Origin of the sequence: Stenotrophomonas sp. EMP41 (genome assembly GCF_047495535.1) — a bacterium.
GTDB lineage: Bacteria > Pseudomonadota > Gammaproteobacteria > Xanthomonadales > Xanthomonadaceae > Stenotrophomonas > Stenotrophomonas sepilia.
This window is the reverse complement of the sequence record NZ_CP179923.1, coordinates 3,280,399-3,336,037: the sequence shown is the minus strand read 5'-3', so window position 1 is coordinate 3,336,037 and position 55,639 is coordinate 3,280,399. Positions and strand designations below refer to the sequence as shown.

Below are 55,639 nucleotides of genomic sequence, written 5' to 3'. Positions count from 1 at the left end.
CGCTCGAGCAACGACATGAGCAAAGTTGTAAATCACGCCCCGCATGGGGAGTGCCAAAGCCGACACACAACGACGGCGGCAAGCGCGTATGCTGCGGTACCTGCTCACGACGAAGGAACGTCGAATGTCTATTGATCTCCGCGTGATGGCCACTGCACTGGGCGCCCTGTTCTGCACCACCGCACAGGCCGTGGCACCAGACGCCATCGACCTGCCGACAGCACAGGCACAGGCCCAGTTGCTGGACATGCTGGAGAAGGAATCGCTGTACCGCGACCGCGTGGACTGGCGGGCCATCCGCATGCGCCTGAAGGCGGCGCAGAACGACCCGGCTGAGGCTCGCGCGGTGCTCCGGCAGGCCATCGGCCGCAGTTCCGGCGGGCACGGGGCTTGGATCAGCGCAAAGCAGCTGCAGGCGAAGGCAGAACGCCTGGCGCGCGCCAATGGCGCAGCAACAGCGGCCCAGAAAGCAACGACGGCCCCGGCCGAAGCACTTGACCCGCGCATCGGCCGGGTGGAGATCGAGGGCTACGGTGTCATGCAGGGCCCGACGGCGCACCAGCAGATGAAGGAGCGTGCCAAGCGCTGGCAGGCGATCATCGATGATCAGGACAACGGCAGCCGCTGCGGCTGGATTGTCGATCTGCGCGGCAACACCGGTGGCAACATGTGGCCTATGCTGCTGGGCGTGGCGCCGCTGTTGCGCGTCACGTCCAGCGCCGACGAGAACGTGGGTTCCTTCGCTGCCGCAGATGGACCGTCGCTCTGGCAGCTGACCTCGTCCAGCGTGCGTCTTGGCGATCGCGTGCGGATCGATCTTGGTGGGCCCGGCTATCTGCTCAAGCATCCGGGCGCGCCCGTCGCCGTGCTGACCGGGCCGCGCACTGCCAGCTCCGGAGAGGCCACCGTACTTTCCTTCCGCGGTCGGCCGCAGACGCGCAGTTTCGGCCAGCCCACCTCGGGGCTGTCCACCGCCAACGTGATGCGGCCGCTGGCTGATGGCAGCGCGCTGCTGCTGACCACCAGCGTGATGCGGGACCGCAATGATCGTGGCGATGGCTTGAAGATCGAGCCCGACCAGCTTACTGAGGGTGATGCCGCCACCGTGGCCGCCGCCCAAGCCTGGCTGCTGGCCCAGCCCACCTGCCGGGGCAACCGGACATGATCCTGATCGGCCAACAGGAACGGGTGCTGATCGTCGGCCCCACCGAAGCGCACCACTGCCTGCGCTGCCAGACGGAAACCGAGTTCGCTCCGCAGCTGCGCTACAAGATGGCGCGCATCGACCTGCTGTTCGGGTTCACCTACCAGCGCCGCTACGAGCTGGCCTGTACCCGGTGCGAGCACGGCTGGGTGCTCGATACCGAGACCATGGACCAGCAGCTCGGTGGGGTGCCGATCCCGTGGCGGCACCGCTTCGGCCTGCCGTTGATGCTGGTAGGGGTCGCCGCGCTGGCGGTGGCCGGATGGATGTGGCGGAACCTGTATTCCTCCTAGGGAGAGGGCGGGTCGACATAGCCTCAGCAGGCCGTTCCAGCGGGCGCTAGCCTCGGGTGGGGCCAAGCAATTCGCGCTGGCCTAGCCCATGCGGATCGCTGTTCGGGTCTGCTCTTGGGTTTGCTCTTGCTGAGCGACCTGATGGGCCTGCGAAATCTGCTCGACCTTGGCGAGCGACTGCTCTGCAGGTGTATTGACGGCCTCGCTGACCGCAATCGATGCCCGCAGGTGCGCCGGATTGTCGAGCGCTCCCTGCACGACGAACATGCGAGGGCCTGAACCATCGCTGGGAGCGTTGCCCAAGACAACATGATCGACGCGTTCCAGGCCGCTGCGCTTCGCCGTTGCAAGCAGGCCGGCCGTCACACGCTCACTGGTTTCATCGAAGCTGCGCCCGTGCCTGGCATCCACGGCCGATACACCGTCGCGAATCTGCCGGTAGAGCGCATGGTCGGGGTGGCCTTCCTTTCTGGGATCCAGGCCTGCCTTGTCCAAGGTTGACTCGATGCTCTCCTGCAATGAGCTCTTGGGAGTGAAGCCTGGGTTGCTCAGAGAGGGCGAGCCCATTTCGGTTGCCTCTTGGAGCAAACGCTCCCCTGGTTTCAATGCGTTTTCTGCGCGCTGCACGGCTTCGGCTTCGCGACGGGCGTATGCTCCGGCTTCCTCGGTGCCGCGAAGGTAATTGACCCCGTCGCGCAGGAGTCCAGGGCCACCACCGACAAGTACGGTTGCTCCCAGGCGCAACTGGTGGATGTCTTTGCGATACTCCGCTATCCGGCGCAGGTCCTCGGCATCTGTGATCCGCGCCTCGGGGTCGTCCAGCACGGACTGCACTGGACCCTTGTCCGTCATACGGTCAATGAAGTGAACCATTCGATGGGAATCACCCAACTGGACCGCAATCGCAGCGGACATGACATGGCCGCTTTTCATCCCAAGCGATCCGAGCGAGGCGATGCGCTGGCCCTGCTCGGCATCGCGCAGGACTCCCAGTTCCTTGGGGAGTGCGTACATCTCAACCTTGCCGTAATGAGGACCGGCCGCACTAACCAGGTCGCCCGCCATCACATGGTTGGTGAAGGGCGCCGCACTGGCCGGCTGGCCTTCAGGCAGGCGATACGCCAGCCCGGCAGCGCCGTAGGGATTGAAGGCGTCGCCAGGGAGGTTGTAGTGGTGGGCAGTGATCTGCGCGAGTGCGCCGCCTAGGGAGTGTCCAGTGACGTACACCGGACCATATCCGTTGTCCTCAGCTTGCTTGATTGCCTGCTTGGTCAGTACGAGCGCATCATCAATCTGTGCGTTGACTCTGGCGCTGACCATCGCTGCGTCGACGCCGCCATCAAGTATGGCCTGGCGATCAAACTCGGTGCCTCGATGGGCGATGATGATCTCGTTGGTCTTGATGTTCCGGTACACAACGCCTTGATAGCCGCTGACTGCGTCACGTCGCCCTAGAACTTCGAAGTCTTCACCATCAACGCGCAGCGATTCCTTATCGCCTGGAGCTGGATGTGACGGTGGGGAGTAGGCTGCATTGGCCAGGGCTGCATTGGTTAGAGGTCTCATGGGACGATTCCTTTCGAAGGAGACGATATCTCTATGGGAAAGTACTTCTGCTTCTCGATATCAGACAATCTGTCGTAGCTATACTGGGACTGCGTTCGCACCCATCCCGGCGTCGAACTCTTTGTTTGCAGGGTCATCTGACTGTCTGCGTACGAAATCGACGTGAGTAGTTTCTTCAGTTCGAGATGGTGGACGGCAACTGATATGAAGCCTTCGCGTCCCTCGGAAATGACTGGGAATGAAGCCCGAATGATGCTGGGTTTCCATTCGCATGGCCCGCGCCCGTAATAGTCAGCGACTGCCATGCCGTCCTCGAACACGGTGCTGCTGAACTCGTTTGCACTGACACGTTGTACTGGGAACTCTACTGACTGCCGTTGGGGGGCGTACTGCACACCCTCGTAGTTGCTGATCGGTGGGAGGCAGCGCGGATCTATCTCGTAGGAGACGAAAACCTTCGGGAGAGCAAGCTCCACAGGTGCATCGTGGACCCGAATCACAATCGGTAGCGCATCCTTGGGTGCAGGATTCTCGCGATAGACCGGGTATGAGCGTTCCTTGTTGCATCCAGAAACGGCCAGTGTGATCAAGGCGATCAACACAACGTGAGTGAGGGGGGGGCAGGGTTTCAGCATGAGCGGTCCATGTCGCTGATCGAGGTACTACGGGGGGGCGCATCTTCAGGGTTACTACGGGGCACGGTTCTCTGCGCGTGAGGATGCCGGCAGGATTGCCCTGAACCTTGGTCGGCTGGACAGGAGGGATGGCCGAGGAAGACGGCGCGATGTACCGCGTTACGGGGCACATGCGACAGGTTGCGCCGCTCGTGCTGCCAGCTTCCTTGGCCTCCATCCATGCATGCCTGTGGCGCGAGGCCTTGCGAGGTAGCGTTCATCGGCGTTCCATTGCTCTACGTCATCCGACTATACGACCCGCTCCAGTCGTGCTCAAAGCTGTTGGTCATGCCAGTCTCAACGTCCTTTCAGGATTGAGTGGAGCGGCGCCGGCACACGGTCACAAGCGAATTGGACACATTGACGATTTCGTCAGACTGTCGAAGCAGGTCTTAACAATTCCCCCGTCGAGCGGTTCAGGTGGGGTAGCAGGGTTCGTAGCATCTGCGGCTGGCCGTATCCTGCCCGCCATGCTTTCCTCCCAAAGCCATCAAGACTTCCGGACGGCCCCGAATCTCTATGGCGGGGCCCAGGCCGGAGAGCGCTGGGCGCTTTGGTACATCGGCCACTGACGCCCCGCGAGTCCCTGCCGATGCGCTGCGGTGCTTCACCCCCGGCCTGCTAAAGTTGCAGCCTGCAACCACGTACCGGAACCGACCATGGACCACGACACCCCGTTCGAACCCCTCAACGACCTCGAGGTGCGCCTGCTGCAGGCCCAGGACGGCACGCTGACCGCAGCGCAGTTCCTCGATGGCCTGCTGACTTCGACGGCGTTCGTGCTGCTGGACAAGGCCATTGGTGAGGATGGCGCCTGGGACGAAAGCATCTCGCCGCTGGTGCTGACCAGCGAGAGCGGCGAGCCGATGTTCGCGGTGTTCACCGCGCCGGAGCGTGCCGGCCTGTGGCACGAGCAGCTGCCGCAGTTTGCGCATGCCATGCCGATCGCGGTGCACGCGCTGCTGGCCGGTATCGGCGACGGCGTCGGCCTGGTCCTGAACCCGGGCCTGGACGTGGGCATGGAGATGATTCCCGATGCCGTGGCCCAGCTGAAGCAGCGTGCGGCGGCGATTACCCGCGGCATGGCGCACTGAATCCAGCGATTGCGTGGTTGCCGGCCAACGGCCGGCACTACCCGTGGTGCAGGACGGCTGCGATGGCTTGCAAGCGCGTCCTATTCAATGGGGAGGAGCATCGTGGGCAAGCGTTCTAACCGATCGCTGTGGGTCTATGAGATCGGCCTTCTTGTGGGTTTGACTCTGGCAGCTGCGTTCATCACCCGGTTCAATCCGGTGGAGACGCTCCGGCTGGGTGGATGGCTGTTCCTCTTGATGCAACCCATCATGTTGGGTGCTCATGCTGTCGACCACTTCTCGCGCAAGCGTCGTCGATAGACGGGTGATAGGTGCCGGCCAGCAGCCGGCATCACCAGGTGCTTCAGCGGGCGGCGGCGATGGCTTTCACCCGCGCCTTGGCCAGCGCTTCACCGATGGCCGGGCCCTTCAGATGGGTGGTATCCAAGTCCCGCGCCTGCACTGACAGCGCCGCCTGGTGCAGGCGCTTGAGCGTTTCGCCCTGCGGGTAGTCGGCGTCCTCGAAGCCGAGCCGGCCGCGCTTGTCGGCCTCGCAGCACAGTGCGATGCGGGCCACGCGTTCCGGCCGGCGCAGCGCATCACAGCGGCCCAGCAGTTCCAGCACGGTGGCATCGCGCAGTTCGTCGATGCGGTGCACGTTCAAGTGCTCGCGACACACCGCTTCGGCCAGCTGCTGGTGTTCGGCGGGAATCTTCAATCGTGCGCACAAGGCCTTCAGCGGCTTGATGCCGCGTTGCTCGTGCATGATGTGGCGCGGCCATTCCTCCGGCGGGGTCAGGCCCTTGCCCAGGTCATGGGTAAGCGCGGCAAAGCCGACCAGGTCATCGCCCGGCGCCAGCCTGGCAGCCATGTCGCTGACCATTTCCTGGTGGATGCCGGTATCGACTTCGGGGTGGAATTCGGCACGCTGCGGCACGCCGTACAGCGCTTCCAGCTCGGGCAGGATCGGGCCCAGGGCATGCGCATCGTGCAGCGTGCGCAGGAAGGCGGAGGGCCGCTCACTGACCAGCGCCTTGCGCAGCTCCTGCCAGACGCGTTCGGGCACCAGCGCGTCCAGCTCGCCACTGGCGGCGACCTCGCGCATCAGTGCCATGGTCTCGTCGGCGACGGTGAAGCCCAGTGGCGCGAAGCGCGCCATGAAGCGTGCCGCGCGCAGCACGCGCAGCGGATCTTCCACGAACGCAGGGCCGACATGGCGCAGCACGCGTTGCTCGATATCACGCACACCGCCATAGGGATCCACCAGCTTGCCGGTATCTTCGTCACAGGCAATCGCGTTGATGGTGAAGTCGCGGCGCTGCAGGTCCTCCTCCAGCGTCACCGCCGGATCGGCATCGACCACGAAGCCGCGGTAACCACGGCCGGATTTGCGCTCGGTGCGCGCCAGTGCGTATTCCTCGCCGGTCTCCGGGTGCAGGAACACCGGGAAATCGCGGCCCACGGCGGTGTAGCCCTGCGCTTCCATCTGCGCGGGCGTGGCACCGACCACCACCCAGTCATGGTCGCCGGCAGGTCGCTGCAGCAGGCGGTCACGCACGGCGCCGCCGACAAGATAGATCTTCATGGCTGGAATCATCGCATGCCCGGCGCAGATGCACCGGTAGTGCCGGCCGCTGGCCGGCAAGCGCAGTCCCGAAGCTGCCGGCCAGCGGCCGGCACTACCGACACAGCGGCCAGCCTGATCCAGACCAGCAGGCTCATCGTTTCCCTCCCCAGGGCGTGGACACCGGGGAATGCCGGCCAGCAGCCGGCAGTACTGTGTTGCGGTCAATCGCCGCCCTGCTCGGCGTCGGCCGCGCAGCTGAAGCGCTTGCGCTTGTCCACCAGGCGGCCCATCAGGCGGTCGCTCAGCGGCAGCGCATCGCCATTGAGGCGCCAGTCGTAGATCACGCTGAAGGCCAGCACGCGGGCGACGTACTCGCGGGTTTCCTTGTAGCTGATGGTCTCGATCCACAGATCCGGATCGAAGCCCGGGCGTTGGCTCTGCCAGCGTGCTGTCGGCGTCGGCCCCGCGTTGTAGGCGGCGATGGTCACGTACGGCAGGCCGTCGTACTTGTTCATCAGCTGGCGCAGGTAGGCGGTGCCGATCGCGATGTTGGTGTCCGGGTCGTACAGGCTGTCGGCGCCGCCGTAGCCGGTCAGGCCGATCGACTTGGCCACGCTGGCACCAGTGGCCGGCAGCACCTGCATCAGGCCCATGGCGTTGGCAGGCGAGCGCGCACGCGGAGTGAAGGTACTCTCGGCGCGGATCTCCGCCGCCACCCAGGCCGGGTCGATCGCGTTGCGCGCCGATTCGCGGCGGATGGTGGCGTCGTGATGCAACGGGAAACGCAGGTCGTACAGGCGCTGTTCCTGCGGCTGCTTGCCGAGCGCGAACACGGCGCGGTCGAACCAGCCATTGTCCTGCGCCACGCGCACGGCGAGGCGGCGCTGGGTGTCATCGAAGCGCGACAGCGCGCTGTTCCATTCGGCCACGGCCCAACCGGCGCGGTCGATCTGGTACAGCGCCATCGCGCGCTGGATGGCCGGGTCGCGCGCGACCGCTGCCTGTGCCTGCGCGCTGTCGTTCGGCTTCCACGGGCACAGGGTGTAGCCCTGCTGCAGCTTGTCGGCGGCGAGGAAACCGTGGAAGGTCGGCGCGCGCGCGGCTTCGCGGAACAGCGGCTGCGCCTGCTGGGCCTGGCCGGTCTTCTCCAGCATGCGGCCTTCGAAGTAGCGCCAGCGTGGGTCGCTGCGCTGCTTGCTGCCCATCTTGCGGATCGCGGCCAGCGCTGCCGGCCAGTCGCCGCGCGACATCGCTTCGCGCACGCGCCATTCGTGCAGGCGCTCGTCGTAGGCCGATTCGGGTACCGCGTTGAGGCGGCGTGCCGAATCGGGCAGGTAGGAGGCCACTGTCCACAGCGCGATCTGGTACAGCACCTGGCCCTGCTGGTCGGCACTCAGGCCGAGCGCCTGGGCGTACTGCGGCAGCTGCTGCTCGGTGGCGCCGGGATCGGCCTTGGCCAGCTTGGCCAGGCCATCGGTGGCGATGCGCCGGCTGCGCTCGTTGCGCGGCCAGTTCAACGCGCTGGCGTTGGGCTTGTCGACAAAGGCGGCGTAAGTGTTCGCCAGCGCCAGGTCGGTGGGGGGCAGGCCGCGGGCCGCGCTGCGCATCACGGCGGGCTGCTGCGCGTCGGCGGCGGCATCGATGCGTTCCCAGCGCAGGGCGTCGCTCAGGCCACCCTGTGCCTGCAGCACGGCAAAAACGGCATCACAGCCGTCCGGCAGCGACTTGCCGTTCTTGCGCCACAGGTCCTGCGCTTCACTGATCCACTGCGGATCGACCTTGCCGGTCACCTGGCGCGCGGTCAGCTGCGCACAGCGCAGGCCGGTGTTGTCAGTGGGCGCCCAGTTGGCCAGCAGGGTCGGCCAGTCCTGGCGGCGGGCGAGCGAGGGCAGCCACACGCTGCGGAAGGTGCTGGCCACGGCCTGGCCGTCGTAGCGCTTGAGGAAGGCCTGGGCCTGCGCGGTGTCGACGGCGTCGATGTTGCGGCGCAGGTTGGCGTACTCCAGCCAGCCATAGGCCGGGTGACGGCTGAGCGCCGCGGCCTGGCCAGGATCGAACTGGCCGCGTTCGGCGGCTGCGATCGCGGCTTTCAGTTGCGCGTTCTGGGCGTCGAGGGACTGGGCATTGGCGCAACCGATCAGCAGCGTGGTGGCCAAGGGCAGCAGGGACAGGGCGGTCGAAGTGCGTCGGGTCATGGCGGGCAGCATAGCGGGCAATGGCTGAATTCAGTTTCGCATTGCGTGCACGCCCGGCGTCGGCAACGACAGCTGAATGAATCCGCGCAGGCCCCTGCCGCACGGGGTCGCAGGCGGCGTAACGTCGGCCCTGGGCGAACGGCCCGGCTGCAGGGAGCGGCACATGGCGTTCAGTAGCGCAGGAAGAAGCGGCCCGCTGGCGGACATCAATGTCACGCCACTGGTGGATGTGATGCTGGTGCTGTTGATCATCTTCATCGTGACCGCGCCGATCGTGGCCCGGCCGATTGCCATTCAGTTGCCACAGGCCACCGATCGCGTGGTCGATCGCCCCGAACCGCCCCCGCCGATCGAGCTGCGCCTGGATGCCTCGAACCAGCTGAGCTGGGATGGCCAGCCGATGGCCATCGGCGATCTGCAGGGGCGCCTGCAGGCGCAGGCCGGCGAGCATGCCGGCAACCTGCCGGAGCTGCGCATCGCCACCGATCCGGCGGCCGAGTACGAAGGCATGGCGCGGATATTGGCTGCGGCCGAAGCCACTGGCATGGAGCGCATTGCCTTCGTGCGGTAGGGCTATCTAAACCGCCGCTCATGGGGAGATTGCGACATGAGCGGCGGATGTGGGTGTCAGTATTGCTGGCAGTAGACTGTGCGACCATCCCAACTGCACGAGATGCGGCTGCTGCTTCCGCGCTGGACGGGGACTCCATACATCTGTGCGGATCTGACCCAGTTGTCCAGGTCACGATGCTGGCCGAAATAGTATTGTCCGGCGTACGAAGGGGCGGAGATCGGGTCGGCGATGGATTCGTCAGGAACCTTGTTGCCTGTGCTGTCGCGACTTTCGCCCTTCTGATACTTGGCTTCGGCCACGTTGTCGGGTGTTACTCGATAAAGCGTCTTTGACCCGTCACGCTATGTGATCATTATTGTTATGGATCCGCCACCTTTGAGACCTGCCCAGTTCAGGGCCGCTTGTTGAATCGAGAGCGCAATGCTGTTCCAGGTTGGGCTTGCCGTATTGGCTCCTGCCAGTTCTGTGGCTAGGTACTGGCCAAGTCTGGTTCTCAGTGTGGCTGAGGCGACGATGTCGAAGGTATTGGAGGACTTGTAAGACTCGGGAAACCTCACTCCATTGGTGTTTCCGGGATTGTCTGGATGCAGCACGACTACTGATCCGCCTCCTGCCATCGCGTGGGCCTCTTCAGGTGACGCTCGAAAGGCTGACGTCGCATCCAGAATTCGTAGGAAGGCCATTTGAATCTGTGCGGGAACCGGTGTCGAAAGTGCGCGCCACTTTCTGATCTCGCGATCATATTCAACTTCGAAGGCGCTCAGGCGGGCTTTTTCGAAGTCCATTACAACCGCCAACCCGGAGCCTGACATCAGGGCTGCATCCTTGGGAGATGCACAGTTGTTGCATTCAATCAGGCCCCCCGCTCTCGATTCGCTTGCCGGGGACAGAAGCAATGCCGTGACAATCGCGACATGGATCATGACGGTGATTGTTTTCACAATTGAGCCTCATGAGAATGACTGGGGTTCTCAGTCTCACCTTGGTGGGCCCCCGAAAATCCGTTTGACGGGCAGTTTTCAAACTATTCCTAAGTGTTGTCTGAATTTGCTTCGTAGGTTCAAGCTAGTCGATGCATGTAGCTCTGTCATCGAGATGGCAGGAGCCGAAAGAGCAGCCATTGAGTGCCTCACGTTCGCACGGTGATCCCGGCGATCTGCAGTCCATCATTGCAAGAGCTCCTCCCTACGGGTTACTCACCATCTTGGTATGAGTTCCAGCTAGAAAGCGATCCGAACGACACCGTCAACCGACGGCAACGGCGATCATCATGCTGCCGATGCCGATGCCGATGCCGATGCCGATGCCGATGCCGATGCCGATGCCGATGGCGATGGCGATGGCGAAGGCGAATTGTCGTTGGACGGATCGGCAAGAGCACTTGCCCAATTGCGGGAAAGCCGGGAAACCACTGTCGCACCCGGCATCAACGACGTTCGCAGCGAACAGTATCGTCCGGTCATAACCTGCAGCTATCTGACGCAATCGGCCTGCAATTGCGTCAATTCCGCGTGAAAGAGTGTCGAGCATCACGCCGTGGTTTTTACTGTTTGTTTACAAAGGAGACGCTGCCGCCATGCAGGGGGGAGCGCGGCAGTCCTTGTCCCGACATTCCTTTGGAGAGAGAGCGAATGAATCACCTGCACCACCGCCCGTTGGCGGTTGCCGTCGCGCTGTGCGTGATGGCCTTGGCACCCCTGGGTGCCGCTGCACAATCCACCACCAACCTCGACGCGGTGGAAGTCACCGGTACCCGCATCAAGCGCGCTGAAGTCGAGGGCCAGGTCCCGATCCAGACCCTGACCCGTGGCGACATCGAACGCACCGGCCTGACCTCGATCGGCGAAGTGCTGCAGCAGCTCACCGGTTCCGGCTCTGCGCTCAACGCCAAGTTCAACTCGTCCGGCAACTTCGGTTTCCCGCCCGATGGCAGTGGCGTGGGTGCCGGCTCGGCGCAGGTCGATCTGCGCCACCTGGGTGCCAAGCGCGTGCTGGTGCTGGTCGACGGCATCCGCTGGGTCAATGAATCGTCGGCGTCCGGTGTGGGCTCGGCCACCGACCTCAACACCATTCCGCTGGCGATCGTCGAGCGCATCGAGGTGCTGGAGGACGGTGCTTCGTCGCTGTACGGCTCCGATGCCATCGCCGGCGTGGTCAACATCATCACCCGCCGCGATTTCGATGGTGGGCAGGTGACGCTGAACTACGGCGAGTACAGCAAGGGCGACGGCACCCAGAAGGGCGTGGACCTGGCCTGGGGCAAGAGTGGCGATCGCTTCAGCCTGTTCCTGGGCGCCAGCTGGACCAAGCAGGACCCGGTATTCGCCAAGGATCGCGAGCAGTCACGCTTCCCGATTCCCGGTACCGGCCTGGCGTTCGGCAGCGGTGGTATTCCGCAGGGCCGTTTCATGTTCACCGACCCGAACACCGGTGCGGTGCAGAACATCGTGCCCAATACCGGCGTGAGCAATCCGCGGTACGACGGCAGTGCCGGCTGCAGCCGCACGGATGACTATCACTGCTTTACCACCGCCGACCGCTTCAACTTCGCCGAATACAACATGGTGCTGACGCCGTCGGAGCGCAAAGGCCTGTTCGGCCAGTTCCGCTTTGACATCACCGACAACGTGCAGTGGTACATCAAGGCGCTGGGCAACCGCCGCGAGTCGACCAACCAGGCCGGCCCCGAGCCGCTGTTCTTCGGCCCCGATGGCGCCACCGGCAATCCGTTGGCCGACAATATCGTGGTCTCGCGCCTGAACCCGTACAACCCGTTCGGCTTCGATCTCGTCTCCGGCGACAACATGAGCCTGATCGGTCGTCGCCCGGTGGAGGGCGGTGCGCGCGTGTTCAAGCAGAAAGTGGACACCACCTACTTCGCCACCGGCCTGGTCGGTGACTTCCATGCCGCCGACCGCAGCTGGTACTGGGACGTCAACGGCATGTACAGCAAGAACAAGGCCGAGCAGACCAACTACGGCAGCTATGACATCTACAAGGTGAACATGGCGCTGGGCGATCCCGCGGTGTGCGCGGCCACGCCTGGCTGCGTGCCGTTGAACATCTTCGGTGGCGCCGGTTCGATCACCCCGGACATGCTGAAGTGGATCCAGCCGGTGGTGCGCGACCGCAGCCAGAACGAACTGAGCCTGTTCACCGCCAACCTGTCCAGCGAGCTGTTCTCGCTGCCGGCCGGTCCGGTGTCCTTCGCCACCGGCTTCGAGTACCGCAAGTACAAGGGCGCCTACCAGCCCGATCCGCTGACGGTGATCGGCCACTACAACGGCGTGCCGTCGCAGCCGACCTCCGGTTCCTACGACGTCAACGAGGCCTACCTGGAGTTGAGCGTTCCGATCTTCGCCGACTCCTCGTTCGGCAAGAAGCTGGACCTGAGCCTGGCCGGCCGCTATTCGGACTACTCCACTTTCGGTGGCGAGTTCACGCCCAAGTACGGCCTGCGCTGGCAGGTGACCGATGACTTCGTGCTGCGTACCACCTACGCCGAGGGTTTCCGCGCACCGTCCATCGGCGAACTGTATGGCTCGGCCGCACGCGCGGACCTGCAGCTGTTCGATCCGTGCTCGGTGGGCCTGGGCGGTACGCCGCCGCGCGGCAGTGCCGCCAATTGTGCCGCGCTGGGCGTGCCGGCCGGCTTCCAGCAGGCCAACTCGCAGATCTCGGTGACCACCGGCGGCAATCGTGATCTGGAACCGGAGCGCTCGCGCAGCTTCAGCACCGGCTTCGTGTGGAGCCCGTGGTTCGGAAACAACGCCTCGTGGTCGGAGCGCTTCGACGTGGAAGTGACCTTCTACCGCCACGCCATCGATGGTGCGATCCAGGCCATCAACGCGCAGACCCAGCTGGACCTGTGCGTGGACACGCTCGACCCGGTGTACTGCGATGGCATCACCCGCGCCAGCACGGGTGCGGTCAGCAGCTTCAACAACCGCCTGACCAATCTGGGCTCGATCAAGACCGACGGCTGGGACGTGGACCTGTTCTGGACCTTGCCGCAGACCTCGGTCGGCCAGTTCAAGCTGGCCTGGAAGAACACGTTCGTCGGTCGTTACGAAGCCACCGGTGCGGCCGGGCAGAAGCAGCCGCAGAAGCCGGGCGTGGAAGTGGCCGACAGCTCCATTCCGGAGTGGACCAGCAACGCCAGCATCGCCTGGACGATGGACCGCTGGAGTGCGAACTGGACGGTGCGGCACATCTCCGAGCTGACCGAGAACTGCGGCGATGCCGTGGCCTTCCCGGTGTGCAGCAACCCGGCCGCCGGCACCAACACGCTCTCGGCCACCACCTTCCACGACATGCAGGTGGGCTACAAGATCGACTGGATGAAGGGGCTGCAGCTGACCGCGGGCCTGAACAATGTGTTCGACAAGGATCCGCCGATCTGCCTGTCGTGCTCGTTGAACGGGTATGACGCCTCGACCTACGACATCCCGCGTGGCCGTTACTGGTACCTGCGCGCGGACCTGCGGTTCTGATGTGAGGGTGGCAGCGCCGGCCAGTTCCGGCGCTGCCTTGCGGATGTAGCGCCGAGCCCGCGCTCGGCTGATTCTCTGAGCCGAGCATGGGCTCAGCTCTACCGTTACGGGTTGGACGTACCCCGCGTCTGATCAGAACGCCCAGGTGAACGTCAGCGAGCCATTGCGGCCATCGCCGTAGGCACCGTAGCCGTTGATCTGCGACAGGTACTTCTTGTCCAGCAGGTTGTTGAGGTTGGCCTGCACGCTGAACTCCGGCGAGATGCGGTAGCGCAGGAAGGCACTGACGAGCGCGTAGCCGCTCTGTTCGATGCGGCCGTAGGCCGGCACCGGGTAGTAGATGCGGTTCTGCCAGTTGGCGCCGCCGCCGACGGTCAGCGCCTGCAGCGACTGCGGGGTGTAGCTGGTGAACAGTTTCAGCGCGGTCTGCGGCAGGTTGGTGTTGATGTCGGCGCCGTTGATGTCCTTGGCCACATAGCGCGACGCACCGAAGGTCGCATTCCAGCCCGGGGCCAGTTCGCCGTTCACTTCGAACTCGAAGCCACGGCTGACGGTGCCACGCGCGGCGCGGTAGGCGAACTCGTTCTGGCTGCCCTGCACCGGCTCACCGGTGGCCTGGCCGACGTTGTCCTGCTCGATGCGGAACACCGCCAGCGAGGCGTTCAGGCGGTTGTCGAACCACGCGCCCTTGACGCCCACTTCGTAGCTCTTGCCGTCGACCGGATCGAGGTAGCTGCCGTTGCGGTCCTTCAGCGTCTGCGGCTGGAAGATCTCGGTGTAGCTGGCGTAGGTCGAGTAGGTGTCGTTGATGTCGAACACCAGGCCGGCATACGGCGTGGTGACCTTGTGCGCGCGGTCGGCGCCTTCGCCTTCGCTCTTCCAGTCGGTATAGCGTGCGCCGATGATCAGCTTAAGCGGGTCGGCCAGTGACAGGCGCGCGGCCGCGTAACCAGCCTTCTGCGTGATGGTGCCCTCGCTGGCCAGGGCCAGCGGGTTCCAGTTCGGCTCACCGATCTTGCCCGTCCAGTTCAGATAGCTGGCGAACGGATCCCAGGTCTGGCCCGGGCCACCGACCTGGTAGTCGCCGTAGTTGGCGTACTCGCGCTTGTTGTAGCTGAGGCCGGCCATCAGCTGGTGCTCGCGGCCGAACAGCTGGAACGGGCCGTCAATGTAGCCATCAACGCCGGTGACCTTGCGCTCAGTGTTGTAGAAGCCCGCGGATGGCGAGATGCCCGCGCCGGTGGTCCGGTCGAAGTTCGATTCGCCCGTTGTCCAGTCGTTGTATGCCGGGTAGAACAGCTTGTCGTCGGCCTTGGTCTCGTCGTGGGTGGCGCCGACCTTGAACTTCCAGCCGTTGCTGAAGGCGTGTTGCAGGGTGGCGAAGGCCCGCTTGCTGGTGGTGTCCCAATAGGTCCACTCCGGGCTGGCGTTGAACGATTCGTCGTAGCCGGTGCGCGAGCCATCCGAATACAGCATCGGGAAACCGCCCCAGGTCGCGCCATTGGCGCGCTTCTGCTGGTAGTCGTAGCCCACGCTCAGCTGCGTGTCCGGTGTCAGGTCGGCATCGATGACGGCGTAGCCCAGCGTCTTGCGCTGGTTGTAGCGGTCCATCTGGCCGTCGGTGTCCAGGTAGCTGCCGATCACGCGGCCGCGCACGGTGCCGCTGGCGTTGAGTGCGCTGCCCACGTCCACCGTGGTGCGGGTGCGGCCCCAGCTGCCCACGTTCACCGACACGCTGCCGGCCAGCTCGGCGCTGTCGGCGTGCTTGCGGATCAGGTTGACCGATGCGGACGGATTGCCGGCACCACTGAGCAGGCCGGTGGCACCACGCACCACTTCCACGCGGTCGTACAGCGCCAGGTCCAGGCCGGAATCACCATAGCTCCAGTTCTGCACCATCTGCGTGGGCAGGCCATCGAACTGGTAGGCATCGATGTAGAAGCCACGCGCGTAGAACTCGGTGCGCTCGCTGTCGGACTGGGTGCTGGTCACGCCGGTGGTGTTGGCCAGCACGTCGATGATGTCGTCCAGGTTCTGATCTTCGATGCGCTGGTGGCTGATGATGCTGACCGACTGCGGGATCTCGCGCGGTGCCAGGTCGAAGCGGGTGCCGGCCGAGGTACGGCGCACCGAATAGCCTTCGGCGCGTTCGCCCTTGACCACCACTTTGTCGAGCGTGGTGGGGTCGGCGGCGGTGTCGGCGAAGGCGGCCGGGGCCACGACGCAGAGTGCAACGAGCACGGCAACGGACAGCCGCTGCGGCTGCGGGATACGGAAGGCGGAACGGTTCATGGGGGTCCTGGACGAGCACGCGCGCTCGGCCGGCATCCAGAAGGCGAGGCGCTACGGGTGGGAAACGGGCGGGCAGGCCGTCCTGGCACCACCGGAAACGAAAGGAATGGTAATACGAACTATTCCTATTTACAAATCATGAACGACGAAGGCGCTCACGCAGGGCTCGACGCAGCACATGGCGTTCAGCGCAGGAGCGGCAGCGGATCGCGCGCGCCATCGGCGCCGTAGATGCCCCAGTGCAGGTGGGGCGGCGTGCCCTTGGCATTGCCGCTGTCGCCTACATGCCCGAGCAGGTCGCCTGCCTGGACCACCTGGCCGCGCGCCAGGCCCTCGGCCCAGTCGTCCAGATGGGCGTAGTAGTAGCGTTCGCGTCCGGGCCCGATCACCCACACCTGGCGGCCGCCGAGCCCGCGCTCGCTGACATCCGCGACGACACCGGCCGTCGCGCTGCGCACCGGGGTGCCGCGCCTGGCGAAGATGTCGATGCCGGCGTGGGAGCGGTCACGGCCGCGTGGGGCGCCGAAGGTATCGGCGATCTGGCGGGGCCGCACACCTTCCACCGGCACCGGAAGCTCGGTGGCCGGCGGCATACGAGAGAGTGTCCACAGCAGTTTCGGTGCAGCGGCCCATGGGCTGTTCCACAGCGTCATCGCGGCAGTGATCGCGATGGCCAGCCACAGGCCGCGCAGCAGCCAGCGGCGCAGGCGACGGGCGGGGGAAGGCGATGTGTTCATGGTCTCCGACCGTAGCGCCGAGCCATGCTCGGCGGCTGTTGCTTTGCGGTCAAGGCGCAGTCGAGCATGGCTCAGCGCTACAGAACCGGAGCCAGCGGCACTTCGAAACTGCGCTTCAACGTTCCCAGTGCCACCGAGGTGCGGAAGCGCTCGATGTTGTCATCGCCACCGAACAGGCGCTCGGTGATCGCTTCGTACTCCTCCATCGACGCGGCCGAAAGCAACAGCAGGAAATCGCCATCGCCGGTGATCGAGTAGCACTGCTGCACCGCCGGGTCGTCCTGCACGCGGCGCTTGAACGGCGCCACGCGTTCACGCAGCTCGCTGACCACGCGCACCTCGACGATGATGGTGAGGGGCCGCCCGACCTTTGCTGCGGCAACCACCGCCACATTGGCCGCGATCACGCCGCTGTCCTGCAGGCGCTTGATGCGGCGCTGCACGGCCGGGGTGGACAGGTGCACGGCCTCGGCGATCTCGCGCTGCGGCAGGGTGTTGTCCCGCTGCAGCAGGTCGAGGATGGCGCGGTCGAAGCTGTCGAGCACGGGGGCGGTGGCCATGGCGAGCAGAAGTTGCACGAACGGGCTGTCAATTGAGCCAAGTGCTCGGCGCCGGCGCAATAGACTTTGCCCATGCAGACCTCACGACTTGCGCCGATGTTGCCGGCGCTGGCGGTGCTCGGCTCGGTCACCTCGCTGGCCATCGGCACCTCCTACGCCAAACACCTGTTCCCGCTGATCGGCGCCCAGGGCACCAGTGCGCTGCGCGTGGGCTTCTCGGCGCTGTTGCTGCTGCTGTTCTGGCGGCCGTGGCGCTGGAAGACCCGCCGCGTGGATGCGATCACCATCCTGCGCTACGGGCTCACCCTGGGCCTGATGAACCTGCTGTTCTACATGGCCCTGCGTACGATTCCCTTCGGCATCGCGGTGGCCATCGAGTTCACCGGGCCGCTGACGGTGGCGATGCTGTCCTCACGACGCCCGATCGATTTCCTCTGGGTGGGCTGCGCGGCGGTGGGGCTGTTGCTGCTGCTGCCGATCGGCGGTGGACCGGCGCTGGATCCGGCCGGCGTGCTGTATGCCATGGGCGCAGCGGCGTGCTGGGGCCTGTACATCGTGTTCGGCAAGCGTGCCGGCCACCTGCACGCCGGGCATTCGGTGTCGCTGGGGCTGCTGGCGGCTTCGCTGGTGGTGGTGCCGGTGGGCGTGGTGCATGCCGGTGCCGCGCTGCTCGATCCGGAGATCCTGGCAGCCGGCCTGCTGGTGGCGCTGGTGTCCAGTGCGATTCCGATGTCGCTGGAGATGATGGCGCTCAAGCGCCTGCCGAAGGAGACCTTCGGCATCCTGATCAGCATGGAACCGGCGGTGGCCGCGCTGTGGGCGATGCTGCTGCTGCACGAACACCTGCACGGGCTGCAGTGGCTGGCGATCGGCTGCACGGTGCTGGCCTCGGTGGGCAGCACGATGACGGCGCGGGGGGTGAAGGCGTCGGCCACCGCCTGAAAAAAGGGGACGGAGGGGATTAAGTCGTTCATGCCCTGATTTAGGGGGCGCCAGGCGGCGGCCGGCGCGAAGCGTGCGGACCAACGGTCCGCACCTACCAGGGGGGCGGTTCAGCGCAGGGCGTCGGCCGGGACGTCGATCTGCATTGCCAGTGCGAGATGATCGGAGAACGCGGCCGGTATGGCTTCCACGGTACGGGTCTGCAGGCCACTGCTGACCAGGATGTGGTCGATGGCGCGGTCCGGGCGCCAGCTTGGGAAGGTCGGCACGATGCAACCGGGCGGCTGCAGCCGGGTCTTCTGGTACAGCACCTGCATTTCCGGGCGTTCTGCCAGGCAGTTGAAGTCGCCCATCAGCACCGCGTTGGGGTGGTCGGACAGCAGCTCGGCGATGAAGCCCAGCTGCGACATCCGCGAGCCTGCGCCCAGCGAGAGATGGGCCACCGCTACCGCCAAGCCGTCGGCACCGTCGCCGAACTTGGCCAGCAGCACGCCGCGCCCGCCGATGCGGCCGGGCAGGGCGTGATCCTGCACTTCAACCGGTTCCAGCCTGCTCAGCAGGCCATTGGCGCTGGACGCGACCCCGCCCATGCGCCGGTTCGGCTGGTGGCTCCAGTAGTTGAAGCCGGCGCGCTGGGCCAGGTAATGGGTCTGGTTGGTGAAGCCCGAGCGCAGGCTGCCCGGGTCGGCCTCCTGCAGGCCGACGATGTCATGTTCGCGCGCCAAGGTGGCGATCGCGTCCAGGCTGCTGCGCTTGCGACCCGCCGGCAGCGCATGTGACCAGCTGCGGGTCACATAGTCGCTGTAACGGCGGGTACTTGAGCCGGCCTGGATGTTGGCCGTCAGCAAGCGCAGGGTCCGTGTACGGGGGGAATTCACGGCCGGGAAATGCTTCTCTTGGATCAGTGAGCCTGGGCCGCACCGCGTTCGCGGGCGATCAGGTGATCGGCGATGCGCAGCATGTCCGGGAAGCTCTTGCCCTTCACCAGGTACTTGCCGTTGACGATGATCGACGGGGTGCCGCTGATCTGGCTGCGCTGGGCGAACTGCTTGGCCGAGTTGGTCTTGGCATTCACCGCGAAGCTGCCCATGGTGGCCGCGAACTGCTTCGGATCGACGCCGTAGGCGGCGTAGAACTTGGCGATGTCTTCCACCGAGTCACGGCCGCGCTCGCCCTTCAGGGTCTTCTGCGAGTGGATGGCGGCGTACAGCGCTTCGTGCGTCTTCTCCTGCACGCCCAGGGTCTGCGCGGCGTAGAAGGCACGGGCGTAGTCATCCCAGGTGCCGCCGAACATGGCCGGCACGTAGACGAAGTTCACGTCGCTGGGCAGGCCGGCCTTCCACGGGCCGACCAGCGGCTGGAACGCGGCGCAGGCCGGGCAGACGTAGCCGAAGATCTCTGTCACTTCGATCTTGCCGGCGGCCGGCTGGAACGGCTGGCCGTTCGGGATCACCTGGTAGTCGGCGCCTTCCACCGGAGCCGGGCCGGTCAGTGCGGCGGTGGTCGGGGCCGGCGCGGCGGCCGGAGTTGCTTCGGCCGGGGCCTTCTCGCCTTCAGCGGCAGCCGGTGCGGCGCCTTCGCTGCCCGCCGCCGGCGCGGCAGCCGGTTCGGTGGTGGTTGCCGGGGTTGCTGCCGGTTCGGCGGGGGCCGCGGTGGTGTTGGTGCTGCCGTCGTCGGCCTTGCAGGCGGCCAGGATCGGCAGCAGCGCTGCGAGGGCGAGGGCGTAACGGATCTTCATGGAAACGTCTCCAGCATCTGGAAAGGTGGGGCCGGCGGCAGGCGCCGGCCAAGGGGAAATGATGACACGCGGCGGCGACAACGCCGTGTCGGTGGTGGGTGTTGGTTCAGCGGCCGCGGGCGGCGCGCGCCTGCGCGATCAGTGCGGAGGCAATGCGCAGCTGGTCGTCGAAGCTGTTGCCGCGCACCAGGTACTGGCCATTGATGATGATGGCCGGGGTGCCCGGAATCTTGGTGCGCTGGACGAACGCGCGCGCGGCCTCGACCTTCTTCTGCACGGCATCGCCGCGCAGGGCCTGGATGTAGCGGTCCGGGGTCACGCCGTAGGCCTTGTAGAAGGTGGCGAGCTCATCGGCCGAGACGTTCTGCATCGGCAGCGAACCCTGTTCGTGCAGGGCCTTGAACACGGCGGCATGGCTGCGCTTGGCCACGCCGACTTCGTCGGCGGCGTAGTAGGCCAGGGCCCAGGCATCCCAGGCACCGCCGAAGGCCGCCGGGACCGGGGTGAAGCGCACGTCGGCCGGCAGCTTGGCCGCCCAGGCTTCCAGCTGCGGTTCGAAATGGGCGCAGTGCGGGCAGGTGTAGCCGAAGACTTCGACCACCTCGATCTTGCCGGCCAGCGGCTGGAACGGGCCCGGCTGGGCGATGCGCTCGTAGTCTTTGCCCTCGACCAGCGGGGCATTGGCGGGGGTGGCGGCGCAGGCTGCCAGCGGCAGCAGCACCAGCACGGACAACAGCAGGCGGGAAATCAACCTCATCGACACGCATCTCCGTTGAAAAAAGCAACGCCGGCGCAGCCGCCGGCGTGAAGGAAACATACCGCAGCCGTGGGCCGACGTCGCGGCCCGGGCCGACCAGTGGTGGTCAGGGGGCGGCAGCCGGTTGTGCTGGCGTGGCCGTGGTGGCCACATCGTCGGCCTTGTTGTGCAGGCCCTGCAGGTAGCTCGACAGCGCCTGCACCTCCTGCTCGCTGAGCTTCTGCGCGACCGTTGCCATGATCTGGAAGTGCGCCTTGTCGGTCTCGTTGGTCTGGCCGGCCTGGTACTCCTGCAGGCGGCGCGCGACATAGCTGGCGTGCTGGCCACCGAGATGCGGATAGGCCGGGCCGGGATTGCCGGCACCGCTGGGGCCATGGCAGGCCATGCAGGCCGGCAGGCCACGCTTGGCATCGCCGCCGCGGTACAGCTGCTGGCCGATCTCGTAGAACTTCATGCCCTTGTAGGGGCCCTCGGTGACCGCCGTGTCATCGGCGATGCCGGCGTTGGCTTTCTGCGTGGCGAAGTAGGCGCCGATATCACGCATGTCCTGTGGGGTGAGGTTCTGCACGAACGGCACCATCGCCACCGCCGCGCCGGAACTGCGCTGGCCATTGGCGATCAGGGCCATCTGCTGGGCCACGTAGCGTTCGCTCTGGCCGGCAATGGACGGATACATCTCCACCGTGGAATTGCCGTCGACGCCATGACAGGCCGCGCAGGCCGAGGCCTTGGCCTGGCCGGCCTTGGCATCGCCCCAGTGGGTCTTGCTGAAATCCACCTCCAGCGAGGCGGTGTTGATCGGCCCATTGTCGGGCAGCGGGGTCAACGTGGTCTGCGCGAACGCAGCAGCGGCAACGACTACAGCAGTGGCAAGGGCGGATACGGCAAGAACGCGAGCGTGGCGCATGCTGAAGCTCCGTATGGACCGGGCCGGGCGGTGGCCGCCGGCATCGCCCGGATTATCAACGCCGTTTCCGCGCACGGTCAACGCAGCAGTGCAGCAAAATGCCCGCAAAGGCCGCCGGCACGGGCGCGCGGCGCCGCAACATGCGATCCTAGGCACATGTCATTGCTCATCGAACGCGCCCGTTACCACCTTTCGGCCCATAACGTGCGGCAGCTGCCGCCCGACGAAGGGGCCGAAGTGGCCTTCGCCGGCCGCTCCAACGCCGGCAAGTCCAGTGCGCTCAACGCGCTGACCCGCCAGAACGCCCTGGCGCGTGTCTCCAAGACCCCCGGCCGTACCCAGCAGCTGGTGTTCTTCCAGGTCACCCCGGAGGCGCATCTGGTCGACCTGCCCGGTTACGGCTACGCCAAGGTGCCGCTGGACCTGCAGGCGCACTGGCAGGCCTTCATCGACAAGTACTTCCGCACCCGCGAGGCCCTGAAGGGGCTGGTGGTGGTGATGGACATCCGTCATCCGCTGAAGGACTACGACCGGCAGATGCTGTCCTATGCCGTGCAGCGCGGCCTGCCGGCGCACGCCCTGCTGACCAAGGCCGACAAGCTCAGCCGCAGCCAGCAGATGCAGTCCTTGCAGAAGGTGCGCAAGGAGCTGCAATCGGCCTACGGTGACAGCGTCAGCGTGCAGGTGTTCTCCGGCGAAGACCGTACCGGCGTGGACGAAGCCCGCGCCGTGATCGGCGGCTGGCTGGGGCTGGAATAAGGGATTTCCGGTCGCCCGGCTGGCAGCCGGGCGCTACCGATCTGCTTCCTGGTGGTGCCGGCCGCTGGCCGGCAGCCTCACCGACCGCGGTCGGCACCTCATTTCAGCGGCGAATACTCCGCCGGCACCCAGGCATAGGCCTGGCCTTCGCTGCGCACATGGCCCAGGCCGGGGAACGGCAGGTGCGCACCGGCCACCCACCAGCCGTTGGCGGTGGCCTGCTGCAGCAGCCCCCGACGGCTGGCGGTGGCCGCCTTGCGGTCCGAATCGGCCTCGAACGCGGCCTCCGGGTGCGCGAACTGCACCGCGTGGAAGTGCAGCACGTCGCCCCACACCAGCAGTGACTGGCCCTGGCTGTCGAACCGGTAGGAGACGTGGCCGGGGGTGTGGCCATGGGTGTCCATTGCCACCGCACCGCCGGGCAGGGCATCGCCGGGGTTGAACGTGCGCAGGTGGCCGCTGGCCTGGTACGGGGCTACCGCATTGCGCGCCAGCGGGAAGGCGAAGCGCACGCCCTTCGGCGCGGTGGCCTCGCTGGCCGGGTTGAGCCAGTAATCGGCATCGGCCCTGGACAGCCACACCGTGGCATTCGGGTAGGCCGGCTTGCCCTGCGCGTCGAGTACGCCGCACAGGTGGTCCGGATGGGCGTGGGTCAGCAGCACCTCGTCCACCTCGGCCGGATCCACGCCGGAGGCGCGCAGGTTGCCCAGCACCTGGCCCAGGCCGGGGCCGAAGCACTGCGCGGTGCCGGTATCGACCAGGGTCAGGTGGTTGCCCTGCCGGATCAGGAACGCGTTGATCGCAGTCTGCAGGCCCTTCCTGTCTTCGGGCACGTAGCGACCTTCCAGCAGGCGGCTGACCAGGGTGGGCGGCACGTCCACCACTTCCTGCCGGCCCAGCGCGACCACGCCATCGAACAGGGCGGTGACCTGCAAGGCGCCGACGCGCTGGTGGTAGACGCCCGGTACCTGTTGGGTGGGGGCGGGCGAGGTGGCTTCGGCCAGCGCGGCCAGTGGCAGGGCGGACAGGGCCAGCAGCAGGGCGGTGCGCAGCGGCAGGTGGCGCAGGGTCATGATGGTTCTCGGTGGGCGACGGACGATTCCGTTGCCGCATAGCGTGCCGTGGCCGGCGTGTGCGCGGCGCTCAAACCACTGCGTGGAATGCTCAGGGGGGGTGTCTGCAGGGCTGCGCCCTGCACCCGCAGAGGCAACGGCCGCAGCCGAAGCAACAGCAACAGCAACAGCAACAGCAACAGCGGGCTATCCGTGGGATGGCGGGGTGGGTCCGGTTGCGGGAGACGCCGTAAACCCATCCCTGGGGGCTTGGCCGCGGCATCCATGCCGCGGACACTCCCGCAACCGGACCCACCCCGCCTTCGACAGTTTTCCGCGATCTGTTGGAAATTCTCTTTGGGTCAGATCCGTTTTCCGGAGGAAAACGGATCTGACCCCAGATCGATTTCGATATCTGACAGATGTGTCGACCAAGGTCGACACCTACCAACAGTCGCGAAGATCTGTCAGAGGTGGGGCGGTGTGGGTGGGCAGGACCGTTGGCGCCATGGAAGGCGCCATCGAGCCCCCATGGATGGGTTTACGGCGTGTCCTGCCCACCCACACCGCCCCGCCATCCCACGGATAGCCCGCTGTTGCTGTTGCTGTTGCTTTCGCTGTTGCCGTTGCCTCTGCAGGTGCAGGGCTGCAAGCCCTGCCGAACCCCCTCAAATATCTGTGGGAGCCAGCCCGTACTGCTCGGCGAAGCGCTTGCTGAAACTGGCCGCAGAGCGGTAGCCCGCGCGTGCGGCCACGGTCTTCAGCGGCAGGTCGGTGGTGTAGAGCAGCTGCATGCCATGCGCCAGCCGGGCCTCGGTGAGCAGCTGGCGCAGGCTGGTGTCCTCGGCGGCGAGCCGACGGCGCAGGGTCGCGCCGCTCACCGCGAACAGCGCTTCCACATCACGCGATTGCCAGTCGCGAGCCGGTTCGGCGGCGATGCGGTCGCGGATCTGTTCGCCCAGGCTCGGCGCCTGCGGCAGCAGCAGGTTGCCGTGGCCCTGCCGGCACAGGGTCAGTACCAACGAGGCCAGGGCCAGCCGCGCTTCGCTGTAACGGCCGTCCTGCAGCGATTGCCGCCACTGGCGCAGCACCGCGCCATGATCGATCAACGGCAGTCGCGCCATCGCATGACCGGCGGCGGGAAGCTCTCCGCTCCACAGCGTGCGTGCGGCCGCCAGCACTTCGGCACACAGCGGCACGATGGCGCTGAGGTAACGGCCGCTGCGTGGGTCGGGGGTGTTGACCACATCAATGCGGCAGCGCTGGGTCAGCAGCAGGATGTCGCCGGGGATGAACTCCAGCGACTGGTGCGCGGTACGCACCTGCTTGCGGCCTTCCAGCAGGATCGCGAACTGTGGTTGTGGAATCTCCACCGAGCTGGCGCCATGTTCGCGCCGAGCGGTAATGCACGCATAACCTTCGGCGCGTGCGCAGCCGGCCAGGCTGGCCATCTCGGCCAGCAGTGCGGTGGCCGGTGGCAGCATGGCGGTCATGACACGTGGGCACCGAACAGGCGACCGACGCCGGCCGCCGCGGCCATCGCCAATGCGCCCCAGAACATCACCCGGATCGCGCCGCGAACCGGCGGTGCGCCGCCGGCCCTGGCCGCCACTGCGCCGGTCAGGCACAGGCCGAGCAGGGTACTGGCCGTGGTCATCAGTGCCACCCTGTCGACCGGCGCGAGCAGGGCGGTCAGCACCGGCAGCGCCGCGCCGCAGGTGAACGCACCGGCCGAGGCCAATGCTGCCTGCAGCGGGCGGGCGCGCAGGGTATCGGTGATGCCCAGTTCGTCGCGGGCGTGGGCACCCAGCGCATCATGGGCGGTGAGCTGTTCGGCCACCTGCCGTGCCAACGCAGGCTCCAGGCCGCGGTGGCGGTAGATCGCAGCCAGCTCCTCCAGCTCGCTGTGCGGATTATCGCGCAGCTCGCGCTTTTCCATTGCCAGGTCTGCGTCTTCGGTGTCGGCCTGGGTCTGTACCGAGACGTACTCGCCGGCAGCCATCGACATTGCGCCGGCCACGGTGCCGGCCACGCCGGTGGCAAGGATGGTCGCAGCGGAGGCACCGCCGGCAGCCACGCCAACCACCAGGCCGGCCACCGAGACGATGCCATCGTTGGCGCCCAGCACGGCGGCACGCAGCCAGCCGACGCGCTCGGAGCGGTGCAGTTCGGGGTGTCGTGAATGGCGGCTCATGACGTTGAGTGTACGAGGGTCAAGAGGGCGTCGGTAGGATGCTGAAACCCGTCACCGTCGCATGACGCAACGGGGTGCCACGCTATAGTGCGCCCTTGCGATGGAAGGCCGCGAGCCCCACATCCCCCGCCACCGTCCAGCGAGCCTTTCCCTTGTCGAGCCCCAGCCACGTCGCCGATACCCCCATTACCGACCGCTCGCAGCTGGTGGAGGTGATCGCCTCCGGCGAGAAGCCCCGCGCGCAGTGGCGCATCGGCACCGAGCACGAGAAGTTCGGGTTCCGTCTGGATGACCTGCGCCCGCCGACCTTCGAGGGGGAGCGCGGCATCGAAGCACTGCTCAACGGCCTGGTCCGCTTCGGCTGGGAGCCGGTGCAGGAAAACGGCAACACGATCGCGCTGCTGCGCGACGGTGCCTCGGTGACGCTGGAACCGGCTGGCCAGCTGGAACTGTCCGGCGCGGCGCTGGAGACCATCCACCAGACCTGCGTGGAGACCGGCACCCACCTCAACGAAGTGGCGCAGGTGGCCGGCGAACTGCAGTTGGGTTTCCTCGGCATGGGCTTCCAGCCGAAGTGGAAGCGCGATGAAATGCCGTGGATGCCGAAGGGGCGCTACAAGATCATGCGCGCGTACATGCCCAAGGTCGGTTCGCTGGGCCTGGACATGATGACCCGCACCTGCACGGTGCAGGTGAACCTGGACTACGCCACCGAGGCGGACATGGTGAAGAAGTTCCGCGTGTCGCTGGCGCTGCAGCCGATCGCCACCGCGCTGTTCGCCGATTCGCCGTTCACCGAAGGCAAGCCGAACGGCTACCTGAGCTATCGCTCGCACATCTGGACCGACACCGACGCCGACCGCACCGGCATGCTCGACTTCGTGTTCGAGGATGGATTCGGCTACGAGCGCTATGTCGATTACCTGCTCGACGTGCCGATGTACTTCTCCTACCGCGACGGCATCTACCACGACGCCAGCGGGCAGAGCTTCCGCGACTTCATGCAGGGCAAGCTGCCGGTGCTGCCGGGCGCGTTGCCGACCCTGCGCGACTGGTCGGACCACATGACTACCGCGTTCCCGGAAGTGCGCCTGAAGAAGTACCTGGAAATGCGCGGCGCCGATGGTGGCCCGTGGAGCCGCCTGTGTGCGCTGCCGGCATTCTGGGTGGGCCTGCTGTACGACGACACTGCGCTGGATGCTGCCTGGGACCTGGTGCGTGACTTCACCCTGGACGAGCGCCATGCGCTGCGTGACGGCGTGCCGAAGCATGCAATGAACCTGCCGTTCCGCAACGGCACGGTGCGCGACCTGGCCCGGGAAGCGGTCAGGATTTCCGTGGAAGGCCTCAAGCGCCGTGCGGCGCGCAATGCCGACGGCCAGGACGAGAGCAAGTTCCTGGACGTGCTGCAGGAGATCGTCGAATCCGGCCTGACCCCGGCCGAGCGCAAGCTGGCGCTGTTCCATGGCCGCTGGCATGGCGACGTCGATCCGGTGTTCCGCGAGTTCGCGTATTGATCGTCATGCGGTAGTGCCGGCCGCTGGCCGGCAGCCAGGCGGGGGCGCCGGCCAGCGGCCGGCACTACCAGAAGAAAAACCCCGGCATTGCCGGGGTTTTTCTTTTTCGCATCTGCCCTCGATCAGGCCACGTTCTTCAACGTCGCCATGTCGATCACGAAGCGGTAGCGCACATCGTTCTTCGCCATGCGCTCCCAGGCTTCGTTGACGTTCCTGATGTCGATCATCTCCACATCGCTGACGATGCCGTGCTCGGCACAGAAGTCCATCATTTCCTGGGTTTCGGCCATGCCGCCGATCGCCGAGCCGGTCAGGTGCTTGCGGCCGAAGATCACGCTGCCGCCGGTCAGCGGCGGGTCCAGTTCGGTCAGCACGCCCACCAGGCACATGGTGGCTTCGCGCTTGAGCAGGCCCATGTACGGATTGGTGTCATGGCTGACCGGGATGGTATTGAGCAGGAAGTCGAAGCTGCCGGCGTGCGCCTTCATCTGCGCCGCATCGCGCGAGACCAGCACCTCATCGGCGCCCAGGCGCTTGGCATCGGCGCCCTTTTCCGGGGTGGTGGTGATCATCACCACGTGCGCACCGAGCGCCTTGGCGAACTTCACGCCCATGTGGCCGAGGCCGCCGAGGCCGATCACGCCGACCTTCTGGCCCGGGCCGACCTTCCAATGGCGCAGCGGCGACCACGTGGTGATGCCGGCGCACAGCAGCGGTGCGGCCGCCTTCAGGTCGAGGGTGTCGGACACCTTCACCACGAAGCGCTGCTCGACCACCACGTGGTCGGAATAGCCGCCGTAGGTCGGTGCGCCGGTTTCGCGTTCACGGCCGTTGTAGGTCCAGGTCGCGCCCTCGGCGCAGTACTGCTCCAGGTCGTGCTGGCAGGCGTCGCAGTGGCGGCAGGAGTCGACCATGCAACCCACGCCGGCGTGGTCGCCGACCTTGAAGCGGGTGACGTTGCTGCCGACCTCGGTGACGCGGCCGATGATCTCGTGGCCCGGCACCATCGGGTAGATCGAGCCACCCCAGTCATCGCGGGCCTGGTGCAGGTCGGAGTGGCAGATGCCGCTGTAGAGGATCTCGATGCGCACATCGTCGGGACCGACCGCACGGCGTTCGAACTCAAAGGGGACCAGCGGGGCGGTATGGGAATGGGCGGCGTAACCACGGGCGAGGGACATGGGGGAATCCTTGGCAGGGTTTATCGAAAGGCGCTTTACAATACGCCGCGTTCCCAATGGCAAGAAGCGTGGATATCGGCATGATTCATCAAGTAAAACTGCACAATCATGGCCACTGACAACCTTTCCCACCTGGCCGCGTTCGCGGCGGTTGCCCGCCACCGCAGCTTCCGCCGCGCCGGTGCCGAGCTGGCGTTGTCGACCTCGGCGGTGAGCTATGCGATCCGCGCGCTGGAGGAACGGTTGGGCGTGGGCCTGTTCCACCGCACCACGCGCAGCGTGGCCCTGACCGAGGCCGGGCAGCGCCTGCTGGAGCGCTTGCAGCCGGCGCTGGGGCAGGTGCATGACGCGCTGGAAGAAATGAACCACTTCCGCGCCGCCCCGGCCGGCCTGCTGCGCATCAACGCCACCCGGGCGGCGGTGGCGACCCAGCTGCGGCCTCGGCTGGCGCGCTTCCTGCACGCCCATCCTGATGTGCGCGTCGAGCTGACCGAAAATGATGGGCTGGTCGATATCGTCGCCGAGGGCTACGACGCGGGCGTGCGCCTGCACGAATTCGTGCCCGAGGACATGGTGGCGGTGCCGATGGGGCCGCCGCTGCGTGGGCTGATCGTCGGCTCGCCGGATTACCTGCGGCGGCATCCGGCGCCCCAGCATCCGCGCGACCTGGCCTCGCATGAGTGCATCCGCTTCCGCTTTGCCAGCGGGCATCTGTACAAATGGCAGTTCGAGCGTAGCGGGCAGGCGCTGGAAATCGACGTGCCGGGCCGGCTCACGTTGAGCGAGCAGGGCACCGTGGTCGGTGCAGTGCTTGATGGCATCGGCCTGGCCTACGTGCTGGAAGACACCGCGCGGCCGTATATCGAATCGGGGCAGATGGTGGCGGTACTGGAAGACTGGAGCGAGCCGTTCGCCGGGTTCGCGCTGTACTACCCGAAGCAGCGGCAGATGCCCGGTGCGCTGCGCGCGTTCGTGGACATGCTGCGCGAGTGAGGTGCGGTGGTTCGCATCCACGCATGGCGTGGATCTACTGCCGAATGACAGCCTCCACGCGTTGCTTGAAGCGGATCAGTAGATCCGCGCCATGCGTGGATTGGCGCCCGCAAAGCAGCCGGCAATTCATTCGACCAGCGCGTCGTAGCCTTCGCCACTGAACTGGATCAGGCAGAAGCCGTGCCCGAACGGATCGGCCAGCACGGCGATACGGCCCCAGCGGCGCTCGCGCACCGGTTGCTCGAGCATCGCCCCGGCCGCGACCGCACGCATCAACGCGGCATCAATGTCCTCCACCACCCAGTCCAGGTGCAGCGGGGTCCAGTGGCGCTCGTAGTCACGCACGTCGCCGTCTTCGGTGGCGGCGCTGCCGGCGTCGTTCTGCAGCAGGTACAGCGGCGTTGGCCCGCCGAGCAGTTCCACGGCCTCCGGTCCGAGACGGCGGCCGATCCGCAGGCCGAAGGCTTCGATGTAGAAGGCTTCGGCGGCAGCAAGATCGGGCACGTCGAGGTTGACGATGAACGACGCGGTGACAGAGTTCATGGGGACTTTCGTCATGTTGTTGGGCTCGAAGGTGCCTTCTACGATCGAACTTTAGTGCCAGACCGGGTGCCGCAGTCGTTCCGACCGGTGGCTCCGTTGCCAGGGAGGATTCCATGCGTGGGCGGGAAGAGGAAGCGCGGGCGCGCACGCTGGAGCACTACGTCGGCCGATGGCGCTGGCTGCGATTGGCAATGCCCGTTCTGGGCGGAGCCTCCACCCGTGTGATCCATGTGGAGGCAGAGGGCAGGTGACGGAACAACCACAGACCCAACCAGGGAGCGCAACATGCATGAGCAGGGTATCGCCGTACGATTGGATCGTCTGGAGCGCAGGCTGCGTCGCAGGAGTCTGCTTGCCACCTCGATGTTCGTGCTGGGCGCATCGTTGGCCCTGATCGGAGCCAGCGTGGCCACGCCCGACGCCTGCGTGGTGCCGGAGATCCGTACCTACAAGTTGACCGTGCTCGACAGTGAAGGGCGCACTCGCGTGCAGATTGCCGAGGATGCCAGTGACATTGCCCGCAACTCACGCGCCACGGGCATGACGATCTACGACGCGAAGGGCGATGAGCGCGGGGGCATCGGAACCATGGCCAATGGCAGCGCGGTGATGGCGCTGGATGCACCGGTTGGCGTGGGCTACAAGGTTCGCGATCGGGCAGGCATCAGGGTTGCGCCGGATGGCACCGCCGTGATCACAGCGCTGTCCAACGAGGGCAGTTTTGCCGCCAGCCTGGTGGCGCAGGGCAACCAGGGGCGGCTTGAACTGACCCGCAAGGATTCGGGTAAAGGGGAGATCAGCACCCGTGTGCTGACCTTTGATTCAGACTCGACCAGAGTGGAGAAGGCGCCGTGATGTGTTCGATGGTGAGGAGGACGCCCCATCCACACATGGCGTGGATCTACTGTGCCAGCGGGTAGTCGAGGTAGCCTGCTTCGCCACCGCCGTAACAGGTGCTGCGGTCGGGCGAGGCCAGCGCGATGTCCCGCTGCAGGCGTTCAACCAGATCCGGGTTGGCGATGAACGGCTGGCCGAACGCGGCCAGATCGATGGTACCGGCCTCGACCAGCTGCAGTGCACGTGCGCGCGTCATCCCGCCGGCCAAGATCAGCGTGCCGCCGTAGACCTGCTTGAACTGCCGCAGGAACGCCTCGCGCAGCACCGACTGGCCCGCCTGCAGGTTGTCGTTGAGGTGCACGTAGGCCAGCCCACGCTTGCCCAGTTCCTCGGCCAAGTACAGATAGGTGGCTTTGTTGTCGGGATAGAACGGCATGTCGAAGGTGAGGTTGTTCGGTGCCAGGCGCACGCCGACCCGCTGCGCACCGATGCGCTGGGCCATCGCATCGACGGTCTCCAGGATCAAGCGCGCACGATTGGGCAGCGAGCCGCCGTAGCGATCATCACGCTGGTTGATGAGTGGGTTGAGGAACTGCTCGAACAGGTAACCGTTGGCGGCATGCAGTTCGATGCCGTCGAAGCCGGCCGCAATGGCGTTGGCCGCCCCGCGCACGAAGTCGTCGACGATACCGGGGATCTCCGCAGTCTCCAGTGCACGTGCCGGAGTGGGATCGGCGTGGCCGCGGCTGCCATCGTCCAGGTAGACGAACGAGGTGTTCTTCGGTGCGCTGGCCACCGGGCGGGTACCGGCGCTGACCGGTTGCCCACCGTCGGGCTGCAGCGAGGAGTGCGACATGCGGCCGACGTGCCAGAGCTGGGCGAAGATCGTGCCCTGTGCGCCATGCACCGCCTCGGTGACACGCTTCCAGCCGGCCACCTGCTCGGCCGATCAGATGCCCGGCACGTCGATGTTGACGATGAAGCTTTGGGCAGTGGCGTTCATGGCAGCGGTGGGGGGGGCCCGGTGATTGCAGTCTAGGCCCGCCACCTGCTGCGGCCGGTTCATCTCCTGCGCGGATTCGGGCAAGCTGGGCGACCTCTATCGACAAGGACTTCCATGAGCGCACTATCCGACATCGAACAGGCCACCGGCCAGGCCTTCCCCCCTTTGTTCAAGCAGCTGCAGGCAGCAGGCCGGTTGAGCTGGGGCAGTCCGCATCCGGAATGGTCCGAGGTGGTGTTCCCGACGCTGCAGGCGGATCCGCCGGTGCTGCTGTACGCGCAGGAATACGAACCACTGGAACACGATGAGCTGCTCGAAGCGTGGCAGGAGCTGACCGCCGAGGATCATTACAATCCCCTGCGTCCCGACCTGCAGCTCCTGCCGTTTGCGCGGACCGGCGGCGGCGACAGCTACTGCTTCTGGAGCAACGCGCCCGGTGTTGCCGAGCCGCCCGTCGTGCTGGTGTGGCATGACGATGATCGTGCCGATGTGCTGGCCGCCAACTACCAGGATTTCCTGTTCCGCAAGATGGTTGAAGCGGTTGCCGACTACCAAGCGCCGTATACGCTGCTGTCGCACGGCGAGCTGGCCGGCAATCTGCAGCGCTGGCTGCAGAGCCACCAGTCGTTCCTGCGCGGCGACCAGTTCGCGGCGTTGCAGCGGCTGTTCGCCCGCGTTGACGATATTGAGGAAGGAAACATCAGCGACGACGACGCACAGGCCATCGTCGCTGAAGTGATCGGTTTCGAGCGTTTGGACGAGTCGTTCGCCTACGTGCGCGAGGATGCCTGAGGGCATGGGTCGGAGCCCCGCCGGCGGCGGGGATCCGACCCCGTGCGTGATCTGCCTGCGGCCGGGTAATCCAGGGTTCTTGCCTACCGGCATGGGGCCAGCGCGATGATCCGACGCCAGACGGTTGACCCGATCCGGATGGGCGATCCGCGTGGCGGAGGACGGCCTTCTGGGCTGAGCGGGTTGCGCCAGTATCAATAGTTGACGATCCGAGCGACGTCATCCTCGCCATCTTGGAGCTCCTCAAACAGTTCAGTTAGAAGCGCGATCAGATCGCGTCCCCGTGCGGTGACGAAGTAGGTCGCCAAGGACTCGATGTCAGGGGCGATTGCCTCCCCCCATGGCGGGCGCTGGGCGCGATCATCGAACGACCAGATGACTTGGACCGGCGGCAGCTGGGCCAGCTCGCGGCGGATGACGTGCATCTCGGACAGCGCAGTAGCCGCGTCTGATTTCTGCACGCAGCCGGCGTAGAGCTGCTTCATGATGATCGGAAAGCGGCTTCCCCATCCATCCGGTTCCAGGTTGCCGGTGATCGTCGAGAAGAACGCATACAGAAAATCGCTGCTGCCGATCTCATCGGTGATGCGCCCGAGTTGGATGCCAATGCCCATCATTTGATTCCGGATGTTGCGACCCCAAAGATTGCCCGACACGGCCTTGCTGGCTGCTGGATCGTCTCAAGTAATTGATTCGGCTGGATTCAAAGCTGCCATTCCGGAGTCTCAGGAAGCCATTTGCGTCAAACCAAGCGCTTCTATGTATACTATCCCCCAGTATAGTTCCGAGCTGGCCTGCCATGCCGCACTCCCCCGAAGAGAAGAAGAAGGTCCTGGCCCGCGTGCGCCGCATCCGCGGCCAGTGCGATGCGTTGGACCGTGCGCTGGAAGCCGGCGCCGACTGCGGGCCGGTGCTGCAGCAGATCGCCGCCATCCGTGGCGCGGTCAACGGCCTGATGTCCGAGGTGATGGAGGCCCATCTGCGCGAGGAATTCGGCCAGCCCGCCGCCTCCGACGAACAACGCGCCGAACGCGTGCGCGACATGAGCGCGTTGATCCGCTCGTACCTGAAATAGACGACGGCGCAACATTGCGCCGCCCATCCTGTCATTGCCCGTCTCTGGAGAAGCCACCATGAAGTCCCGTGCCGCCGTCGCCTTTGGTCCCGGCCAGCCGCTGCAGATCGTCGAGATCGACGTCGCCCCGCCGAAGAAGGGCGAAGTGCTGGTGAAGATCACCCACACCGGTGTCTGCCACACCGATGCGTTCACCCTGTCCGGCGATGATCCGGAAGGCCTGTTCCCGGTGGTGCTGGGCCATGAAGGCGCGGGCATCGTGGTGGAAGTGGGCGAGGGCGTGACCAGCGTCAAGCCGGGCGACCACGTGATTCCGCTGTACACCGCCGAGTGCGGCGAATGCCTGTTCTGCAAGAGCGGCAAGACCAACCTGTGCGTGTCGGTGCGCGCCACCCAGGGCAAGGGCGTGATGCCCGATGGCACCAGCCGCTTCAGCTACAACGGCGAGCCGCTGTATCACTACATGGGCTGCTCGACCTTCAGCGAGTACACCGTTGTGGCCGAAGTCTCGCTGGCGAAGATCAATCCGGACGCCAACCCGGAACACGTCTGCCTGCTCGGCTGCGGCGTCACCACCGGCATCGGCGCGGTGCACAACACCGCCAAGGTGCAGGAGGGCGACAGCGTGGCGGTGTTCGGCCTTGGTGGCATCGGCCTGGCGGTGATCCAGGGTGCGCGCCAGGCCAAGGCCGGCCGCATCATCGCGGTGGACACCAATCCGTCCAAGTTCGAACTGGCGCGCGAATTCGGCGCCACCGACTGCGTCAACCCGAAGGACTTCGACACGCCGATCCAGCAGGTCATCGTCGAGATGACCACCTGGGGCGTGGACCACAGCTTCGAGTGCATCGGCAACGTCAACGTGATGCGCGCGGCGCTGGAATGCGCGCACCGTGGCTGGGGCCAGAGCGTGGTGATCGGCGTGGCCGGTGCCGGGCAGGAGATCTCCACCCGCCCGTTCCAGCTGGTGACCGGGCGCAAGTGGATGGGCACCGCCTTCGGTGGCGTGAAGGGCCGCAGCCAGCTGCCGGGCATGGTGGAAGACGCGATGAAGGGCGATATCGAACTGGCCCCGTTCGTCACCCATACCATGGACCTGGACAGGATCAACGACGCCTTCGACCTGATGCATGAAGGCAAGTCGATCCGTTCGGTGGTCCACTACTGAGCGGCGGCGTGGGCTGGTTCGACGCCCTTCGTAGGCCGCGTGCGGAAGACCCGCGCGCGGCCCTGGTCGACCCGATCGAGCAGGCGTTGCGTGCGCTGGGCTGGGTCGACGGCGAGGTGGGGCCACCGCGTGCGGTGACTTCGGCCTTCGGCAGCGACGATGGCATGCCGTTCGAGCAGTGGCTTGCGCAGGTATTCCTGCCGCGCCTGCACGAAGCCCGCGCCGACGGCCAATGGCCACCGCGCAGCGACGTGGCGGTGGCGGCGTACCGCAATCTGGGTGGCCAGCCTGGCGTCGAATCGCTTCTGCGCCTGCTGTCGCAGCTGGATGAGTTGATCAACACACGTGACGGCTGACGCCGGCACGCAGGAGAGCACCATGGAACGCATTGAACACCGCGCCTGTTTCGGCGGCTGGCAGGACGTCTACCGCCATCGTTCGACCACGCTGGGCTGCGACATGCAGTTCGCCGTGTACCTGCCGCCGCAGGCGGAAGTGCAGCCACTGCCAGTGCTGTACTGGCTGAGCGGCCTGACCTGCACCGAGCAGAATTTCATCACCAAGGCCGGTGCGCAGCGCTATGCAGCCGAGCACGGCGTAATCATCGTCGCGCCGGATACCAGCCCGCGCGGCGATGATGTGGCCGATGCCGAAGGCTACGACCTCGGCAAGGGCGCAGGGTTCTACCTCAACGCCACCCGTGCACCGTGGGCGAAGCACTACCGCATGCACGACTATGTGGCGCAGGAGCTGCCGGCGCTTATCGAAGCGAATTTTCCGGTCACCGGCGCGCGTGCTGTCAGCGGCCATTCAATGGGCGGCCACGGTGCGCTGGTGATCGCGCTGCGCAACCCGGGGCGCTACCGCAGTGTGTCGGCGTTCTCGCCGATCGTCGCGCCCAGCCACGTACCGTGGGGGCAGAAGGCGTTCACGGCTTATCTGGGCGACAATCCGGCCGACTGGGCGCAGTGGGATACGTGCGCGCTGCTGGAGGCGGCCAGCGAGCGCCTGCCATTGCTGGTCGACCAGGGCGAGGCGGACGAGTTCCTGCAGACCCAGCTGCAGCCGCAGCGCCTGCAGGAGGCCTGCGCGGCCGCCGGCCATCCGCTGACCCTGCGCCTGCAGCCGGGCTACGACCACAGCTACTACTTCATCGCCAGCTTCATCGGTGAGCACATCGCCCACCACGCCCGCGCCCTGCACGCCTGAGAGCGTTCCGGTAGTGCCGGCCGCTGGCCGGCAACCGCAGCCCTGCGATTCCCTGGGATTGCCGGCCAGCGGCCGGCACTACCATGGCGATGCATGCAGACTGTCGTTTTGCCGCAACGAATCACGCCGCTGCGGCGTGCTGGCCCACCACGCCCGCGCCCTGCACGCTTGAGGGCTTTCCGGTAGTGCCGGCCGCTGGCCGGCAATGGCGACGCACGCGGAGTGTCGTTTTGCCGCAGTGGATCACGCCGCTGTGGCGTGCCGGCGCGCTATCGTGCGCTCAGACGGCCTTGCGGATCGGGGGGATGCATGCCGGTAGTGCTGGCGCTGCTGTATGTGCTGTGCCATGGGCTGGTGCTGGCCCTGTGGCCCGGTCCCGCCGGGGCGGGCTCCTTCGTCTTTCTGACCGGCGCCCCGTTGCTGGCTGCGGTGGCCTGCCTGTGGCGGGCCCGCCGCGACCGCGCGGCGCTGGGGTGGCGGGCCATGGCATTGGCGCTGCTGCTGTGGGCCGGCGGCATGGCGTTCAACATGATCGACGCGCTGGGCGCCGGGCGGGCCGATTTCACTCCCCACGCCAGCCTGCTGTTGTACGTACTGTACGGCGTGCCACTGGTGTTCATCCTGGCGCGCGCACGCCGCGAGCGGTCGGGCATCAGCCTGATCGATGCGGCAATGGCCGCGCTGCTGGGCGTGCTGTTCTTCGTGCATACCGAATCGTTTGCCGCCCGCATCGATGTCGATGCCCATGCGATGTCGAACATGCAGCGTATGTTCGACATCCAGAACCTGTGCATCGCTGGCTTTGCGGTGGTGCGCTGGCTGGCCGGTGACGTCCCCGAGCGGCGCGGTTTCTTCCGGGTGCTGGCGCTGTACGCACTGGCTTATCTGCTGGTGGCTTACTACATCAACCATTACACCTCGGAAGATGCATTCGGAGCCTTCAATGATCTGTTGATCGACCTGCCGTTCCTGCTGGTGGCGGTGCTGGCGTTGGACCGGGCGCCCGTCACGGGCGCAGTGCCGCATCCGCGGCTGTCGCGCACGGTGCAGGCTGCCGGGCCGATGATCCTGCCCTTGCTGCTGCTGGTGGTGGGTACTCTGGTCGTCGACCATGCCCGACCGCTGGCAGTGGCGGGTTTCGTGGTGGCCACGCTCGGCTTCGGCCTGCGCAGCGTCCTGCTGCAGACCGATCTTCTGGAACGCCAGGCAGCATTGGATCAACTGGCGCGGCAGGATGGCCTCACCGGCGTGGCCAATCGCCGCGAGTTCGACGCGCGGCTGACCTCCGAATGGAATCGCGCGCGGCGCAGCGGCACCGAGCTGGGCCTGCTGCTGGTGGATATCGACCACTTCAAGGCCTTCAACGACCAGCACGGCCATCCGGCCGGTGATCGTTGCCTGCAGGCGGTGGCCGGGGTGCTGAAGGCCATAGCCGGTCGCGGTGGTGACAGCGTTGCGCGTTATGGCGGTGAAGAATTCGCCGTCATCGTGCCTGGAAGCCCGTTGTCGGGGGTGCTGGCGCTGGCCGAACGGCTGCGCGAAGCGGTCGAAGCGCTGCCATTGCCGGAAGGCCCGGTCAGCATCAGCGTCGGCGTGGGTTACCTGCATCCGCCGGCGCTGGCCAGTGCCGATCAGTTGCTGGCAGACGCCGATGCCGGCCTCTATGCCGCCAAGCGTGCCGGCCGCAACCAGGTGATCCTGCATGCGCACGTGCTGGACGACGAGGGCAGCACGCACGGAACGATGGACTGCTGAGCAGACCCGCCCGTCACGCGCTGCTGCCCATTGCCGCAAAACCGCCTCATCCTGTTCGGCCACGCCAATCCGGCTCGCCGCTGGTCGTACAGGACCAGCCTGTTGGGGGTGCCGCCCATCCGCTGGGCAGCGGCCGGCAGGATATCGCTGGATGGTATCGGCGGTTCGGTAATTGCCAACCTTGGTTGGCAGTCGTTTGTGCAAGCGCCAACCAAGGTTGGCGTCTACCCGAGCATGGTCATCCGCACCGGGTCGATCACGACACGGGCACGTTAGCGCCGCGCCGTGCCCGGCGGGGTAGAGGGCCTCAACGCACGTCGCGCAGTTCCCAATGGCTGCCGGCCAGCAGGCGCAGGCGCTGCTTGAACACGTCACTGTCGATGCGGGTGGTGGCGACCAGGTTGATGCGCAGGTCCTTCTGCTCGCCGGTCACGGTGGCCTCCGGATCGGTCACGCCCCACTGCGGTTCCACCGCATCCGGGTCGGGCTGCTTGGCCTTCCAGCGCTCGAACAGCGTGCCGCTGCGCAGGGCGTCCTGCAGCTCTTCGGCGAAACCAGCGGCGCCCTGCGAATGGAAGGACAGGTCAGGGTCGTTGCCGCGGGCCTTGGACGGATCGGGCAGGCTGATGTGGTACTGCGCAGGCATGGTGTTCTCCTTGAAGTGCGGCAAGACTGGCACAACCGCGGTGGAATCGATGTGCAGATTCGCGCCGCGTCGGGGCATCACTCGAACCGATGTGGCCCATCGGCGAAACCCACGGTGACCGCACCCTTGCCGACATTGACCATGCCGGTCAGGCTCATCACCGATTCGTACACGGTCACGCCATGGCCGGCGCAGACCTCCTTCATCTGTGCATAGCCGGGCAGGCTGCGCAGCTCGTCGAGCTCACCGCCGTAGCTGACGCACACCGTCGGCGTCATCAGCCCGGCACGTACGCGCTGGCCGACCACCGCGAACAGCTTCTGCACGGCACTGTCGAAGCCCTTGATCTTGGCTACCGGCCCGGTCTGGCCACGGTAGCCGTGCAGCACCGGCTTGATGTCCAGCGCGCTGCCCAGCGCCGCACTGAGCAGGCCGACACTGCGGTCGCCCTTGTGCCGCGCACGCGCGCGCATGTAGTACAGGTCGCGGGTAATCATGTAGCCGTGCACGTTGCCGGCCAGTTCTTCCAGCCGTTCGCGGATCTGCTGCACGCTGGCACCACTGTCACGCAGGCGAACCGCCTCCACTGCGGTCACGGCCTGCGCAGCGAACAGGTTCTGGGTGTCGAGCACGCGCAGCGCGAACGGCGAGTTGTAGCCCGCTGCCTGCCGCACTGGCTTGTAATCGTTGAGGATGGCGAAGCTGGCCTGCAGCGCGTTGTCGTGGATCGGGCTGCGGGTCTTGGTGATGGTCATGCAGAACACGTGGTCGTAATCGATCACCAGCTGCTGCAGGAACAGGTCGCGGATCTGGTTGACGCTGAAGGGGATGGTCTCCGCCTCGGCACCGTGCTCGGCCACATGCGCGTGCAGGAAACTCAGGGTGGCCTGCTCATCGCGATGATCGGCCAGCACGGCTTCGCCGATGCGGACGGTGATCGGCAGCAGCACGATGTTGTGCTCGGCGATGAAGTCCTGCGGCAGGTCGCAGGCCGAGTCGACGACGATTCCGATGCGCATCCGCGGCTCCCCCTCCAGGGCGGTTGTAGTTCGGAAACGTGAAATCTATCTCAAATTTTGGCGTGGCGCGCGAGGGAAACGCGTCACCCCTGTTCAGCGACTGCGCTGCACGGCCACCGGGAGTTCGGCCAGGCGCTGCCATTCGGGCTGCCGCAGCAGGTCGGGGTCGTCCAGCACTGCCGCCATCAACGGATGGGCGTCGTTGCCCCAGAACAGTTCGTCATCGATGGCCAGGGTCGGTACGCCGAACACGCCAGCGGCGATGGCGGCCTCGGTGTTGCGCCGCAGCTGTTCCTTGACTGCCGGGTCGGCGATGGCGCTGGCGACATCGTCGATACCGAGCCGGGCGGCCGGTTCGCGCAGGGCCTCGGCGCTATCGGCGGCATTGCCGTCGCGCCAGATCCAGTCGAACAGCACGTCCACCGCCTGCACGCTGGCACCGGCAGCCAGGCACAGGCGCAGCGCCGACAACGGGTTGAACGGGTGGCCCGGCGGGAACCGCAGCGGTGTGCCCTCGGCCTGGGCGGTCCACAGCAGCTGGCGGTACATGAAGCGGCGCTTGGCCGGAATCTCGGCCGGCCCGAGGTTGCCAAGGTGATGCAGCACGGCACCGAAAGCAATCGGCACCGTCTGGATCTGGGCAAACCGGGACAGCTGCTTCAACTTCTGCCAGTGCAGGTAGGAATAGGGCGAGACGAAGTCGAAGTACCAGCGCAGGGTGGCCATGCAGGTTTCCTTGGATAACTGGAGGTCAGGGCTGCGCGTTGCGCTGCAGGTAGCGGTCGCGCAGTTCGGTCTGGCGCGAGCGCATCGGCATCGCCCGGCCGCCCAGCCAGACCTGCTCGGCATAGTGCGCCACGTCCAGCGGGTCGCCCTCCCACAGCACCAGGTCGGCACGCTTGCCCGGCTCGATGCTGCCGATCTGGTCGGCCACGCCGAACGCCTGCGCCGGTACCCGGGTCAGGCCGGCCAGGCCGTCGGCCCAGGGCAGGCCATTGGCCACGGCATTGCCGGCCAGCTGGCGCATCTTGCGTGCGTTGTGCGAGGCGTCGCCACGCTGCACGAACGAGACCGCCACGCCGGAACGTTGCAGGCGTGCCGCATTTTCCAGCGTGGCACCGATCTGGTCGAAGCTGGCCGGCAGGTTGGACAACACATCGACGAACACCGGTACCTGTGCGGCGGCCAGCTCCGGCGCCAGCTGCCAGGCTTCGCTGCCACCGGCGATGGCGATCTTCACCTTTTCGCGGGCGGCCCAGCGCAGCAGCTGGCGGATGTCCGCCGCGCGGTCCACCTCCACCACGATGCGGCCTTGGCCGGCCAGGTAGCGGCCCAGCGTGCGGCGCCCGGCCGGGGTCAGCAGCGCATGCGGTGAGTCCGCAGCGACCTGGCCGCGCGCCTCGTCCACCATCTGCTGCAGCAGCATCCATTGCGCCGCGCGTGAATGGCCGGTCAGCTCCACTGCCGCCGACCCCAGGCGCAGGAACAGCGCGCGCGGCCCGAGGGGATCGGCGCTGCCGTCCAGCCGCATCACGCCACCCTGGCCTGCAACGAAGCCGCCACCGGTGGCAGCCCCCAGGGCGGTGAAGCCGATGCCGTCCAGGCGTGCCACCGGGATCAGTACCGAGGCCGGGTTGTAGGCCAGGGTGACATCGAACTCGGGGCGCAGCGGTTGTTCGTCGATCTTCAACGTACTGTCGACCGTGCTCGCTTCACCGGAGACTTCTTCGATGCCGATCTCGGTGATGCCCCCGAACAGCGCCGGTGTCAGCGGGCGACCATCGGCCTCGACCACGCGGGCCCCGGCCGGGGCGGACAGCCCGCTGCCGACTGCGCGGATGATGCCGCCCTGCACCAGCACATCGGCGTGCTGCAGGCTGCCGCGCGCGCTGGCGGTATGCACGGTGGCGTTGCGCACCAGCAGGTCCTGCGCCTGCGCGGATGCGGAGAGGCAGGCCAGCACCATGACCGTAGCGCCGAGCCATGCCCGGCGACGCTTGTTCAACGCGCCCATCAGTGCACCTCCTGGCCAAGCTGGAAGTCGGAACGGGGCGTGGCCGCAGGTGCGCCGCGGTCGTACAGGCGGCGCCCGTCGATGAAGACCTGCTCGGCCAGCGCGTACGAGCTGAAGGGGTTGCCGTTCCACACCACCACGTCGGCCATCTTGCCGGCCTCCAGGGTGCCGGTCTGGCCTTCAATGCCCAGCGCCCTGGCGGCGTTGGCGGTCATCCAGGTGATGGCGTGTTCGGGGGTGATCTCCGGCATGTGCGCGCGGCGCGCGGCGGCGATCACCTTGGCCGCTTCCTGGTTCAGGCGCTGGATGCCTTCGGGTGAATCGGAGTGGACGATGGCGCAGCTGTTCTTCGGCCGGTCGACCAGCGCGATGTTCTCCGGAATGCCGTCGAAGGCTTCCATCTTGAAACCCCACCAGTCGGCCCACAGCGCACCGCAGACGCCGTCGGCGGCCAGCCGGTCGGCCAGCTTGTAGGCCTCCACGCCGTGGTGGAAGGCGGCCACCTTGAAGCCGAATTCCTTGGCCAGGTCGAGCATGGTGGCCATCTCGTCGGCGCGGTAGCAGTGGATATGCACGCGGATGTTGCCCTCGATCGCACCGGCCAGCGTGTCCAGCTTGAGATCGCGCTTGCCGCCGGCATCACCAGCGCTGTCGCCCTTGTCGCTGCCGAACCAGCTCTTGCGCTTGGCCGGCTTCGGTTTGTTCCTGGCGATGTAGTCGGCGGCATCGATGAAGGCGGCGCGGTAACCGGCAACGTTGCCCATCCGCGTGGCCGGAGCGACGCCCTTGCCTCCGCCGTAGACCCGCTTCGGGTTCTCGCCGCAGGCCATCTTCAGCCCCCACGGTGCGCCGGGAAACTTCATCGCCTGGTAGGTGATGGCGGGGACGTTCTTCAGGGTCACGCCGCGGCCACCGACCAGGTTGGCCGAGCCCGGCAGCACCTGCATGCTGGTCACGCCGCCGGCCAGTGCGGTGGCGAAACCCGGGTCCTGCGGCCACACCGAGTGCTCGGCCCAGACGTTGGCGGTGACCGGTGCGGTCATCTCGTTGCCGTCGCTGTGCGCGCCGACGCCCGGGCTGGGGTACACGCCCAGGTGCGAGTGCACGTCGATCAGGCCCGGTGTGACCCACTTGCCCTGCGCATCGAGGCGGGTGACACCGGCATCGGCCTGCAGCTGGCGGCCGACGGCAACGATGCGGCCCTCGCGCAGCAGCACGTCGGCGTTGTCCAGGCGCTGGCCGGTGCCGGTCAGCACGGTGGCGTTCTGGATCAGCACCGGTGCATCGGGGTGTGCCTGGTAGGTGCTGGGGTAGGGATCGGCGACGAAGCGCGAGGCGCCTGTCGCCGGTGCCGTGCTCAATGAAAGCAGCGCCAGTGCCACCCCGGTGCGCAACAACGTCGATGCCATGCAGTTCCCCTCGCCAGAAACATGAATCCACCGACGCTAGCCGGGGCCGATGCGGCTTGCCAAGTGACCTTGGACAGGGGCGTGGGGGGTAGGAATTTTCTGATGGAGGATTTGTGAAGGAAATATTAACGTTGGATGAAGCGATGGGCTGATTACGTCTTGCGCTGACCTGTGTCACCAGCTTACGCACCTGCTCCAACGAGGGAGCCGGGCCCGTACCTCTCATGGAATCAAGGACGCAACCGATGACTGCTGCAAAGCTCCGCCGTTTGACCGTTTCTCGCCGTTCCTTCCTCCCCTCGCCGCTGGCGTCGGCCATTGCCGGTTCGTTGCTGGTGGCCACCGCACTGCCGGTACTGGCCCAGGACAGTGACGACGCCCTGGCCCGTTACCAGCTGCAGCGCAGCCTGCAGTCGGCGTTCGCCGTGCAAAGCGGGGTGAACGCCTCCGTTCCCGCGATGATCGCTCCCTCGGTAGCGATGCCGACGGCAGCGCTGGCTCCCAGCGTCGGTGCTTCCGCGGAGCCGGTCATGGGCAAGCCCGGCGATGCTGCGAGCTGGCGTACCAGTGAATTCGAACTCGACTGGGGCCTGGCTGCGATCAATGCCGACGTGGCCTATGCGCGCGGGCTGACCGGTGCGGGCATCCGCCTGGGCGTATTCGACAGTGGCACGGGTCTGGACCATCCGGAATTCGCCGGCAAGGACAACCGCAGCATCCGCATCGCCGATCTGATGGCTGACGGCACGCGTTGCACCAACACCACCGCAGTGCGTGGGCCGGCTGCCTGCTTCGCCAGTGATGGCGATGACGTCCAGATCAGCTATGTCGGGTACAACGCCAACGTGCCCGACAACATCCGCAGGATCATCGAGTCGGGCCCCTATGTGCAGCCGGGGATGCAGTTCGAGATCCATGGCACGCACGTTGCCGGCACCATCGCGGCGAACCGGGACGGAAGCGGCATGCACGGTGTGTCCTTCGGTTCGGACCTGACCGTTGGCCGGCTGTTCTCCGACAGCATCCGCGAGTGGCAGCGCACGGCGACCGGCTACTCGGTCGTGACGCTGGGCGCGATCGGCCCGAAAGTCAGCGCCTTCCAGGACCTCTATGCCCAGATGAACGCGCAGGGCGTGCGTGCCATCAACCATAGCTGGGGCCTGGTCACGGAACCGACGACAGCGACGGACATGGACGCGATCTACAACGACCCGGACGACCGCCAGTACCTGAACACCTTTGCCGACGGATCGCGTGCGCGCGGGATGATCCAGGTGTGGGCGGCCGGCAATACCAGTTCGGTCATTCCGACGCCTGCGCAGAGCCCCATCGCCGGCCTCTACGCCACGCTGCCGCGCGCATTCGCCGACATCGAGCCGTACTGGTTGAGCGTGGTCAACGTCGGTACCAATCTGACCCTGAGCAATCGCTCCAACAGGTGCGGCCTGAGTGCCAACTGGTGCCTTGCCGCACCGGGTTCGGACATCGTATCGACCGCCTATGGTGATGATTCCAGCCTGGCCGGCAGCGTCGGCATCGACGCCAACGGCAACGTCAGCCTGGACATCCAGCAGCGCGTGCCTACCTATGGCTATGCGCTGCTGAGTGGAACGTCCATGGCCGCGCCCCACGTCACCGGCGCGCTGGGCCTGCTGTTTGAACGCTTCCCCTATCTGGACAGCGCTCAGGTGCGCGATGTACTGCTGACCACGACCACGGATCTGGGCGCGCCCGGCATCGACGACATCTACGGTTGGGGCCTGTTGAACCTGGCCAAGGCCATCGAGGGTTACGGTTCGCTGCGCGTGGACACCAATGTGGTGATGAACCAGCGTGCCGGTGGCCTGAAAGTGTGGGAAGGCGATGCCTGGGACAACTGGACCAACGACATCGGCGGCCCCGGCAAGCTGACCAAGAGCGGCATCGGCTGGCTGCGCTTGAGCGGCGACAACAGCTTCAACGGTGCGCTGGTGCGCGAGGGCGTGCTGGAACTGGATGGCGTCAATACGCTCACCGGAGCGGTGGACGTGGCCGGCGGCAGCTTCCTGCTCAATGGCACGTTGAAGAACACTGCGCTGAACAGTCGGGGGGGATCCAGCCATATCAACGCACGCGGTGTGCTGGATGGCTCCGACCTGAACGTCGACGGTGGCGTGGTCATCTTCGACGGTGTGCAGCGCGGCGCCCATACCTCGGTCGCCGCGCAGGGGACGTTCGAATTGAACGGAAGGCTGGAAAACAGCGCGTTGACCAGCCTGGGCAACAGCCGTGTGAATGCAGGCGGGGTACTCGCAGGCTCCGACCTGACCGTCAACGGCGGCGTGTTGTCGTTCAACGGCACGCAGACCGGTGGTCACACCCTCGTTGGCCCGAACGGCACGCTGAAGGGCATCGGCCAGCTGGGCGATACCACCGTGGCCGGTATCGTTGCACCGGGCAACTCGATCGGCACGCTGACCATCAACGGCGACTATGTGCAGACCGCCACCGGTGTGTACCAGGCCGAGCTGGCCCCGGGTGGGCACAGTGACCAGTTGCGCGTCACCGGTACCGCCACCCTGGGCGGCACCCTGATCGCCCTGCCGGAGGCGGGCACCTATTACCTGGGTGAGCAGTTCAACTTCATCCGTGCCGACGGCGGAATCCGTGGCCAGTTCGCCACCACCGACTTCAGTGCGTTCTCGCCGTTCCTGAAATTCGGGCTGTCCTATGGCACCGGTGGCGCGCGCATTGAAGTTACCCGTGGCAATCCGCTCGCCAGTGCCGCCAGTACCGACAACCAGCGCGCGGTGGCCACTGTGGCCGACCGGCTGGCGGTCAACCAGGGCCTGCCGCGCCCACTGACCCTGCTGTTCCCTCAACAGGTAGGCGCTGCACTGGACGGCCTCAGCGGCGAGCTGCATGCGGCCACCGCGATGGCCCTGGTCGAGGGCAGCCGTTACGTGCGTGATGCCGCACTGTCGCGCCGTGTCGGCGTACGCGCGCCGGGAGCAGACGGCGACGCCGCCACGGGGGTCTGGGTACAGGCCATCGGTGGCAGCACCACGCTGGACGGCAATGCCAACACCGCACGCACCGAAGCCAACAGCAGCGGCCTGCTGGTAGGCGTGGACCGCGAGATCAACGGCTGGCAGGTGGGCGTGCTGGCCGGTACCGGCCGTACCGATGCCAAGCAGCAGGAAGGACGCCGTGCGCGTGCCAAGGTCGACAATACGCACCTGGGGGCCTATGCCAGTCACGACTGGGGCGCCTTCGGCCTGCGTGGTGGCCTGGCCTGGAGCGAGCATGAGGTAAAGAGCACCCGCGAGCTGGCCTTCTCCGGTTACAGCGATACGCTGGCGGCACGCTATGACGGCCGCACCCGCCAGGCGTTCGTCGAGGCGAGCTATCGCTTCGGCGGCCGCGAGGCGGGGCTTGAGCCTTACCTGCAGCTCGCACGTGTGGAAGTGGACATGAAGCGCGTCAACGAACGCGGCGGTGCGGCTGCACTGCAGGGTGAGGTGGACGATCTGCGTACCACCGTGGCCACGGCTGGCCTGCGTTTTGACAAGGGCCTGAAGGCTTCGTTCCAGCAGGACAGCTGGCTGCACCTGCGCGGTGGCGTGGGGTACCGCCATGCCAGCGGGGATCACGACCCGGCGGCCCGCTTCGCCTTCGCCACCGGCAGCGACAGCTTCGTGGTCAGCGGTGCCCCGATGGCTGACAGGACGGTGGTGGCCGAACTGGGGCTGTCGGCATGGTTGACCGCACGCCAGCAGCTGGAGCTGGGCTATAGCGGCCAGTATGGCGACGAAAGCCGTGACCACAGTGCCAACCTGCGCTGGTCGGTGCGCTTCTAAGCCAGCGGTGACCGCAGGGAAACCAGGAGGGCGGCCGCAGGGCCGCCCTTCTTCGTTGCTGGACCAGGTGTGGGTTGGCCTGTGCACGCCTACAATGGCGGCCCCCACGCCGTACCGGACCGCCCATGAAGAGCAAGCAGGAAATCGTCGACAACTGGCTGCCGCGCTACACCGGCGTGCCGCTGGACCAGTTCGGCCAGCACATCCTGCTGACCAACTTCGGCGGCTACCTGCACACCTTTTCCGAGCTGACCGGTGCGCCCATCATCGGCCTTGACCGGCCGATGGCCAGCGCCACCATCGATGGCATCACCATGATCAACTTCGGCATGGGCAGCCCCAATGCCGCCATCATCATGGACCTGCTGTCGGCGGTGATGCCCAAGGCGGTGCTGTTCCTGGGCAAGTGCGGTGGCCTCAAGCGCAAGAACCAGCTGGGTGACCTGGTGCTGCCGATCGCGGCGATCCGCGGCGAGGGTACGTCGGGCGACTACCTGCCGCCGGAAGTGCCAGCCTTGCCGGCGTTTGCGCTGCAGCGTGCAGTCTCGACCATGATCCGCGACCTCGGCCACGACTACTGGACCGGTACCGTCTACACCACCAACCGCCGGGTCTGGGAGCACGACGAGGCCTTCAAGGAGCGGCTGCGGGCGATGCGCTGCATGGCCATCGACATGGAAACCGCCACCGTGTTCGCGGCCGGTTTCGCCAACCACATTCCCAGTGGCGCGCTGCTGCTGGTCTCGGACCAGCCGATGATCCCCGACGGGGTCAAGACCGAGGCCTCCGATGCCAAGGTCAGCTCCCAGTTCGTGGAAAACCATATCCAGATCGGTATCGAGGCGCTTAAGCTTATCCGGCGCAACGGCAAGTCGGTCCGCCACCTGCGCTTCGACGAATGATGATGATGGCCTGGCGCGGCGCGCCGGCCCTGGGGAGTAGGTGATGGACGTTGCCGCGCAAGTGGTGGAATTCTGGAAAGAGGCGGGCCCTGCGAAGTGGTTCGCCCGCGATGATGCGTTCGACGCGCAGTTCCGCCAGTTGTTCCTGGATGAGCATTTCGCCGCCGCTTCGCGCGGGCGTGAACACTGGCTGGGCAGTGCCGAGGGCGCACTGGCGCTGATGCTGCTGCTGGACCAGTTCCCGCGCAACTGCTTCCGCGGTACTGCCCATTCCTATGCCACCGATGGCCTGGCCCGGCACTACGCCATGCGCGCCATCGAGGAAGGCCTGGACCTGCAGCTGGTGCCGAAGCTGCGCGCCTTCATCTACCTGCCGTTCGAGCACTCCGAGGACCCGTTGGACCAGGACCGTTCGGTGGCGATGTTCGATGTGCTGGGCGACAAGGAATACCTGCAGTACGCCGAGCTGCACCGCGACATCATCCGCCGCTTCGGCCGTTTCCCGCACCGCAACGCCGTGCTGGGGCGCATTCCCTCGCCGGAGGAACTGGACTACCTGGCCGAAGGCGGATTCGCCGGCTGAGAAAAGGGGACGGAGGGGATTAAGTCGTTTGTGGCATAAACGACTTAATCCCCTCCGTCCCCTTTTCTCGGGGGTCAGATCCGCTTTCCGCAGGAAAGGGCTCTGACCCCGCGCCGTCAATCAGTACTTCGGCACGCCGTTGTCGACGTCTTCCGACCAGGCGTTGATGCCGCCGGTGACGTTGAACACCTTGGTGAAGCCCAGTGCGCGGAACTGCTCGGCAGCCTGCGCGCTGCGGCCACCGTGGTGGCACATGAAGGCCAGTGCGGTGTCCTTCGGCAGGGCTTCCAGCGCGGCACGGCCGTTGCCGTCGAAGGTCTTGAACGGCACGCCGACGGCGGCGATTTCACGTTCGTCGGCCGGGCGCACGTCGACCAGGGTGATGTTGCCGGCACGCACCAGGTCGTCGGCATCGCGCACGCTGATTTCCTGCACCGGCTTGGGCGCATTCGGGTTGTCGATGGCCAGGCCCTTGCCGCGGATGTCGTCCACCCAGTCGATGGTGATGCCGTTGGCGCGACGGGCGCTGGCCAGGTCGAACTGCACGCGCAGGCCGTTGGACTCGGCGGCGATGGCGCCTTCGTCGTGCGGGGCCAGCTGGAAGTTCGGCTGGAAACCGGCGTCGATGGACAGCTGCAGGGCCGCGCCCGGGGCATCGGCCAGCGCGCCCTTGAGCATTTCCACGGCCGCCGGGGTGACGGTGATGCTCGGCGGGGTACGGTCCGGCGCGGCCAGGCCCAGGACGCTGCTCAGCTCGCCGCTGGCGGCCATCTGCAGCACGATGTCGCTGCCGCCGACCAGTTCGCCGTCGATGTACAGCTGCGGGATGGTCGGCCAGTCGCCATAGGCCTTGATGCCTTCACGGATTTCCTGGTCGGCCAGCACGTTGACGTGGGCGAACTCGACGCCCAGGTCCTGCAGGGCGCCCACGGCCTTGGCCGAGAAACCGCACTGCGGCATCGACGGCTGGCCCTTCATGAACAGCACGACGCGGTTGGCGTTGAGGATGGATTCGATGCGCGAACGCAGGGCGGGATCGAGGGACATGGACGTCGGGGTTCCGGGAATTCGAACCATCGATTCTACCCCTCATGGCATCATGGGGGATGAGCAACGCAGGAACATTGCATCGCATCCCGACCCGGCCCTGGCGCTGGCTGCCCTGGCTGGTGGCGTCGCAGCTGCTGGTGATCCTGGTCTGGGCCCTGGCGGGCTGGCACTGGGGGCTGCCGCTGATGGTGGCCAGCCACGCACTGTTCATGGTGCCGGTGTTCCTGCCCAACAGCCGCTTCTATGCGCCGGTGCTGAGCCGGATGCCTGATCCCGGCAACAGCGTCTGGTTGACCATTGATGACGGTCCTGGCCCGGAAACCCGTGCCGTGCTCGATCTGCTGGACCGCCACCAGGCCCATGCCACCTTTTTCCTGGTGGGCGAGCGCGCGCTGGCGCAGCCGGAACTGGTGCAGGAGATCCTGCGCCGCGGCCACGACCTGGGCAACCACAGCCACAGCCATCCGCAGGCGCGCTTCTGGCGGCTGGGCCCGGCGGCGATGCGTGCCGAGATCGAGGGCTGCCAGCACGCGCTGCAGGCGGTAGGCGGTCGCCCGGTGCGCTGGTACCGCTCGGTGGTGGGCATGACCAATCCGTTCGTGGCGCCGGTGCTGCAGCGGCTGGGCCTGGTCCGGGTCGGCTGGAGCGCGCGCGGCTTCGACGGTATCGGTTGCACGGCGCAGGGGGTGCTCGACCGCCTGCTGCCGGATCTGCGCCCGGGGGCCATCGTGCTGCTGCATGAGGGGGCCGCCCACGGCCACAATCTGGTGATCATCGAGGGCGTGCTGCAGGCACTGGACGAGCGCGGGCTGAAAGCGCGGCTGCCGGCCCCATAACGCCGGCCCTGGTGATGTAGAGCAGCCGAGCATGGGCTCGGCTCTACAAGGGGCGCGCTACTGTAGCGCCCGAGCCGATGCTCGGGCAGTGCGCAGCACCGGAGGGGCCCGCCATCACAGCGCGGGGCGTTCGGCCACCAGCAACCAGCTGTTGAACGGCGTGCGCCCATGCAGGGGACGCGGCGCCGTCACCTGCAATCCGGCCTCGGCCAGTGTCGCTTGCAGCACGTGCGGGTCGGGGTAGTGGCGCGGCCGCGTGCCCATCCAGCCGACCAGCCAGGCCAGCCGGTCCGCCACCCGCGTGGTGCGGTCGCGACCATCGCCGGTGGCCAGCGGCGTGCGCAGCAGCAGGCGGCCGCCGGCGGCCACCCGCGCGCTGGCCGCACGCAGCAATGCCAGTTGTGGGCCCGCGTCCAGGTACTGCAGCACATCCAGCAACAGGACGTGTCCAGGCTGAGCCGGCAGTGGCGCCTGCACGTCCAGGCAGTCGAAGCGCACAGCGTGCAGGCCGGTGGCGGCACGCTGGGCACGGATGATCTTGCCGGCATCCACGTCCACGCCGAGGTAGGGGTGGGTGCCGCCGCGCTGGCGCAGCACATGGGCGAACAGGCCCAGCCCGCAGCCCAGGTCCAGCAGTGGTTGCCCGTCGTCGGGCAGATGCTGCAGCACGCCGTCATACAGCGGGTCGCTGCCGAGCTTGCCGCGGGTGTAGTAGTAGTCGCGACGGCTGCCCCAGGCCCGTGCCGGGCGGAACGCTTCGGCGATCGCGCGGGCCTGCGGGGCGGTCAGCGGTGTGCAGGGCAGGGGCGGGCCGTTCCGTGGCGTACCATCCATCGTGTCAGTCCGTTGCACCGAGCAGGTGTGCGGCGACCGGCAGCGCGCGCGCGCTCCACAGTGCGTACATCCGCGCCGACGGGTGCAGGCCGTCTTCGGCGATCATTGCCGGGTTGCCGCCCTGGTCACGGCTGATGTCGGTGATGTCGACGAAGGCCACGCCCTGCTGGGCGCTGATCACCTCGGCAGCTGCGTTGAACTCGTCGGTCTCGATCTCGATGGTGGCCAGGTCGCGGCCGCTGCCGGCACCGAACGGCGTCGCGCCCCAGTCGGGGAAGGACAGCACCAGCACACGCCCGGGGCGGTCACCGGCAAAGCCGATCGCCCGCTGCAGCAGGGCCTGGAACTGTACGCGGTACTCGTCCAGCGGCCGGCCGCGGTACTGGTTGTTGACGCCGATCAGCAGGCTGACGAAATCGAACGGGCCCTGGGGTGCGGCTGCATCAATGCCGGCGTCCAGCTCGTCGGTGGTCCAGCCGGTGGTGGCGATGGTCTGTGGGTCGGCCAGCGCCACATCCTGCGCACGCAGGGCGGCGGCCAGCTGGTGCGGCCAGCGACCGTCGACGGCAACGGCTTCTCCGACGGTGTACGAGTCGCCCAGCGCCAGGTAGGACAGCGCCACCGCTCAGGCCACCGAACGGCGCGGCTTCAGCGGCACGACCTTGGTCGCGTCCTCGGCACGCCGGGCCAGCACGCGGTCGATGCGGGCGAACACATCGCGCATCGCCGAGGCTTCCGGCAACAGGGTCACGCGGAAATGATGGCGGTAGGGCACGTTGAAGCTGGAACCCGGTACCACCAGCACGCCCTCGTTGTTCATCAGGTCCAGCGCGAAGTCGTGGTCGTCAAAGCCCTTGGCAGCGGCACCGACCACGGCCGGGAACGCATACAGCGCACCGGCCGGCGCGACCAGCGACAGGTGCTCGCTGGCTTCGCAGGCGTCGATCACCGCGCGGCGGGTTTCATACAGGCGGCCGCCCGGGGTGCACAGTTCGGAGATGGTGTCCGGGCCGTTCACTGCGGCCTCGATGGCGTACTGGCCCGGCACGTTGGCGCACAGGCGCAGCGCGCCCAGCAGGTCCAGCGCGGCGCGGAAGTCGCCCAGGCGCGCGTCGTCGCCGCTGAGGTGGGCCCAGCCCACGCGCCAGCCGCAGGCACGGTGCACCTTGCTCAGGCCGCTGAAGGTCAGGCACGGATGGTCGCCGGCCAGCGGCGCGACCGGCTGGAACACCGCATCGTCGTACAGGATCTGGTCGTAGATCTCGTCGACCAGCAACAGCAGGTTGTGGCGTCGTGCGATCTCGACCACGCGCTCCAGCAGTTCGCGCGGGTAGCTGGCGCCGCTGGGATTGTTCGGGTTGATCAGCACGATGGCGCGGGTGCGTGACGACACCAGTGTCTCGATCTCGCTCGGGTCCGGCTGGAAGCCGTTTTCGGCGGCGCAGCGGTAGTACACCGGTCGGCCATCGTTGAGGATGGTCGAGGCCGACCACAGCGGGTAGTCCGGCGACGGCACCAGCACCTCATCGCCGGGATTGAGCAGTGCGCGCAGCGACAGGTCGATCAGCTCGCTGACACCGTTGCCGACGAACACGCGGTCCGGGTGTGCATCCGGTGCGCCGCGGCGGGCGTAGTAATCGGCGATGGCTTCACGCGCCACCGGCAGGCCCTGCTGGTGGGTGTACGGGTCGGTGCGGCCCATGTCGTCGGCGATCGCGCGCTGCAGGTGCTCGGGTGCGCGGAAACCGAAGTTGCCCGGGTTGCCGATGTTGAGCTTGATCAGCTTGCGGCCCTGCGCCTCCAGCTCCCGCGCTCGCCGGGCCAGTTCTCCGCGGATCTCGTAGCGCACTTCGGAAAGGCGCTCGCGGATGGCCAGGGGCTTGGGCGAGATGGTGGACATGAGGCTGGGCCGTCAAGAGGCATGGGGATTCCATCCTACCGGAATTGCTGCAATGCATGGCAACGGCTCCGGGCTTGCCATTGCTGGGCTGGCCGGGGGCCGTCACAGGTAGAATGGCGGCGATGACCCAGACCCCCGATTTCATCGCCCTGCAGACCATCGGCTGGCCCTGGCCGGGCCCGGCGCAGCAGGCCGACTGGCAGGCCGTGATGGCCGCACACCCGCAGGCCCGCCCGGCGCGGGTGATCGAACAGCACCGCACCCACTACGTGGTGGCCGATGGCCCGGATGCGGCGATCAAGGCCGAGTCACTGCCGGAATGGCAGCGCCCGCGCTTCCCCAGCCACGAGCGGCCTGCAGTGGGCGACTGGGTGCTGCTGGACGGCATCCGCATTGTCGCGCTGCTGCCACGCCGCACCGCGATCAAGCGTGGCGCCGCCGGCGAGCACTACCACCAGCAGGTGATCGCGGCCAACATCGACACGGTGTTCATCGTCTGTGGCCTGGATGCCGACTTCAATCCGCGCCGCATCGAGCGCTACCTGCTGCTGGTCGGCGGTGGTGGTGCAGAACCGGTGGTGGTGCTGACCAAGGCCGACCAGACCGAGTACAGCGAGGATGCGCTGGCGGTGCTGGAAGAGCTGGAGATGCAGGGCATCGCGCTGCATGCGATCAACGGCCTGGATGCCGACAGCGTGGCGGTGCTGCAACCGTGGCTGGGCCCGGGCCGCACCGTGGTGCTGGTCGGTTCCTCCGGTGCCGGCAAATCCACGCTGACCAACACCCTGCTCGGCGAGCAGCGGATGAAGACCAACGCGGTGCGCGCGAACGATTCGCGCGGCCGCCACACCACCACCCATCGCGCGCTGATGCCGCTGCCGATGGGCGCCTGCCTGATCGACACCCCCGGCATGCGCGAGCTGAAGCCGACCGGCGAAGAAACGCTGTCCGAAGGTGGCTTCGCCGACATCGAAGCGCTGGCCACGCAGTGCCGTTTCAACGACTGCAAGCATCAGCAGGAACCGGGCTGCGCTGTTCGTGCAGCGATCGACGCTGGCGAGATCGAAGAGAGCCGGCTGCTGAACTACTTCAAGCTGAAGGAAGAAGTGGCTGCCGCTGCCGCCAAACTGGCGGTACGCCAGGCCGAGACCGCGCAGGAACGTGGCGGCAAGAAGGGCAAGGGCCAGCAATTCCGCCCGGCCGCCAAGCCGCGTCGGCGCTGACAGTGCAGCCGAGCGTGGGCTCGGCTCTACAACGGTTGTATCCCGGCACACCTTGTAGCGCCCGAGCCAATGCTCGGGCGGCGGCGCACTGCGCCGGATACGGCAGGGCGCTATAGTCCGCGCATGGAACCGACCGCGACGCTGGACCGTGAGGTGGCCCACCATGCAGCGCTCGATGCGCGCCTGGTCGAGGCCGTGGGAGGCATCCGCCTGCTGGGGCTGACCAGTTGGCCGGCCACGCTGCAGGCACCGTTCCTGGACAGCGTGGCACGTGGCCAGCCGGTGCTGCCGAAGGTGGATTACCCTCGGCTCGACTTCAGCGAAGAGCGCCGCGCCCTGGCCGCGATCGCTGCCGACTGCGATGACAGCCATCCGCTGGGCCACTACGTGCGGCAGTCGGCACAGAGCTGGGACCTGGCCGCGCAGCTGCTTGAGGGGCTGGGCACCGCCGCCGTCGATACCTGTTCGGTGCAGCTGTTCGGCGCGCCCGAGCAGCCACTGCCGGGCAATGGCCCGAGCACGCGCGACGCGGCGCGCCACTTCATCCAGATTGCCGCCGAACTGGACCACGAACTGCTGGCACCGGAAGAGCAGGTGCCGGTCTCGGCCATTGCCCTGCAACTGCAGTTGCAGAACGACCTGGATGCTTTCTTCGAATCGCGCATCATCCAGGTACAGCTGGACCCGGAGCTGGTGTCCAAGGCGGCTGCCGGCCCGACCCGCATCCGTCTGCGTACCAGTGCGCGCTTCAGCGCCTATGACCGCGCGCAGCTGTTCCACCATGAAGCGCTGGTGCACTCGCTGACCGCATTGAACGGCCGCGAACAACCGGTGTTGCCCAGCCTGGCGTTGTCCTCGCCACGGGTGACGGCAACCCAGGAAGGGCTGGCGACGTTTGCCGAGCAGATCACCGGCAGCATCGACATCGAGCGCCTCAAGCGCATCAGCCTGCGTACCGAAGCGATCGCGATGGCACGCGAAGGCGCCGACTTCATCGAAGTGTTCCGCTATTTCTGCGATGCCGGGCAGAACCCGGAAGAGAGCTTCGCCTCGGCGCAGCGCGTGTTCCGCGGCGTGCCACCGAGCGGCGGCCTGGCCTTCACCAAGGACACGGTGTACCTGCGCGGCCTGGTGTCGGTGCATACGTTCTTCCGGCACATGCTGGCCGAGGACCGCCTGCAGGTCTGCCGCTGGTTGTTTGCCGGCAAGATGAGCCTGACCGATGCGATTGCGTTCGCGCCACTGTTCGAAGCGGGTGTGCTGAAGCCGCCGCGCTGGCTGCCGCATTGGGTGAGCCGGGCGAACGGCCTGGCCGGCATGCTGGCGTTCTCGCTGTTTGCCAACCGGATACGGATGGACCAGCTGGCGCCGGAATGAAAGGCGTTGGCGGATCCTCCAGCGCCTGCCTGCTATCGGTGGGGAGGAGGCGGGGCACCCTGGCCAGGACACGCAAAAGCCCATCCATGGTGCTCGATGGCGCCATCCATGGCGCCAACGGTCCTGGCCAGGGTGCCCCGCCTCCTCCAGACAGATTCCTGCGGGCGCGGTAGCAGGTCCACCAGAGGGATTGCGCTTGAAAAGCAAAAAGCCGGGCATTGCCCGGCTCTTTGATTTTGCTCTTGCTTTCCATTGCCTCCGCGCCGGCGCGGGGAAGTGTCCAGCGGGGGTAGGCAGGCCCATGCAGGACCGTGAGGCGCATGGATGCGCCGATCGAGCCCCCATGGATGGGTTTAC

The 55,639-nt window shown here is 66.7% G+C and carries 51 protein-coding genes and 1 pseudogene; 23 read left to right on the top strand and 29 right to left on the bottom strand.

Features of this window, described 5'->3' with window-relative positions; genetic code table 11:
* The first annotated feature begins 124 nt into the window (after positions 1–124).
* Together ACMGRF_RS15320 and ACMGRF_RS15315 are read left to right on the top strand one after the other, a co-directional pair.
* Entirely contained in the window at positions 125–1,165 is a 1,041-nt protein-coding gene (locus ACMGRF_RS15320) for a S41 family peptidase (RefSeq protein ID WP_049414631.1), read from the top strand.
* Complete coding sequence (locus tag ACMGRF_RS15315; RefSeq protein ID WP_049440307.1) at positions 1,162–1,497, top strand: hypothetical protein; 336 nt, start codon at positions 1,162–1,164, stop codon at positions 1,495–1,497. Before ACMGRF_RS15320 ends, ACMGRF_RS15315 begins: the two co-directional genes overlap by 4 nt.
* 81 nt (positions 1,498–1,578) lie before the next feature.
* Here the strand turns inward: ACMGRF_RS15315 and ACMGRF_RS15310 are convergent, their stop codons facing one another.
* The gene (locus tag ACMGRF_RS15310) at positions 1,579–3,063 is read right to left on the bottom strand and encodes an XVIPCD domain-containing protein (RefSeq protein WP_414485371.1); all 1,485 of its coding nucleotides are present in this window, start codon (positions 3,061–3,063) and stop codon (positions 1,579–1,581) included.
* The gene (locus tag ACMGRF_RS15305; protein WP_414485370.1) at positions 3,060–3,698 is read right to left on the bottom strand and encodes a hypothetical protein; all 639 of its coding nucleotides are present in this window, start codon (positions 3,696–3,698) and stop codon (positions 3,060–3,062) included. The genes ACMGRF_RS15310 and ACMGRF_RS15305 overlap by 4 nt, the downstream gene beginning before the upstream one ends.
* A gap of 698 nt (positions 3,699–4,396) precedes the next feature.
* On the opposite strand from ACMGRF_RS15305, the gene ACMGRF_RS15300 reads away from it, so the two are divergent.
* Complete coding sequence (locus tag ACMGRF_RS15300; protein ID WP_005419309.1) at positions 4,397–4,831, top strand: SseB family protein; 435 nt, start codon at positions 4,397–4,399, stop codon at positions 4,829–4,831.
* A 102-nt stretch (positions 4,832–4,933) separates the two neighbouring features.
* Entirely contained in the window at positions 4,934–5,131 is a 198-nt protein-coding gene (locus ACMGRF_RS15295) for a hypothetical protein (protein ID WP_139727662.1), read from the top strand.
* 43 nt (positions 5,132–5,174) lie between these two features.
* Here the strand turns inward: ACMGRF_RS15295 and ACMGRF_RS15290 are convergent, their stop codons facing one another.
* Together ACMGRF_RS15290 and ACMGRF_RS15285 are read right to left on the bottom strand one after the other, a co-directional pair.
* Positions 5,175–6,395 (bottom strand): multifunctional CCA addition/repair protein, encoded by a 1,221-nt coding sequence (locus ACMGRF_RS15290; protein WP_414485369.1) that lies wholly within the window; start codon positions 6,393–6,395, stop codon positions 5,175–5,177.
* 203 nt (positions 6,396–6,598) lie between these two features.
* Positions 6,599–8,584 (bottom strand): transglycosylase SLT domain-containing protein, encoded by a 1,986-nt coding sequence (locus tag ACMGRF_RS15285; RefSeq protein WP_049414638.1) that lies wholly within the window; start codon positions 8,582–8,584, stop codon positions 6,599–6,601.
* A 151-nt stretch (positions 8,585–8,735) separates the two neighbouring features.
* Here ACMGRF_RS15285 and ACMGRF_RS15280 point away from each other — a divergent pair, with 151 nt between their 5' ends.
* Positions 8,736–9,143: an ExbD/TolR family protein gene (locus tag ACMGRF_RS15280; RefSeq protein WP_049414639.1), complete on the top strand. Its 408-nt coding sequence runs from the start codon at positions 8,736–8,738 to the stop codon at positions 9,141–9,143.
* A 344-nt stretch (positions 9,144–9,487) separates the two neighbouring features.
* On the opposite strand, the gene ACMGRF_RS15275 is transcribed toward ACMGRF_RS15280, so the two are convergent.
* Positions 9,488–10,087, bottom strand: a complete 600-nt coding sequence (locus ACMGRF_RS15275) for a hypothetical protein (protein WP_152904743.1) — start codon at positions 10,085–10,087, stop codon at positions 9,488–9,490.
* A 304-nt stretch (positions 10,088–10,391) separates the two neighbouring features.
* Positions 10,392–10,676, bottom strand: a complete 285-nt coding sequence (locus ACMGRF_RS15270) for a hypothetical protein (RefSeq protein ID WP_414485368.1) — start codon at positions 10,674–10,676, stop codon at positions 10,392–10,394.
* Positions 10,677–10,828: 152 nt separating this feature from the next.
* Here ACMGRF_RS15270 and ACMGRF_RS15265 point away from each other — a divergent pair, with 152 nt between their 5' ends.
* On the top strand, positions 10,829–13,639 hold the full coding sequence (locus ACMGRF_RS15265) for a TonB-dependent receptor (protein ID WP_414485923.1): 2,811 nt from the start codon (positions 10,829–10,831) through the stop codon (positions 13,637–13,639).
* 132 nt (positions 13,640–13,771) lie between these two features.
* Here the strand turns inward: ACMGRF_RS15265 and fhuE are convergent, their stop codons facing one another.
* From fhuE to ACMGRF_RS15250, 3 genes are all read right to left on the bottom strand, one after another.
* Positions 13,772–15,931: a ferric-rhodotorulic acid/ferric-coprogen receptor FhuE gene (gene fhuE, locus ACMGRF_RS15260; RefSeq protein WP_049414642.1), complete on the bottom strand. Its 2,160-nt coding sequence runs from the start codon at positions 15,929–15,931 to the stop codon at positions 13,772–13,774.
* Positions 15,932–16,116: 185 nt separating this feature from the next.
* On the bottom strand, positions 16,117–16,668 hold the full coding sequence (locus tag ACMGRF_RS15255; protein WP_049414644.1) for a M23 family metallopeptidase: 552 nt from the start codon (positions 16,666–16,668) through the stop codon (positions 16,117–16,119).
* Between the two features lie 77 nt (positions 16,669–16,745).
* A complete protein-coding gene (locus ACMGRF_RS15250) occupies positions 16,746–17,228 on the bottom strand; it encodes an Lrp/AsnC family transcriptional regulator (protein ID WP_049414645.1) in 483 nt (160 codons plus the stop codon).
* A gap of 72 nt (positions 17,229–17,300) precedes the next feature.
* Here ACMGRF_RS15250 and ACMGRF_RS15245 point away from each other — a divergent pair, with 72 nt between their 5' ends.
* Positions 17,301–18,170 (top strand): EamA family transporter, encoded by an 870-nt coding sequence (locus ACMGRF_RS15245; RefSeq protein ID WP_049414647.1) that lies wholly within the window; start codon positions 17,301–17,303, stop codon positions 18,168–18,170.
* 110 nt (positions 18,171–18,280) lie between these two features.
* On the opposite strand, the gene ACMGRF_RS15240 is transcribed toward ACMGRF_RS15245, so the two are convergent.
* From ACMGRF_RS15240 to ACMGRF_RS15225, 4 genes are all read right to left on the bottom strand, one after another.
* Positions 18,281–19,018 carry an endonuclease/exonuclease/phosphatase family protein gene (locus ACMGRF_RS15240; protein WP_181452997.1) on the bottom strand — a complete coding sequence of 246 codons (738 nt, stop codon included), beginning with the start codon at positions 19,016–19,018 and terminating at the stop codon, positions 18,281–18,283.
* A 53-nt stretch (positions 19,019–19,071) separates the two neighbouring features.
* Positions 19,072–19,908: a thiol:disulfide interchange protein DsbA/DsbL gene (locus ACMGRF_RS15235; RefSeq protein WP_049414651.1), complete on the bottom strand. Its 837-nt coding sequence runs from the start codon at positions 19,906–19,908 to the stop codon at positions 19,072–19,074.
* Between the two features lie 106 nt (positions 19,909–20,014).
* Positions 20,015–20,665, bottom strand: a complete 651-nt coding sequence (locus ACMGRF_RS15230; protein WP_049414653.1) for a thiol:disulfide interchange protein DsbA/DsbL — start codon at positions 20,663–20,665, stop codon at positions 20,015–20,017.
* 106 nt (positions 20,666–20,771) lie between these two features.
* Positions 20,772–21,572 carry a c-type cytochrome gene (locus ACMGRF_RS15225; protein ID WP_049414654.1) on the bottom strand — a complete coding sequence of 267 codons (801 nt, stop codon included), beginning with the start codon at positions 21,570–21,572 and terminating at the stop codon, positions 20,772–20,774.
* A 156-nt stretch (positions 21,573–21,728) separates the two neighbouring features.
* Between ACMGRF_RS15225 and yihA the strand changes: the two genes are divergently transcribed.
* Entirely contained in the window at positions 21,729–22,331 is a 603-nt protein-coding gene (gene yihA / locus ACMGRF_RS15220) for a ribosome biogenesis GTP-binding protein YihA/YsxC (RefSeq protein ID WP_049414655.1), read from the top strand.
* 98 nt (positions 22,332–22,429) lie between these two features.
* Here the strand turns inward: yihA and ACMGRF_RS15215 are convergent, their stop codons facing one another.
* The 3 genes from ACMGRF_RS15215 to ACMGRF_RS15205 all read right to left on the bottom strand — a co-directional run bounded on the left by ACMGRF_RS15215 (position 22,430) and on the right by ACMGRF_RS15205 (position 25,577).
* A complete protein-coding gene (locus ACMGRF_RS15215; RefSeq protein ID WP_049414656.1) occupies positions 22,430–23,404 on the bottom strand; it encodes an MBL fold metallo-hydrolase in 975 nt (324 codons plus the stop codon).
* A 647-nt stretch (positions 23,405–24,051) separates the two neighbouring features.
* The gene (locus ACMGRF_RS15210) at positions 24,052–24,876 is read right to left on the bottom strand and encodes a helix-turn-helix transcriptional regulator (protein WP_049415245.1); all 825 of its coding nucleotides are present in this window, start codon (positions 24,874–24,876) and stop codon (positions 24,052–24,054) included.
* Positions 24,873–25,577, bottom strand: a complete 705-nt coding sequence (locus ACMGRF_RS15205) for a VIT family protein (RefSeq protein WP_049415248.1) — start codon at positions 25,575–25,577, stop codon at positions 24,873–24,875. Before ACMGRF_RS15205 ends, ACMGRF_RS15210 begins: the two co-directional genes overlap by 4 nt.
* Before the next feature lie 152 nt (positions 25,578–25,729).
* On the opposite strand from ACMGRF_RS15205, the gene ACMGRF_RS15200 reads away from it, so the two are divergent.
* Entirely contained in the window at positions 25,730–27,094 is a 1,365-nt protein-coding gene (locus ACMGRF_RS15200; RefSeq protein ID WP_100478758.1) for a glutamate--cysteine ligase, read from the top strand.
* Between the two features lie 122 nt (positions 27,095–27,216).
* Here the strand turns inward: ACMGRF_RS15200 and ACMGRF_RS15195 are convergent, their stop codons facing one another.
* Positions 27,217–28,275 carry an NAD(P)-dependent alcohol dehydrogenase gene (locus ACMGRF_RS15195; RefSeq protein ID WP_049415254.1) on the bottom strand — a complete coding sequence of 353 codons (1,059 nt, stop codon included), beginning with the start codon at positions 28,273–28,275 and terminating at the stop codon, positions 27,217–27,219.
* Between the two features lie 108 nt (positions 28,276–28,383).
* Between ACMGRF_RS15195 and ACMGRF_RS15190 the strand changes: the two genes are divergently transcribed.
* The gene (locus tag ACMGRF_RS15190) at positions 28,384–29,268 is read left to right on the top strand and encodes a LysR family transcriptional regulator (protein WP_049415256.1); all 885 of its coding nucleotides are present in this window, start codon (positions 28,384–28,386) and stop codon (positions 29,266–29,268) included.
* 126 nt (positions 29,269–29,394) lie between these two features.
* On the opposite strand, the gene ACMGRF_RS15185 is transcribed toward ACMGRF_RS15190, so the two are convergent.
* Positions 29,395–29,811 carry a VOC family protein gene (locus ACMGRF_RS15185; RefSeq protein WP_100478756.1) on the bottom strand — a complete coding sequence of 139 codons (417 nt, stop codon included), beginning with the start codon at positions 29,809–29,811 and terminating at the stop codon, positions 29,395–29,397.
* Between the two features lie 363 nt (positions 29,812–30,174).
* Here ACMGRF_RS15185 and ACMGRF_RS15180 point away from each other — a divergent pair, with 363 nt between their 5' ends.
* Positions 30,175–30,666 (top strand): hypothetical protein, encoded by a 492-nt coding sequence (locus tag ACMGRF_RS15180; RefSeq protein ID WP_414485367.1) that lies wholly within the window; start codon positions 30,175–30,177, stop codon positions 30,664–30,666.
* Positions 30,667–30,712: 46 nt separating this feature from the next.
* On the opposite strand, the pseudogene ACMGRF_RS15175 reads toward ACMGRF_RS15180, so the two are convergent.
* Positions 30,713–31,618, bottom strand: a pseudogene (locus ACMGRF_RS15175) (alkene reductase); the annotation flags it as partial.
* Between the two features lie 147 nt (positions 31,619–31,765).
* Between ACMGRF_RS15175 and ACMGRF_RS15170 the strand changes: the two are divergent.
* Positions 31,766–32,443 (top strand): SMI1/KNR4 family protein, encoded by a 678-nt coding sequence (locus tag ACMGRF_RS15170; protein ID WP_111097255.1) that lies wholly within the window; start codon positions 31,766–31,768, stop codon positions 32,441–32,443.
* 194 nt (positions 32,444–32,637) lie between these two features.
* On the opposite strand, the gene ACMGRF_RS15165 is transcribed toward ACMGRF_RS15170, so the two are convergent.
* The gene (locus ACMGRF_RS15165) at positions 32,638–33,057 is read right to left on the bottom strand and encodes an Imm70 family immunity protein (protein WP_099485861.1); all 420 of its coding nucleotides are present in this window, start codon (positions 33,055–33,057) and stop codon (positions 32,638–32,640) included.
* Positions 33,058–33,242: 185 nt separating this feature from the next.
* Between ACMGRF_RS15165 and frmR the strand changes: the two genes are divergently transcribed.
* The 5 genes from frmR to ACMGRF_RS15140 all read left to right on the top strand — a co-directional run bounded on the left by frmR (position 33,243) and on the right by ACMGRF_RS15140 (position 37,650).
* The gene (frmR, locus tag ACMGRF_RS15160) at positions 33,243–33,518 is read left to right on the top strand and encodes a formaldehyde-responsive transcriptional repressor FrmR (protein ID WP_005411009.1); all 276 of its coding nucleotides are present in this window, start codon (positions 33,243–33,245) and stop codon (positions 33,516–33,518) included.
* A 58-nt stretch (positions 33,519–33,576) separates the two neighbouring features.
* A complete protein-coding gene (locus tag ACMGRF_RS15155) occupies positions 33,577–34,686 on the top strand; it encodes an S-(hydroxymethyl)glutathione dehydrogenase/class III alcohol dehydrogenase (RefSeq protein WP_049415260.1) in 1,110 nt (369 codons plus the stop codon).
* Positions 34,687–34,694: 8 nt separating this feature from the next.
* Complete coding sequence (locus ACMGRF_RS15150; RefSeq protein ID WP_049415262.1) at positions 34,695–35,042, top strand: YqcC family protein; 348 nt, start codon at positions 34,695–34,697, stop codon at positions 35,040–35,042.
* A 22-nt stretch (positions 35,043–35,064) separates the two neighbouring features.
* Positions 35,065–35,895, top strand: coding sequence for an S-formylglutathione hydrolase (gene fghA, locus ACMGRF_RS15145; protein WP_099485818.1), 831 nt, complete (start codon positions 35,065–35,067; stop codon positions 35,893–35,895).
* Positions 35,896–36,204: 309 nt separating this feature from the next.
* Positions 36,205–37,650 (top strand): GGDEF domain-containing protein, encoded by a 1,446-nt coding sequence (locus ACMGRF_RS15140; protein WP_049415267.1) that lies wholly within the window; start codon positions 36,205–36,207, stop codon positions 37,648–37,650.
* A 307-nt stretch (positions 37,651–37,957) separates the two neighbouring features.
* Here the strand turns inward: ACMGRF_RS15140 and ACMGRF_RS15135 are convergent, their stop codons facing one another.
* The 5 genes from ACMGRF_RS15135 to ACMGRF_RS15115 form a co-directional block, all read right to left on the bottom strand.
* Positions 37,958–38,296: a hypothetical protein gene (locus ACMGRF_RS15135; RefSeq protein WP_005410998.1), complete on the bottom strand. Its 339-nt coding sequence runs from the start codon at positions 38,294–38,296 to the stop codon at positions 37,958–37,960.
* 77 nt (positions 38,297–38,373) lie between these two features.
* Positions 38,374–39,315, bottom strand: a complete 942-nt coding sequence (locus ACMGRF_RS15130) for a DegV family protein (protein WP_049415269.1) — start codon at positions 39,313–39,315, stop codon at positions 38,374–38,376.
* A 93-nt stretch (positions 39,316–39,408) separates the two neighbouring features.
* A complete protein-coding gene (locus ACMGRF_RS15125) occupies positions 39,409–40,041 on the bottom strand; it encodes a 2-hydroxychromene-2-carboxylate isomerase (RefSeq protein ID WP_111097256.1) in 633 nt (210 codons plus the stop codon).
* A 25-nt stretch (positions 40,042–40,066) separates the two neighbouring features.
* Positions 40,067–41,329 carry an amidohydrolase family protein gene (locus tag ACMGRF_RS15120; protein WP_049415274.1) on the bottom strand — a complete coding sequence of 421 codons (1,263 nt, stop codon included), beginning with the start codon at positions 41,327–41,329 and terminating at the stop codon, positions 40,067–40,069.
* A complete protein-coding gene (locus ACMGRF_RS15115; protein WP_414485366.1) occupies positions 41,329–42,738 on the bottom strand; it encodes an amidohydrolase family protein in 1,410 nt (469 codons plus the stop codon). The genes ACMGRF_RS15120 and ACMGRF_RS15115 overlap by 1 nt, the downstream gene beginning before the upstream one ends.
* A gap of 245 nt (positions 42,739–42,983) precedes the next feature.
* On the opposite strand from ACMGRF_RS15115, the gene ACMGRF_RS15110 reads away from it, so the two are divergent.
* The 3 genes from ACMGRF_RS15110 (at position 42,984) to ACMGRF_RS15100 (ending at position 48,062) form a co-directional block, all read left to right on the top strand.
* Positions 42,984–46,577 carry an autotransporter domain-containing protein gene (locus ACMGRF_RS15110; protein WP_099542776.1) on the top strand — a complete coding sequence of 1,198 codons (3,594 nt, stop codon included), beginning with the start codon at positions 42,984–42,986 and terminating at the stop codon, positions 46,575–46,577.
* 125 nt (positions 46,578–46,702) lie between these two features.
* Positions 46,703–47,479: an AMP nucleosidase gene (locus ACMGRF_RS15105; RefSeq protein WP_049415280.1), complete on the top strand. Its 777-nt coding sequence runs from the start codon at positions 46,703–46,705 to the stop codon at positions 47,477–47,479.
* A 43-nt stretch (positions 47,480–47,522) separates the two neighbouring features.
* Complete coding sequence (locus ACMGRF_RS15100; RefSeq protein ID WP_049415281.1) at positions 47,523–48,062, top strand: DUF924 family protein; 540 nt, start codon at positions 47,523–47,525, stop codon at positions 48,060–48,062.
* A gap of 120 nt (positions 48,063–48,182) precedes the next feature.
* Here ACMGRF_RS15100 and grxD read toward each other — a convergent pair whose 3' ends face one another.
* The gene (gene grxD / locus ACMGRF_RS15095; RefSeq protein ID WP_032956577.1) at positions 48,183–49,109 is read right to left on the bottom strand and encodes a Grx4 family monothiol glutaredoxin; all 927 of its coding nucleotides are present in this window, start codon (positions 49,107–49,109) and stop codon (positions 48,183–48,185) included.
* Positions 49,110–49,168: 59 nt separating this feature from the next.
* Between grxD and ACMGRF_RS15090 the strand changes: the two genes are divergently transcribed.
* Positions 49,169–49,948 (top strand): polysaccharide deacetylase family protein, encoded by a 780-nt coding sequence (locus ACMGRF_RS15090; RefSeq protein WP_049415284.1) that lies wholly within the window; start codon positions 49,169–49,171, stop codon positions 49,946–49,948.
* Positions 49,949–50,062: 114 nt separating this feature from the next.
* Here ACMGRF_RS15090 and ACMGRF_RS15085 read toward each other — a convergent pair whose 3' ends face one another.
* From ACMGRF_RS15085 to ACMGRF_RS15075, 3 genes are read right to left on the bottom strand one after another with little or no spacing between them, the layout of a single operon-like run.
* Positions 50,063–50,782 carry a class I SAM-dependent methyltransferase gene (locus tag ACMGRF_RS15085; protein ID WP_049415286.1) on the bottom strand — a complete coding sequence of 240 codons (720 nt, stop codon included), beginning with the start codon at positions 50,780–50,782 and terminating at the stop codon, positions 50,063–50,065.
* A gap of 4 nt (positions 50,783–50,786) precedes the next feature.
* Positions 50,787–51,404, bottom strand: a complete 618-nt coding sequence (locus ACMGRF_RS15080; protein WP_049415289.1) for an SGNH/GDSL hydrolase family protein — start codon at positions 51,402–51,404, stop codon at positions 50,787–50,789.
* Positions 51,405–51,407: 3 nt separating this feature from the next.
* The gene (locus tag ACMGRF_RS15075; protein ID WP_049438373.1) at positions 51,408–52,682 is read right to left on the bottom strand and encodes a pyridoxal phosphate-dependent aminotransferase; all 1,275 of its coding nucleotides are present in this window, start codon (positions 52,680–52,682) and stop codon (positions 51,408–51,410) included.
* A gap of 113 nt (positions 52,683–52,795) precedes the next feature.
* Here ACMGRF_RS15075 and rsgA point away from each other — a divergent pair, with 113 nt between their 5' ends.
* On the top strand, positions 52,796–53,905 hold the full coding sequence (rsgA, locus tag ACMGRF_RS15070) for a ribosome small subunit-dependent GTPase A (RefSeq protein ID WP_049438372.1): 1,110 nt from the start codon (positions 52,796–52,798) through the stop codon (positions 53,903–53,905).
* 123 nt (positions 53,906–54,028) lie between these two features.
* A complete protein-coding gene (locus tag ACMGRF_RS15065) occupies positions 54,029–55,282 on the top strand; it encodes a flavohemoglobin expression-modulating QEGLA motif protein (protein ID WP_049415295.1) in 1,254 nt (417 codons plus the stop codon).
* Positions 55,283–55,639 lie beyond the last annotated feature (357 nt).

Coding starts and splice junctions, on each gene's coding strand:
- ACMGRF_RS15205 (WP_049415248.1), bottom strand. CDS start 25,577: ATGAGCCGCCATTCACGACACCCCGAACTGCACCGCTCCGAGCGCGTC.
- rsgA (WP_049438372.1), top strand. CDS start 52,796: ATGGCGGCGATGACCCAGACCCCCGATTTCATCGCCCTGCAGACCATC.
- ACMGRF_RS15075 (WP_049438373.1), bottom strand. CDS start 52,682: ATGTCCACCATCTCGCCCAAGCCCCTGGCCATCCGCGAGCGCCTTTCC.
- ACMGRF_RS15265 (WP_414485923.1), top strand. CDS start 10,829: ATGGCCTTGGCACCCCTGGGTGCCGCTGCACAATCCACCACCAACCTC.
- ACMGRF_RS15140 (WP_049415267.1), top strand. CDS start 36,205: ATGCCGGTAGTGCTGGCGCTGCTGTATGTGCTGTGCCATGGGCTGGTG.
- ACMGRF_RS15125 (WP_111097256.1), bottom strand. CDS start 40,041: ATGGCCACCCTGCGCTGGTACTTCGACTTCGTCTCGCCCTATTCCTAC.
- ACMGRF_RS15215 (WP_049414656.1), bottom strand. CDS start 23,404: ATGACCCTGCGCCACCTGCCGCTGCGCACCGCCCTGCTGCTGGCCCTG.
- ACMGRF_RS15190 (WP_049415256.1), top strand. CDS start 28,384: ATGGCCACTGACAACCTTTCCCACCTGGCCGCGTTCGCGGCGGTTGCC.
- ACMGRF_RS15185 (WP_100478756.1), bottom strand. CDS start 29,811: ATGAACTCTGTCACCGCGTCGTTCATCGTCAACCTCGACGTGCCCGAT.
- ACMGRF_RS15310 (WP_414485371.1), bottom strand. CDS start 3,063: ATGAGACCTCTAACCAATGCAGCCCTGGCCAATGCAGCCTACTCCCCA.
- fghA (WP_099485818.1), top strand. CDS start 35,065: ATGGAACGCATTGAACACCGCGCCTGTTTCGGCGGCTGGCAGGACGTC.
- ACMGRF_RS15105 (WP_049415280.1), top strand. CDS start 46,703: ATGAAGAGCAAGCAGGAAATCGTCGACAACTGGCTGCCGCGCTACACC.
- ACMGRF_RS15270 (WP_414485368.1), bottom strand. CDS start 10,676: ATGCTCGACACTCTTTCACGCGGAATTGACGCAATTGCAGGCCGATTG.
- ACMGRF_RS15210 (WP_049415245.1), bottom strand. CDS start 24,876: ATGACCGCCATGCTGCCACCGGCCACCGCACTGCTGGCCGAGATGGCC.
- ACMGRF_RS15280 (WP_049414639.1), top strand. CDS start 8,736: ATGGCGTTCAGTAGCGCAGGAAGAAGCGGCCCGCTGGCGGACATCAAT.
- ACMGRF_RS15285 (WP_049414638.1), bottom strand. CDS start 8,584: ATGCTGCCCGCCATGACCCGACGCACTTCGACCGCCCTGTCCCTGCTG.
- ACMGRF_RS15065 (WP_049415295.1), top strand. CDS start 54,029: ATGGAACCGACCGCGACGCTGGACCGTGAGGTGGCCCACCATGCAGCG.
- frmR (WP_005411009.1), top strand. CDS start 33,243: ATGCCGCACTCCCCCGAAGAGAAGAAGAAGGTCCTGGCCCGCGTGCGC.
- ACMGRF_RS15250 (WP_049414645.1), bottom strand. CDS start 17,228: ATGGCCACCGCCCCCGTGCTCGACAGCTTCGACCGCGCCATCCTCGAC.
- ACMGRF_RS15305 (WP_414485370.1), bottom strand. CDS start 3,698: ATGCTGAAACCCTGCCCCCCCCTCACTCACGTTGTGTTGATCGCCTTG.
- ACMGRF_RS15290 (WP_414485369.1), bottom strand. CDS start 6,395: ATGAAGATCTATCTTGTCGGCGGCGCCGTGCGTGACCGCCTGCTGCAG.
- ACMGRF_RS15315 (WP_049440307.1), top strand. CDS start 1,162: ATGATCCTGATCGGCCAACAGGAACGGGTGCTGATCGTCGGCCCCACC.
- ACMGRF_RS15230 (WP_049414653.1), bottom strand. CDS start 20,665: ATGAGGTTGATTTCCCGCCTGCTGTTGTCCGTGCTGGTGCTGCTGCCG.
- ACMGRF_RS15300 (WP_005419309.1), top strand. CDS start 4,397: ATGGACCACGACACCCCGTTCGAACCCCTCAACGACCTCGAGGTGCGC.
- ACMGRF_RS15085 (WP_049415286.1), bottom strand. CDS start 50,782: ATGGATGGTACGCCACGGAACGGCCCGCCCCTGCCCTGCACACCGCTG.
- ACMGRF_RS15245 (WP_049414647.1), top strand. CDS start 17,301: ATGCAGACCTCACGACTTGCGCCGATGTTGCCGGCGCTGGCGGTGCTC.
- fhuE (WP_049414642.1), bottom strand. CDS start 15,931: ATGAACCGTTCCGCCTTCCGTATCCCGCAGCCGCAGCGGCTGTCCGTT.
- ACMGRF_RS15255 (WP_049414644.1), bottom strand. CDS start 16,668: ATGAACACATCGCCTTCCCCCGCCCGTCGCCTGCGCCGCTGGCTGCTG.
- ACMGRF_RS15115 (WP_414485366.1), bottom strand. CDS start 42,738: ATGGCATCGACGTTGTTGCGCACCGGGGTGGCACTGGCGCTGCTTTCA.
- yihA (WP_049414655.1), top strand. CDS start 21,729: ATGTCATTGCTCATCGAACGCGCCCGTTACCACCTTTCGGCCCATAAC.
- ACMGRF_RS15135 (WP_005410998.1), bottom strand. CDS start 38,296: ATGCCTGCGCAGTACCACATCAGCCTGCCCGATCCGTCCAAGGCCCGC.
- ACMGRF_RS15110 (WP_099542776.1), top strand. CDS start 42,984: ATGACTGCTGCAAAGCTCCGCCGTTTGACCGTTTCTCGCCGTTCCTTC.
- ACMGRF_RS15235 (WP_049414651.1), bottom strand. CDS start 19,908: ATGAAGATCCGTTACGCCCTCGCCCTCGCAGCGCTGCTGCCGATCCTG.
- ACMGRF_RS15090 (WP_049415284.1), top strand. CDS start 49,169: ATGAGCAACGCAGGAACATTGCATCGCATCCCGACCCGGCCCTGGCGC.
- ACMGRF_RS15195 (WP_049415254.1), bottom strand. CDS start 28,275: ATGTCCCTCGCCCGTGGTTACGCCGCCCATTCCCATACCGCCCCGCTG.
- ACMGRF_RS15180 (WP_414485367.1), top strand. CDS start 30,175: ATGTTCGTGCTGGGCGCATCGTTGGCCCTGATCGGAGCCAGCGTGGCC.
- ACMGRF_RS15165 (WP_099485861.1), bottom strand. CDS start 33,057: ATGGGCATTGGCATCCAACTCGGGCGCATCACCGATGAGATCGGCAGC.
- ACMGRF_RS15225 (WP_049414654.1), bottom strand. CDS start 21,572: ATGCGCCACGCTCGCGTTCTTGCCGTATCCGCCCTTGCCACTGCTGTA.
- ACMGRF_RS15100 (WP_049415281.1), top strand. CDS start 47,523: ATGGACGTTGCCGCGCAAGTGGTGGAATTCTGGAAAGAGGCGGGCCCT.
- ACMGRF_RS15320 (WP_049414631.1), top strand. CDS start 125: ATGTCTATTGATCTCCGCGTGATGGCCACTGCACTGGGCGCCCTGTTC.
- ACMGRF_RS15120 (WP_049415274.1), bottom strand. CDS start 41,329: ATGGGCGCGTTGAACAAGCGTCGCCGGGCATGGCTCGGCGCTACGGTC.
- grxD (WP_032956577.1), bottom strand. CDS start 49,109: ATGTCCCTCGATCCCGCCCTGCGTTCGCGCATCGAATCCATCCTCAAC.
- ACMGRF_RS15130 (WP_049415269.1), bottom strand. CDS start 39,315: ATGCGCATCGGAATCGTCGTCGACTCGGCCTGCGACCTGCCGCAGGAC.
- ACMGRF_RS15170 (WP_111097255.1), top strand. CDS start 31,766: ATGAGCGCACTATCCGACATCGAACAGGCCACCGGCCAGGCCTTCCCC.
- ACMGRF_RS15155 (WP_049415260.1), top strand. CDS start 33,577: ATGAAGTCCCGTGCCGCCGTCGCCTTTGGTCCCGGCCAGCCGCTGCAG.